This is a genomic window from Pontibacter toksunensis, assembly GCF_042686245.1.
GTDB lineage: Bacteria > Bacteroidota > Bacteroidia > Cytophagales > Hymenobacteraceae > Pontibacter > Pontibacter toksunensis.
Window position 1 is genome coordinate 1 of the sequence record NZ_JBHUOX010000026.1, and the last position, 57671, is coordinate 57671.

Genomic DNA, 57671 nt, shown 5'->3' on the forward strand with positions numbered 1-57671 from the left:
CAATGCTCGACTACTACAGGAAAGTAGCTCCACAACTTAACGAACCGCTGTATGCGAGACCCGCTTGTACAGTGGTGTGAGAGGCGCACCCCGTCAGTTAACGCTGGCGGGGCCGTCTACTCGATTGTGGGCTGCATTTTTTTCTTCTCAGTATATTGGTTGCTCAAAATAGCTATTAGAAAGACTACTTGATTTAGAAAAAATAACCAGTCGGTCAAACTGGTTACCAGTGAGTACTCTTCCCATCGACTCGTGGATATTAGTTGGTGTTCTTTAAAGAACAGCCAGTTAAAAACGCTCATGAAGAGTATTGGCAAGATTGACAATAAAGCATGAAGCCAAAAATACCACTCTCTTATAGATTGCCTCGGCACATATCCATATACCAGGGCGACCAAAATGAAAAATACAGGATAGGAAAAAGTCCCCCATAGTGGAATGTTAGATTCAATTGCTGTATGCCATCCTGGAATCACACCAGTGGCATAGTATTCATAGGTCAACAGTAATTGGAGTATAGAAACTGCTGCAATTCCTATAAAAATTTTCTGCCTGATATTCATTTACAAGTAAGATGCTTTTAATTGATGTGACCCACAACTAGCAGCTAAACGGAGTTATTCGGCTTATCTGCACTATAACTGGAGTTGTTAGAGCTTCTTCAAAGACTTCTTTCGGATTAAACTTCTCTCGCATCATGTAATCTATATCTTAGTTTATTAATATAAGAAAATTTACAAGATTCAGTGTCTCCTGGCACTATATTCCCGCACATAACCTTCTAGCTTATCGTGATGAAAAAGGTTTATAACAACCTCAGAAAAGGTTCTATAGCCAGCTTAGCAGTAGAAAAGGTGAAGAAACTGGCTGATTCTGCCTGTTGCCCCTTATCTTTGCTTTATGCGCCTGACCTCGAAACCTGTGCTTTGTAACTACTACGTTACCTACCGCTGTAACGCAAAGTGCTCGTTCTGCGACATCTGGGAAAAGCCATCTCCTTATATAACACTGGAGGATGTGGCCCAAAACCTGAAGGACCTGAAGCGGCTGGGGGTACAGGTAATAGATTTTACAGGGGGAGAACCGCTGCTGCACCGCCAGATAGACAAAATGCTGGGCATGGCGCACGACATGGGCTTCATCACCACCCTCACCACCAACGGCATGCTGTATCCAAAATTGGCCGAACGGTTGAAAGGCAAGGTAGACATGCTGCACTTCTCCCTCGATTCATCGGAGAAAGAGGCGCATGACAAAGGCCGCGGTGTAGCCTGTTACGACTTTGTGATGGAGTCTATTGCCATCGCCAAGCAACTGGGCGAGCGCCCTGATATCCTGTTTACCGTGTTCAGGAGCAATCTGCATGAGCTGGAGGAGGTATATCAGAAGATTGTGCTCCCAAACAAGCTGCTACTTATTATAAACCCGGCTTTTGAGTACAATGCCGTAGATACCGGGGAGCAACTGACAGCGGAGGAACTCACTTACCTGGCTACCTTCGGAAAGCGCAGAAGTGTGTACCTGAACGATGGTTTTGTGCAGCTCCGCCGGGACGGGGGCAACCATATAGCAGATCCGATCTGCAAGGCTGCCAGCACCACACTGGTTATTTCACCGGAAAACGAATTGGTGCTGCCCTGTTACCACCTCGGCTCAAAATCATACCCTATCAACGGAAAGTTGTATGAGTTGTACAGGTCTCAGGAGGTGGAGGAGCTGAAGCGGCAGGAGGGAAGGTTGCCGGAGTGCGAAGGCTGCACCATTAACTGCTACATGCAGCCCAGCTTTGCCGTAGAAATAAACAAATACTTCTGGAAAGCGCTGCCCAGCACTCTCAAGTACAACTACATGAAAGGCACCTGGAAAAGGCTTTTTGCTTAATTGTTAAATGGTTGTATTGTTAAATTGTTGTTCGGCATAATGGAATGAATGCAACAGTCGCTTCGAAGGGAGGCTGACAGTATAAATAATAAGTGTTGGGAGTTTTTAATTAACCATTTAACAACTAAGCCATCTAACCATCCAGATAAGCCATCTGTGCTATATTAGTCATTCAAAATTGAAAAAGATGCCAGTTATACTTCCGGTTAAGGGTGTAAAGCCGCAAATGGGCGAAGGGTGCTTTATAGCCGAAAATGCCACTATAGTAGGCGATGTGATTTTAGGAAGCGAGTGCTCTGTCTGGTTTAACGCCGTGATTCGGGGAGATGTGAACAGCATCCGCATCGGGAACAAATCGAACATACAGGATGGGGCTGTTATTCATTGCACCTATCAGAAGGCCGCCACCACTATCGGCAGTAACGTATCTATCGGCCACAATGCCATTGTGCACGGCTGCACCGTGGAAGACAACGTGCTGATTGGAATGGGAGCTATTGTAATGGATAAGGCAGTAGTGCAGCAGAACTGTATTGTGGCCGCTGGTGCCATTGTGTTGGAAAACACCGTGTGCGAGTCCGGGTGGATTTATGCGGGCATTCCGGCGAAGAAAGTGAAGCAGCTGAGCCCGGAGCAGGTGGAAGGCCTAGATAAGGTAGCCAACAACTACGTGATGTACAGCGGCTGGTTTACAGGCAGAGACCTGGCTTAGGCTAAGTGGTGCTTTACCTGTTTCTCTAAGCGTTGCAGCTCATCTTTAGGTAACTCTTGCTGCATTTGCTCAAAGAATACGCGTTCTTCCTGCCTTATGTGCTGCTCTAAAAGCTGCCCCACCTCATGGAGTTTATCAGGCAGTGCTGTGTCTGTAGCCTCTGGAAGCGCCTGTATCAGTTGTTCCAGTTGCCGGTGTTCTGCCTGTAGCTGCCTGGCCTGCTGCGCCAGGATGTCAGAGGCGGTAATGGCCAGCGCAAAAACAGTGGTTTCTTCCAGTTGAAAATGGGGCTGCAGGTGCTCTTTGTAGAACTGTAGCACATACTCCCGTTTGGCAGTGGCGGTGGTGGGCATGCCTTTATAGGGCGGGGCACCGTGTTGCAGCAGCCTGGCAGTGAGCAGGCCGCCGTGGTGCTGCCGCGAGATTGGAACAAGGCTTTGGTGGCGCTTCATTTATTTATCATCGCCTTCTTTGCCCTGCAGCATATCCTGCCTCACCTTGAATAGCACCCATTCCACACGCCTTTCTGATTTCTCCAGCACACGCACCTCGTACTCGTTAAAGTTGGTTACCTCATTCAGGTTTTCAGGTATCTGGCCGTAGATTACATTCATCAGACCACCTACGGTTTCGTAGTCTTCGCCTTCGGGCAGCGGGTATGGCAGGAAATCATTGGCATCAGAAATGGTGGCAGAGCCGCTCACCTTAAAGTCAAAATCATCGACTTTCTGCACGATAGGCACCTCCTCATCATACTCGTCCTGTATCTCACCCACCAGCTCTTCAATAATGTCTTCGATGGTCACAATGCCCGACACGCCACCAAACTCATCTGTGGCAATGGCCATGTGCATGTGGCGGCGTTGGAACTGCTTCAGCAGCAGGTTTATTTTCTTTGTTTCCGGTACAAAGTAGGCCGGGCGCATGAGCTTCTCTATCACGATGGGTTCCCCGCGGCGCACAATGCTCAGAATGTCCTTTACATACAGTATGCCTACAATGTTATCGATGTTGCCGTTGTACACAGGCAGGCGCGAAAATCCTTCATTGAAGATGAGTTCCATTAGTTCCTGCTCTGTAATTTTCACATCAACGGCTGTCACTCTTGTGCGCGGCACCAGAATCTGCTTCACCATGCGCTCGTTAAACTCAAACACATTCTCAATCAGCTCGTGATGCGCATCCAGGATGGCACCACTCTCCACGCTCTGCTCAAACAGCAGCCTGAGTTCTTCTGCTGAATGCACCTCAGCACCATGCACAGGCTGTATACCCAGTGCACGCAGCACTAAGTTGGCTAAGCCATTGAGTAACCAGATAAACGGGCTGAACACAATGTAGAAGAAACGGAGCGGAAAAGCCACGGCCAGCGCGGTGGATTCAGAACGCTGTATGGCCAGCGATTTAGGGGCAAGTTCACCAAACACAATGTGCAGCACCGTAATAATGGCGAAAGACACAGGTAAAGCAATCTGGTGCGCCAGTTCTTCGCTGCCCCTGAAGCCGAAGAATTCCATTACGTTGATCACGATTTGGGATACTACGCTTTCTCCAATCCAACCCAGGCCCAGGGAGGCGAGGGTAATTCCTAACTGTGTGGCCGAAAGGTAGGCATCCAGGTGCGCCAGCATGTTCTGCGTAAGTTTGGCCATGGTGTTGCCTGCCTGCGCCCGCAACTCAATCTGTGAGGAACGAACCTTTACGATGGCAAACTCAGCTGCAACAAAAAAACCATTTAAAAGAACCAGGAATATGGTAAGCAGTATATCAAAAGCCATAGAGAGTTTTTGCTGTTATGTACCAGCAAAGCTGTAAAATTAATTAAAATACGTGCTTTTGCTAGAAGGGTATGAGCTGCTGCTGCTGAGACCTGTTCATTATAGCCCCTACAGGCAGTACAAGGGCTTTAAATATACATCTTCTGAAATGCCACCAAAACAAAAAGGTGCCGCAAAGCACCTTTTTGTTTTTTCAGACATGTAAAAATATCAGGAGCGCATGTGCGCCGGGGTAGCCTTTGCGGTGCTGAACAACTCGCTGGCGTTTTCCTGGGACAGGCGGTGCAGGAATATCTTCCTTGCCTCTGACTCAGGTATTATTTTGTATGCGTTTGTGGCAAGTTCATCCAGAAAAGGATTGCAGAAAGAGTAGATATACTCATCAGAAAAAGTCCGGTAGACAATATGGAAGTTGTGCTTCTCATCGCGCACCAACTTAATGGCCTTGAAAACATTCTCGAACGTCTTGCCACACTCGGTTCGAAGAGTGAAATCAACATAGCTTTGTAAAGTTTCTTCCATGTTCTGAAGTATTGTATTATGGTTTGTCTGATGTAAATATTACAAGATGTTTTGATAATAAATTCACATGGTTTCAGTAAAACCCTAATTTATCCGTAGATGTATCCTGTCTAATGGTAGAGCTGCTTTTAAATCATGTGAAAATTTTGGCTTGGTATCTATTACGGAAATTATTTAACTATGTTTATTTTATAATATATTAATTTATAAATATATAGAAGGGATTGCACGATGTTTTTCAGGCTTAGTTGCTGTAGGCAGACAATAATCAAGTTTAAGAACAGTAGGAGGTGCTTAGGGTAGAGCTGAACCAGGAAAAGTTGGACTACCTGTAGAGTGAGAATTTATTCAGGAAGATGGAGTGAAAAGTGAAAGAAGCCATTTGCACCCACTGCAGCGGTTTTATGTGCCCGAACAGGTAACGTTAGGCGCTTATTCGTTGTTGTTTATCCGACAGCCGAAGTATCGGGTGCAGGATCAGTGCAAAAATGCCTATTTTTGTCTGAGTTATGATGCTGGTATGTCCAAGCTAAAGCTGTACCGGAATTATTTGCGAACCAACCCTGATGAAGAATAGAAAAAAAATAGTGAAGCAACTGGCTGCCACCTGGCTGCTTCTGTTGATTGCTGTGATAGCGCAGGCGCAGGTGCTAAAACCTGCTACCTGGAGCTATGACGTCTCTAAAAAGCAGGTGGCTGTGGGGGAGGAGGTAGACCTGATTTTCAATGTCCGCATCGATAAAGACTGGTACCTCTACTCCTCTGACTTTGACCCAGACCTGGGGCCGATGGTAACCGAGTTCGATTTTCAGAAGCACCCGTCCTATGAGCTGGAGGGAAAGATAAAGCCCATCAACCCAAAAAAGAAATACGACGACATCTGGGAGGGAGAGTATACTTACTTTACCGGCACGGCGCAGTTCCGCCAGAAAATACGCGTGCTGCAGCCCGACCTACTGGTGAAGGGCGGCTATGAGTATCAGGTTTGCACGGACGTAGACGGCCGCTGTATTCCCTTCGACGATACCTTCACTTTTACAGACAAACAGATAGCCATTACGGCTGCTGCCACTCCTGCTGCTCAGCCCGCGAATAAGGTGCCTGTAAAAGTAGAGCAGAATAATCAGGAACAAAAGCCCGCTCAGCCTACACAAGAGCCAGCCGGTTCCCAGGCAGCAGCCATTGAAGATACTGCTACCACACCAGTTAGTACTGAGTCACTTACAGTAATGCCGGACCTTGGCGCAACACCATATGAGGCTGGTGTAAAAGAAGTGCCTGCTGCTATCTCTGAGCCGGCGCCTGATACCGAAGCAGACGGCTTATGGGCATTTATGCTGATTGCCTTTGGCTCCGGGCTCGTTGCGCTGCTGACGCCTTGTGTATTCCCAATGGTGCCTATGACGGTAAGCTTCTTTACCGGTAGCAGTGGCAGCAGAGGGCAGGCTATTCTCAAAGCGTTGGTCTACGGTTTGTCTATTATCGCCATCTACACTATTATCGGTACGGTGGTGGCCAAACTCTTTGGGGCCGATGGCGCTAACTTTCTCAGTACACACTGGCTGCCTAACCTGCTATTCTTCTTTGTTTTCCTCCTGTTTGCCATGTCCTTCTTTGGCATGTTCGAGATAACGTTGCCCAACTCATGGCTTAATAAAGTAGATGCCCAGGCCGATAGAGGTGGCTGGATTGGCGTTTTCTTTATGGCGTTTACGCTAGCCCTTGTTTCCTTTTCCTGCACAGGTCCTATTGTAGGCAGTATATTGGTAGCCTCGGCAGGAGGCGAAACCATACGCCCTGTAGTAGGTATGTTTGGCTTTTCGCTGGCTTTTGCGCTGCCTTTTACGTTGTTCGCTGTTTTCCCGTCGTGGCTCAGCAGCCTGCCTAAGTCGGGCGGGTGGCTGAACTCTGTGAAGGTGGTGCTGGGGTTTATAGAGCTGGCACTGGCACTCAAGTTCCTGAGTGTAGCAGACCAGGTATACCACTGGGGCATTTTGGATCGGGAAGTATACCTGGCTCTCTGGATAATCATTTTTACGCTGATGGGCTTTTACCTGCTGGGCAAGCTCAGGTTCTCGCATGATTCTGAGCTGGAGTACATCAGCGTGCCGCGCCTTTTCCTGGCAATCGCCACCTTTGCCTTCGTTATATACCTCATACCAGGCATGTTTGGTGCGCCACTTAAAGCGCTGGCCGGTTACCTGCCACCGCAGACCACCCAGGACTTCGACCTGAACGTTATCACGCAACGAGGAGGAAATGCTGCTTCAGAGGCTAACCAGCTGTGTGAGCCGCCAAAGTATGCTGATTTCCTGCACCTCCCACACGGCCTGAAAGGTTACTTTGACCTGGAGCAGGCAAAACGATGTGCTGCGGAGCAGAACAAGCCTATTTTTATAGACTTTACAGGACACGGCTGCGTGAATTGCCGCGAGATGGAGCAGAATGTATGGTCTGACCCAGCAGTGCTGCAGCGCCTGCGCGAGAACTATATTATAGCCGCGCTTTATGTAGATGAAAAAACCGAACTGCCTGAAGCAGATTGGTATACCAGCAGCTACGACAGTAAAGTGAAAAAGACAATCGGGAAGCAATACGCCGACTATCAGATTTCAAAGTTCAATGTGAATGCACAGCCTTATTATGTATTGATGGATGCGCAGGAGAATGTGCTGGTAAAGCCTATTGCCTACGACCTGAAGGTAGAGAACTTTGTGAACTTCCTGGATGCTGGTGTTGCATCTTATAAGGCGAGGCATACTGTAGCAAAGCAGTAGATAATTAGATTTAGTGCATCATCTTTAATACCGGATACTTGTGCCGCTTCGCTACAGGTTCAGCGTCATGATGATGCTTTCGCTGTAGTCTACCTGGTCTTCGGGAGCTACATCTGGTTGCTTACCTTCCACTTTAAAGCCAGCTTTCTGGTATAGCCGCACTGCGCTTTTGTTAGCTCTTTGCACTTGCAGGCAAAGCACCTGCAACTGGTGGTTCTGGCGGGCCCATGCTAAAGCCTCACGTAACATAAGGGAGCCTAAGCCCTTGTTCTGATACGCCTGCAGAATTCCCATAGTAATCAATCCTGATTGTTCTTCATACTCATCTCCACTGCCGGTTAAGTCGAGGTTGCCGATAACTGCACCATTGTGCAGGGCCAGCAGCAGCAGGCTGTTCGGGTTCTGTCGCAGCTCCTTTATCCACGCTGCTTCATCAGCCACTGTGTTCTCCAGTTCATCAGGGGCCACAATCAGGTACCTGCTCGTGAGCACATACTCCCGGACGGTTTCCAGCAAAGCCTCTGAATCGGCCACTGTTCCCTCCCGAATCAGGACTTTCTCACCTGTTTTCAACTCATACTCCTGCGCTGCTACCTTCACTTGTTCAGATAAGAAATGTTAAAACTCAATTTTGACTTAATTTATTGTGTTGAAAAATACCCACCCCTAATCCCCCGGAGGAGAGACTAAGGGTGGGTTTCTGTAATCTTGTATTTATTAATTTTTAAGCTCCCTGTACACTCAGCTGTTTAAGAAGGCAGATTCTTCATGCGGATATGCAGTTCATCTAACTGCTGCTCCGAAATTGGAGACGGGGCATCTATCATCACGTCGCGGCCCGAGTTGTTTTTCGGGAAAGCAATGAAATCGCGGATAGAGTCTGCACCACCAAAGAGCGAGCAAAGTCTGTCGAAGCCAAAGGCGATACCACCATGCGGCGGCGCCCCATACTCAAACGCGTTCATCAGGAAGCCAAACTGCGCCTCTGCCTCTTCAGTGGAGAAACCCAGCAGGCGGAACATCTGCTCCTGCAGCCTGCGGTCGTGGATACGGATAGAGCCGCCTCCTACTTCCACCCCGTTGATTACCATATCATAGGCATTGGCGCGAATGTCGCCCGGACGGTCATCAATTAATTCCAGGTCTTCCGGCTTTGGCGAAGTGAACGGGTGATGCATGGCATGGTAGCGCTGCGTCTCCTCGTCCCACTCCAGTAGGGGGAAATCCACTACCCACAGCGGCGAGAAAACGTTCTTGTCGCGCAGGCCAAGGCGCTCACCCATCTCCAGGCGAAGCTCGTTTAGGGCCTTACGTGTTTTATCAGCGTTACCGGCTAAAATCAGTAACAGGTCGCCAGGCTTGGCATCGAAGGCAGCACCCCATGCCGCCAGGTCTTCCGCTGTAAAGAACTTATCTACCGATGACTTGATGCTGCCATCTTCGTTCACGCGGGCATACACCAGGCCTGTAGCGCCAATCTGCGGACGCTTCACAAAGTCCGTCAGTTCGTCGAGTTGCTTGCGGGTGTAGGAGGCAGCGCCTTTCGCGTTGATGCCCACTACCAGTTCAGCGCTATCAAAAACAGGGAACCCTTTTTGCTTTGCCAGCTCGTTCAGTTCCACAAAGCGCATGTCGAAACGCGTGTCTGGTTTGTCAGAGCCGTAGAACTTCATGGTATCGGCGTACGTCATGCGCGGCAGCTTTTCGATATGAATGCCTTTTACTGCTGCAAACATATGCTTCATGAATCCTTCAAAAGTATTCAAAATGTCTTCCTGCGTCACAAACGACATCTCGCAGTCTATCTGCGTGAACTCCGGCTGGCGGTCAGCGCGAAGGTCCTCATCGCGGAAGCACTTCACAATCTGGAAATACTTATCGAAGCCAGACACCATCAGCAGCTGCTTAAACGTTTGCGGCGACTGTGGCAGTGCATAGAATTCACCAGGGTTCATACGGCTGGGCACTACAAAGTCGCGGGCACCTTCCGGCGTAGACTTAATCAGCACCGGCGTCTCTACCTCTATAAAGTAATGGCTGTCTAAATAGTTGCGGGCTTCGCGCATCATGCGATGGCGCAACTCGAGGTTGCGGCGCACAGGGGCACGGCGCAGGTCGAGGTAGCGGTACCGCATGCGCAGGTCGTCACCACCATCAGTCTCATCCTCAATCATGAAGGGAGGCAGCTTGGAAGGGTTCAGCACTTCCAGCTTCGTCATCTTCACTTCTATATCGCCGGTAGGTATTTTATCGTTCCTGGAGAAGCGCTCTATCACTCTTCCTGTTGCGCGCACCACATACTCCCGTCCCAAATCGCGGGCCTGCTCAATTACGGCAGGAGGAGTAACTCCTTCTTCAAAGGAGAGCTGTGTGATGCCGTAGCGATCGCGAAGGTCTACCCACACCATACCGCCTTTGTCGCGCAGGCGCTGTACCCAACCTGTCAAGGTTACCTCTTCGTTTACATTGTCAAGGCGGAGCTCGCCGCAAGTATGTGTTCTGAGCATAGTATTTAATGGATGAATGTGTTCGTGCAAAGGTACTAATTTGTAAGCATCTATAAATTCAAAGATGTGTTAGTCGAGCATCCGGCGCATAGCGGCCACATCGTTTACCTGTATGGCATCGGGCTCCATGGCGATCATTTTAGAGATGCGGGAGTTAGACTTGCCACCAAAGAGCACCACCAGCAGCCCTTTTTGCTTTGCTTCCCGCACCTGCTCCGGGCTCACATCCCGGCCATTGGCGCAGATACCCTGAAAGCCGTGGGCCAGTACCGTCTGCATTGCCTGCTCATAATTGCCGCCCGTGTCTATGATTAAAACTGCGTCCGGCTCCACTTCTCTGAAAGCGTCCAGGAAATCAGGGTTCGGAGAGATAAAGGCTAGTTTCTGCAGTGGGTAGTTGTACTGGTGCAACAGCGCCAGAAGCGTTTCGGCATAGTAAGCGTAGCGGGAGGCATCGTGGTTGCGCAGGTCAATGTGCAGGTACGGCTTTTCCGGGTAAGAGCTGAACAGTTGCAGCAGCTCTTCCAGCTTTATTATTTTCTCATCATGAAACAGGTCGTACGGAAAGCCGCCTTTGTAGGCCAGCCCGACTACTTCGGCTGCCTGCATGTTGTCAATGGTATCCGGTTCAGGCCACACGGTCATCGACACCAGTGTTACATCGTGGTACAAGACCGGAACACCGTCTTTTGTCAGCTGCACATCCACCTCCAGGCCATCTGCCCCGTCCTCCATCGCCTTCACGATAGAGGTCCTGCTGTTTGGCGGCAGCGGGTTGAAGGGGTTGAGTGGGGAGAAGAAGGCGGAGCCGGCATGCCCCAGCAGCAGCACCTCAGCATCTTTATGCCTGGAGGCATAGTATAAGTGAAGCCCTGATAAAACAAGCACACCCAGGCCAGCCAACAGCAAAACCAGTTTGGGTATAAGCTTTAGCCGCCTCTTCTTTGCCTGTTTTACAGCATGCATCATGTCTCTTCTTCAGATTAAAAAGACGAAGTTAACACCAATTATTTTTAATTCCCCTTAAATTTGTGCAGTACTACGTTAGCCACATGCCAAGCTCTACGAAAACAACTGCCGGTACAGGCCCTGCAAAGGATGCTTCGTTGCCGGGGCAGGGAACAAACCAATACCTCGTTCCGCTATCCTTTATCTTGCTAATTGCCCTGCTGATACGCATGGTAGCTGCTTTTTACTCAAAAGGATTTGCCTTTAGCGATGACCATTTTGATGTCATCACGGTTGCGCAGGGCTGGTTAGACGAGCTGCCGGTTTGGCTGAACGAGCCGATGCCGCCACGCCACAGCATGCTGTACGCGCTCGTGCATTATGGCATTTTCTATGTGCTGGAGGCGATGGGCATTTTCAGCCCGGAAACAAAAATGATAGTGGTGCGGGTGCTGCACGGGCTGTATTCCCTGCTGGTAGTGTACTTTGGCTATAAAATCACGGAGCTGCTCTCAAACAAAATGAACGCCAGGCTGGTGGGGCTGATGCTGGCACTGATTTGGTTCATGCCGTTCATGAGCGTGCGCAACCTGGTAGAGATGGTGTGCATACCGCCCTACCTCGCAGCCTTTTACCTGATGGTGAAGCAGGACAAGGCAGAACGGAGGCGGGTGATGCCGTATTTTTGGGCTGGCGCCTTGTTTGCCCTTGCCTTTACTATACGCTACCACACGGTATTGTTCGGAGCTGGTGCCGGGCTGGTGCTGCTCTACCGCCGCCAGTGGCGCGAAGCAGTGGCCGTTTTAATCGGGTTTGCCGTGGCCGCCTTCCTGGTGCAGGGAGTCATCGACATTATCTTCTTCGATTATCCTTTCCACTCTGTAGTAGCCTACTTTCTTTATAACTCGGAGAATGCAGAGAATTTCAGCACAGGGCCTGTTTACCGCTTTGCCCTGACTGTGCTGGGGTTCCTCGTGCCTCCGGTCAGTGTATTCCTGGTGCTGGGATACGCCCGCACCGCCAAAATGGCTCCGAAGCTGTTCTGGGCGGGATTACTGTTCTTTGTAGCCCATTCCCTGTTCCCGAACAAGCAGGAGCGCTTCATACTTCCCTTGTTTCCGCTGATCATGATTCTGGGCGTTATCGGGTGGCAGCAGTTTGTACAGACCTCTACGTTCTGGCGTCGCCGCAGAAAGTTGTTGGCGTGGAGCTGGGGCTTTTTCTGGGCGCTGAACATACTGGCTACGGTAGGTATGGCCTTTACCTATACGAAGAAGAGCCGCGTGGCTCCGCTGGTGTACCTCTCTGAAAAACCTGACTTGGACGGTATTGTGCTGGAGTTCGGAAACCACAGTGTTAAGAAGCCGCCTCTCTTTTACCTGGGCCACATGAGCGCCGAGTACGATAAGTATATAGAAGATAAGCACCTGGTGTGGCAGGAGTACCTGCAGGGGCAAAAGCAGTTGCCTTCCGATTTTGTGATGGCCTACACGCTCAACGAAGACAAAACCCCGCAGGAACTGCAGCAGGAGATAAGCGCTTCTGCCTATAAACCGGATTACGTGGTAGTAGTGGGTAGTGATGACCTGGAGGAACGCAAAGCACGGCTCCTAAGCCTATTCCCGAATCTGAAGCTGGAGCATACCATCACCCCCTCACTTTACGACCAGGTGCTGCACCTGCTGAATCCGCGCGTGCACAAAGACGAGCATGTGCAGATTTACCAGATACTGCCCTAGCAGCCTTACCTGGAGAAGGTATAAAGGTAATTAATCGAGAAGTTCCAGAAGAACACGACCACAATTGCGCCAAATTTAGCTATGTAGAAGTTGAGTCTGGCGCGGTCTGTTAGCAGGTACACAATAAAGTTATTGAGCAGCAGGCCTATCACGGCCACAAACAGAAACTTAGAGAACTGCCAGCCTATCTCTGGATCAGCGCTATGGAACGTCCAGATACGGTTGAGGTAATAGTTGCTGACACTGGCTACCAAAAAACCCAGGCTGTTGGCTACATACTTGTTCCATTGCAGCCGCTCTTTTGCCACATACGTGATACCAAAATCCAGCACCAGGCCAGAAAAGCCCACCACTCCAAACTTAAGAAACTTAAAAAACAGGCTTTGTATACTATCGGTCATCAACCCTGGCATTACACTGCATTTGAGCCCTTTAAACAAGGTCCACTTTGGCAGAAGCTGCAAAAGTAGCAGACTTCCGGCAAGCCACCAAGTTTCAGGTTATTAGCGGCACGTGAGTTTTTCGAATGAACATTCACGAGCATCGAGGTAGAACAGGTTTGGGTTTATAGTAGATGAAAAGCCTGTTAAAGCTGGCACAATACAGATAGTATATATACAGTGAGCTAGCGGTTAATACAAAGCATTACTGGTAACTGAACACTCTCTGTAGTAGGGCACGCTTACTTTAGGAGGTACGTTTTGCCTTTCCATACCAACAACCACAAGCTTCTTAAAAAAGAAGCCATCCCTCAGACACAAACACCAGAGCAACATGCTATGGTGTTTGTGTCTGAGGGATGGCTTAGATACTGCCATCTTTAGCAGCACCTTCTTCTGTACCAAGTTTTGCGTACTGTGTCCTGATACTTTTGTTTTGTGTCTTTACTTAAATAAGCCTCCTAACTTACCGCCGATGCCTTTGGTAATGGAGTCCTTTATGCCGCCGCCTATCAGGCTGCTCATGATGTCGGATTGGCCCATGCCCTCCGAGGTTACTTTGCTGGAGAACCTGTTCATGATAAAGGTCATCACAAACGGGGCTATCTGGTTGGCGATGGATGCTGGAATTCCAAGCTTAGTAGTCAGGTCACCGACATAGCGCTGGATGGCGCTGTTTACGGCTGAGCTTTCAGTGGCTCCTTTGTTGCCTTTCAGCACATCCATAATGCCGCCAAAGTCGCCGCTACTGGCCCGGTTCTTCATCTCATCCATCAGGTTGTCCTTTGCCAGGTCTACTGATTTATTCGCTTTCTCAGGCTCCAGGTTGTACTTGCTCTGCAGCTCGCCTGTCAGCTGCCCCTTCATGTTGTTGATAATATCTGCAAACATAGTTTTATATAGTTTAAATGGCTTTTAGTTAAAACAGCGCTTTGCCAGATGTAACACTCACTCCCTCACTGCCCGCCCAACGGGCTGACAGTGAGGGTTGCAGTACACCTTATATGCCCTACTTTATTTAACGTTAATAACCCGCAGAAGATATTTCACACACAATGGGAGGTGCCTGTGCTGTATCAGGGACTTTGGCAAAATAATTGCACCTACAGGAATTTGGGCTGTTTGGCCTATAATTTTATTAGCTTTGCCAACTGAATTTTTAAGTATGCGATATTTAGCCTTTTTAGCCATTCTTTTTGTTGCAGGCGTTGCTTTCGCCCAGCCGAAACTGAAAAAAGTGAACATTACGAAGGAGCTAAGCGTGCTGCTGCCGCAGGACTTCTCACCAATGCCTGACGATGGAATTGCCCGCCGGTACCCTGCCACTACAAAGCCACTGGCCGTTTTCACCAGCCCGAATGGCCTGGTTGACTTCAGTGTCACGCAGAAAGTTTCCCAGTTCAGGGCACAGGACCTGAAAATGATGAAAGAGTTTTACAAGGCTGCTTTGCTGGAAAGGCACTCGAAAATTGATTTCATTCGTGATGAGGTGACGCAGATTAACGGCAAAGACCACATCGTTTTTGAATATGTGTCGTCTGTGGAAGATGAGCGTAAGAGTAGCAATCTGGCACCGGTGCAGAAGTACAGCATGGTGCAGTACGCTATCTCTGACAGGCAAATGATGATCTTCACGTTCCATGCACCCTTTCAGCTAAAGAACGAATGGCAGCAACCTGCCCGTGAAATCATGAGTTCTATTAAAATCAAAAAGTAGGAATACAGTCAGTTATACTCCCAAAGCCTCTCCTTTTCAGGAGGGGCTTTGTGTTTTAAAGAAACATTATCCAACTGTCAGACATATCTTTATATTAATCTTACCGTTAGTTCTTTATCAACAAAGGACCTCTGAACCCACATATGCCTAAAATGATGAAATCATCTCTGCTTCTTTCCCTTCTGCTCCTTTTGCTGGCTGGCACACCGTCTGTTCTCTAGGCACAAAGTGCTACCTCATCCACAACAAAGGCAGAAGCTGTTGTTGCTGCAGATGAAGGAACAGCGCCTGAGTTTCCGGGAGGACGGGAAGCGATGCTACAGTTCCTGGCAAAGAACATGAAGTATCCTACCCGAGCCCAGTTAACTAAAACGGAAGGGCTTGTTATGATGCAGGTGACGATAGATGAAGCTGGCAAGCTAAAAGAGGTAAAGGCGGCATATTCAGACAGTCCCCTTCTTGAAACAGAACCAATGCGGGTACTCAAACAAATGACCACATGGGAGCCTGCCAAAAGCAAAGGCGTTCCTGTTGCCTCCACTTACCTGTTTCCTTTTATGTTTGACATGACTGGAGAGGGAGGAAGCGACAAAGAGTCACTGAAAGCTAAATGCATCAATTTTACCCAAAGCATCCCGGCCAGCGCTCCGGGCCAGCCTCTTTTTGTTTCGGAAGAAGTTACTGTAACCGGCTACGGTGTAGTAAAGTAAATTGCCGCTGGCGTTTTAACACAATTGGCTGCCACTGCCCCTGCTTTTTGATTCGAATCCCTTTTGCCCTAAATTTGCGGAGATGGGACACGTACTCTATCTGCCTTAGTCTTTTCCAGGCATAGCCCACTGGTACATATTGCCCCTCACTTACATTAGTGGCCGGTCATAAACCGGCTCCACCTAAACAGGTATTTATGGCAACAGACTTTTTATCTATATACAGCGACGAGAACTTCATGCAGCAGGCGTACGTGCAGGCACAACAGGCATTTGCCGAAGGCGAAGTTCCGATTGGTGCTGTGATTGTATCCAATAACCGCGTTATAGCCAAAGCTTATAACCAGACTGAGAAACTGAACGATGTGACGGCTCATGCCGAGATGCTGGCCTTTACCGCTGCATCTGAGTACCTGGGCAACAAATACCTACACGACTGTACCTTGTATGTAACGGTGGAACCATGCATTATGTGTGCCGGCGCCAGCTACTGGGCACAGCTGAAGCGGGTGGTGTTCGGGGCACCGGAGCCTAAGCGCGGTTACCGGCGGGTGGGGAACCTCCTGCACCCCAAAACGGAGATGGTCAGCGGGATTATGGCGCAGGAGTGTGCCGACCTCATGGCCTCTTTCTTTGCGGCTAAAAGAAATTAACTAACTTTGAAACGAAGCCGTACACTTATAACAAGTGTACAAGCACTATTTTTCAACCAAAACCTATATAAAACTATGGCTTTCGAACTTCCGAACCTACCTTACGATTACAGCGCACTGGAGCCGCACATCGATGCGCGCACCATGGAAATCCATCATACTAAGCACCACCAGGCTTATACCAACAACCTGAACAATGCCATACAAGGCACTAACATGGAAGGTAAGTCTATTGAAGAGATACTTAAAAACGTTGGTGGCAACACAGCCGTGCGCAACAACGGCGGTGGTTACTATAACCACAACCTGTTCTGGACAATTATGTCGCCGAACGGTGGTGGTCAGCCATCCGGCGAACTGGCCGATGCCATCAACAGCGCCTTCGGCTCTTTCGATTCTTTTAAAGAGGAGTTCAACAAGGCTGCTGCTACCCGCTTCGGCTCTGGCTGGGCCTGGCTATGCGTAGATAACGGTAAGCTGAGCGTATGCTCCACTGCTAACCAGGACTCTCCTATCATGAACATCGACCAGGCTTGCGACGGACAGCCAATTCTTGGTCTGGACGTGTGGGAGCACGCCTACTACCTGAACTACCAAAACCGTCGCCCTGACTACATCAGCGCCTTCTGGAACGTGGTGAATTGGGATGAGGTAACACGCCGCTACAACGAAGCAAAGTAGCATTTTAGACTTAAGATTTCAGACACAAGAGTAACTGTGTAGACAGTACAGAAGCCCTGCCGGAAACGGTGGGGCTTTTTGCTGCCAGGCTTTGCTTGTTTTGAAAGCAGGTTAATATTTGTAATATTAAGTACGCCAAGCTTAAACAAACATGGAAGTTACGCTGCTCCTGCTCTTGATAGTATTAGTCCTTTGGTTTGCCAACAGGCATTCTGACAGGCTAAGAGACAATAGCATGGAGCTACAAAACCTGAGGGAAGAAATACACCATCTGCGGGAGCAACTGGAAAAGCAACCTCCCAAAGCAGCAGGTCCTGCCGTGGCCAGGCCTGAAGTTACCAAAGAAAGTGTAGAAGAAGTAAAACAGAGGCTCCGCCCTACGCCACCTCCTGTACAGGCCCCTCCTGTTCCAGAACCTGCTGCGCCTGAACAGCCACATTATACACCTGAGCCAGGATTCGCTCCGAGACCCGAACCTGTCGCTGCCTTTCAGGCTCCTCCGGAAGAGGCTCCGGTGTATGGGAAGGCTCCTGCACCATCCTTCTTCCAGCGCAACCCGGATTGGGAGAAGTTTATAGGCGAAAACCTCATCAATAAATTAGGCATTGCCATACTCGTGCTCGGCATCGGCTTTTTTGTGAAATACGCCATAGACCAGGAATGGATAAATGAGGTAGGCAGGGTAGCCATAGGTATACTGGCAGGTGGCCTGTTGCTGGGCATCGCACACCGGCTCCGGAAATCGTACCAGGCGTTCAGCTCTGTGCTGATTGGCGGCGGACTGGCTATTTTATATTTCACTATCGCCATTGCCTTTCATGAGTATGCGCTTTTCAGCCAGACCGTGGCTTTTATCCTTATGGTCGGCATCACAGGCTTCACTATTTTCCTGTCGATGGCTTATAACCGCCTGGAACTGGCGGTGCTGGCCCTGATAGGAGGCTTTGGCAGCCCGTTTATGGTGAGTACGGGAGAGGGCAACTATACCGTGCTCTTCACTTTTGTGCTGATACTGAACCTGGGCATACTGGTGCTGGCTTATTTCAAGAAGTGGAACCTGCTCAACATCATTGCTTACATCTTTACAGTCATCCTCTACGGAGGCTGGCTCGGCACGCGTGTGGTGGGTGTGGCAGAGCCGCCCTACATCGGAGCGCTGGTGTTCGCGACGCTGTTTTACCTGGTGTTCTTCGGTATGAACATCATCAACAACTTAAAAGAGCAGCGCCGCTTTACAGGTCCGGAGTTCATGATGCTGCTCAGCAACACGTTCTTTTATTATGCCGCTGGTATGTTTATACTGCATCATGTGGCTGATGGCGCTTATAAAGGCCTGTTCACTGTGGTGCTGGCGGTATTTAACTTTGTATTTGCTTACCTGCTGTACCAGAACCGGACAACAGACCGCAACCTGGTGTACCTGCTCATAGGGCTGGTGCTCACCTTTCTGAGCCTGGCAGCGCCGGTGCAGCTGGAAGGAAACTACATCACGCTGTTCTGGGCGCTGGAGGCAGTGCTGCTGATCTGGCTGTCGCAGAAGTCCCGTATAGGGCTCATACGGGTTGCTTCCGTAGCTGTGCTGGTGCTTATGTTCCTCAGCCTTATCATCGACTGGCGAATCTATTCGTTCACAGATGTGGCAGTTGCCTTGGAGTTGCCTGTCATCTTCAACAAAATCTTTATCACAGGTATGGTGGTAGTGGCAGCCCTGGCGGCTACAAACCGGCTGTTGAAGCAGGAACAGGAAAATATAATGGTGACAATGCTGAATGCCGGTACATACAAGGCAATAGTTAAAACCGCTCTATTTGCTACGCTGTACCTGGTGCTGCTCTTTGAACTGCACTACCAGCTCATCTATTCTACCGCCACCTATGGCACACGCGCATGCATACTGGCCTCCTACAACTATGTTTACCTGTTGGGGCTGATGCTCTGGGCCATTGGCCAGCCGAACACAGAAATTAAAAAGGGAGCGGCGGTAGTGGCTGCCTTTGGTGCTGTTATGTACCTGTTAGTGCTGCACCCGATTGTGGTTGAAAGCCGCAACGCCTACTTACAGGGTGCTGCTGATGCTAAAGCAGATTTATGGTGGCACTACCTGCCGTTGCTGCTGGTGCTGCTAGTAGTGGTGCTGTTTCTGCGGGTGGTGTGGCAACAGTACGGTTTTACGCATAAATTGGGGAAATTCAGCCTATGGTTTTCCAGCTTTGTAGTGGTCTTTCTGGCGAGTGCCGAACTGGAGCACCTGTCGCTGTTAAGTTTTTATCAGCGAGATCTGCCGCTTGAGGCGCAACTCTCCCAGATACGCAAAATTGGTTTCCCGATACTCTGGGGCCTTAGCTCCTTTGTGCTGATGATGGTCGGGATGAGGCATAAGGTGAAGACGCTGCGCGTGATATCGCTCACCTTGTTTTTCCTGACGCTGCTCAAGCTGTTCCTGTTCGACATACGCGGCATTTCAGAGGGAGGCAAGATTGCGGCATTTATCTGCCTGGGTGTGCTGCTGCTGGTAGTGTCTTTCATGTATCAGAAGCTGAAAAACTTAATTCTGGAGGATGATTCGCTCACTGATAAAACGGCCACTGATGCAGGCTAAACTCCTGCTCTTACTCCTGTGCTTAAGCTGCACGGTAGCAAGGGCGCAGCAAAGCTACGAGTGGCGCGCTACTATACCAGCCCCTGCGCAGGATGGCTACCACAGTATTCTGCTTCTGCCTGAGGTAACAGGCCGCCTGCGCCCTGACCTGGCAGACATCAGGGTGTACAACGCAGCGCAGCAGGAAATTCCCTACCTGCTGCGGAAAGGAGAAGGTTATACAGCCATTCCCGTACTAAACTTTACCCGCACCGACAGCGCTGCCACAAAACAGACTTTCATCAACCTGCAGTTTACACAGCCCACTTACCCGGAGAAACTGGAGCTTCAAATTAGTTCTCCTGACTTATACCTCCGGAAGGGCCAGGTAATTCTGGGGAAGCCTGCTGTTGAGAACAGGAAGAAGCGGAGGCCTGACAAACCGCAAGCGGTGCGGAAATTTTTTACTATCAGTTCTACTGAACCAGCCACTATTGAATTGCCCCGGCAACAGGTGCAGGAACTGACGCTCATTATAGAAAACGAAGACAACCAGCCTTTGAAGATAGCAGGCATAAAAGTCCTGCAAATCAACCACTACCTCATCGCCGACCTTCAACCCAATGAGGACTACACCTTACGTTTTTGCAACAAAGCTGCTACCACGCCCGAATATGACCTGCAGTTTTTTCGTGACAGCATCCCGGATGATCTCCCTGTGCTTTCAGTTACAAACATCAGCGCTGCAGATGATGGAAAACAGCCCAAACGCCCTGTATCAAAAACTATAATGTGGGCAGCAATCAGTATTGTCGTAATAGGTTTAGGTTACATGACAGTACGCCTGCTAAACGATATGAATCGGGAAAAGAAGTAGCACTCTCCGTATCGGCTCCCGCTCTAAATTAACTTAAAGTATTACACTCCAGCTAAAATATCTGATTACTCGGCTATACAAGTTTTGTCAGTTCGAAGGAAAAACGATTCCAGTTTTTCTGAGAGGCGCCTTGTAGATGTTCCGGTGCTGAGCTTGCTCAGCAGCCCGCAGCGGAGCGAGGGCAGGTTCAGCTACACAGCGCTGAACAGGAAAACGCGCCCCCGCGGGAGTGGAGCGCACGTAGCAAACGATGGAAAAGGCTGTTCATGAGTCACTGGATAAGCCACAACTACGGTAGGTAAGCCCAAAGATCAGAACTCTTAGGCTCAAGTTGAACATTGCTATTTAATGCTTTTTTAGGTGCCAGCTAATACTGAAGAATTACCTTCAAACGAGGGCAGCTACTAAGAAACCGAGTAAAGAATGAATAGAGCGAAGAAAGTAAAGAGAGATTTAGCTTGTAGGAAATAACAAATAATCCGTTGCACTTCACACACTAAATGTGTATCATAGCAGTAGCAAGTGGCTAATCTGACAGAAGAGGCGGTAATATTTAAAACCATAGCACTTGATATCGCTTATCCTTTAACCCTCGATTCACACCCTGTTTATGGCAGATTTCCAAATCAAAGAAGAGCCAAAGCAATACGATGCTGTTATAGTTGGCTCTGGCGCCGGTGGTGGCATGGCTGCATACGTACTCGCTAATGCCGGCCTGAAAGTATGCCTGCTCGAAGCTGGCCCTATGTATGACCCTGCCACCGACTCCGCACAACTGAAGAACCCTTGGGACTCGCCGAGGAGAGGCGCGAGCACCAAGTTCCGGCCTTTTGGCGATTTTGACGGCTGCTACTGGGGTTGGGAAATAGACGGAGAACCTTACACCAAGGCCGAAGGAACCGAATGGGACTGGTGGCGCGCGCGCATGTTGGGCGGCAGAACCAACCACTGGGGCAGAATATCGCTTCGCTTCGGACCAAAAGACTTCAAGCACAGAAGCATTGACGGCTTGGGGGAAGACTGGCCGATTGGTTATGAAGACGTAAAACCCTACTATGATAAGCTAGACAGACTAGTCGGTGTATTCGGCACCAACGAAGGGCTGGAGAATGAGCCGGACGGTATTTTCCTGCCGCCGCCCCTGCCGCGCCTGCACGAGCTGAAAATAAAGAAAGCAGCCAATGGTATTGGCGTTCCTGTCATTCCTTCCCGTCTGTCTATCCTCACCAAAAAAATTAACGACGAGCGCGGGCAGTGTTTTTACTGCGCCCAGTGCGGCCGTAGCTGTAAAGTATACGCTGATTTCTCCTCTGGCTCCTGCTTGGTAAAGCCTGCCGTGGCCACCGGAAACGTGGATGTGGTGCCGAACGCTATGGCGCGTGAAGTAACCACCAACTCAGAGGGCTTGGCAACGGGTGTGTCTTATGTGAATAAGGATGACATGCTGGACTACCAGGTAAACGGAAGAGTGGTGATATTGGCCGCAAGTGCCTGTGAAAGCGCGCGCCTGTTGCTTAATTCTGTTTCCCGGCGCCACCCGAATGGCTTAGCCAACTCTAGCGATGTTGTAGGGAAATACCTGCATGACTCTACTGGAGCATCGGTAAGTGGCGTGTTGCCCGAACTGATGGGCCGCAAGCGCTACAACGAAGATGGTGTGGGAGGAATGCATGTGTACTCGCCCTGGTGGCTGGATAATAAGAAGCTGGACTTCCCGCGGGGATATCATATAGAATACTGGGGTGGTATGCAGCAGCCGGCTTACGGTTTTGGCTGGGGTATCGAAAGCCTGAATGGTAAACTCCAGGTGAATGGCAGCACCAAGGAGGCGGGCGGCTACGGTAAATCCCTCAAAGAAGACTATCGTTTCATGTATGGCGCTGGTGTCGGGATGGCTGGTAGGGGAGAAGCGATAGCGTTTGAGAGCAACTACTGCGAAATAGACCCCAATGTGGTTGACAAGTATGGCATTCCGGTGTTGCGGTTCAATGTGAAGTATTCTGATTACGAGATTAACCAGGCGAAACACATGAACCAGACATTCAAGGAGATTCTGCATGAGATGGGTGCCATTATCACTTCAGGTGGCGATGCAGGGCCGCATAATAACTGGGGCCTTGCAGCACCTGGTAAAATTATACATGAAGCAGGTACTGTGCGGATGGGCAATGACCCAAAGAAGTCGGTATTGAACAAATGGAGCCAGGCACACGACTGCAAGAACCTGTTCTGCGTAGATGGCGGTCAGTTTGTGTCGCAGGGTGATAAGAACATCACCTGGACCATCATGGCGCTGTCTATGCGGGCATCTGAGTACATTGTGGATGAAATGAAAAGGCAAAATATCTAAGCAGCATCTTATGGATAGAAGAGAATCACTCAAAGCCATTGTGGTCGGTACCGTTTCTTCAGCGCTTCTTCTGGAGTCCTGCGACACCAAAAAAGAGGAGCATGTTGCGCAGGTATTAGAGGCGCCAGAGTCCTCTCCGGGAGATGGCCGCATGCCCGAAGAGATAGAACGTTTAAAATTAATCACGTCAAAGAACTTCTTTACGGAGCAGGAGATGGCAACGATAGCGGTGCTGTCTGATATTATAATTCCGGCGGACGACGTGAGTGGCAGCGCAACAGATGCCGGCGTACCTGACTTTATAGAGTTTATTGTGAAAGATAAGCCGGAGTTCCAGACGCCTATGCGCAATGGCCTCAAGTGGCTAGATATCGAGTCTCTGAACCGTTTCGAAAAGCCTTTCCGCGAACTTCAGGAAAGACAGCAGCTAAACATTGTGGACGCCATAGCTTACCCTGAAAGAGCAGCTCCGGAAATGAAAAAAGGAGTGGCTTTCTTTAGCCTGATGCGTAACCTGACTGCCACCGGCTTCTTTACCTCCGAAATGGGCGTAAAGGATATTGGCTATATGGGCAATCGTCCAAACCAGTGGAATGGAGTACCAGCGGAGGTTTTAAGAGAGCACAACCTGGCTTATACAGAAAAAGAACTGCGGGAGTGCGTGACTTTTGAACGGGACGTATAAAACCGGAATAAATTAGGTTAGGTATTAGCAGGTAATCAGTTTAGAGAACTATAGACATATAACTAATTATCAAAAGAAAGATGAATAACAAAGTTGTATTGACAGCCCTGCTAGCGGGTAGTTTTTTTATGGCACAGGCACAGCAAAAAGCAAAACCAGAAGATACCGAAGTTTGGGAACCAGTACCTAAGAAGGTACAGCCAGGCGAGGTGCGCATTGAGGCACCATCAGATGCAACCATCTTGTTTGACGGGAAAAACCTGGACCAATGGGTAAGCACCCAGGATCGGAGCAAGCCGGCACAATGGAAGGTGTCAGATGGTGTGATAACCGTGAACAAAGCAACGGGAAACATCGAAACTAAAAAAGAGTTCACAGATTACCAGCTTCACCTGGAGTACCTGATTCCGGAGAACATTAACCTGGAGGGACAGTCGCGGGGCAACAGTGGTATTTTCCTGGCCTCCACAGGCAAAGGCGATGCTGGCTACGAACTGCAGGTACTGGACTCCTATAACAACAAAACCTATGTAAACGGTATGGCTGGTAGTATTTATAAGCAGTATGTGCCGTTAGCAAACCCTACTAAAAAGCCCGGCGAATGGCAGAGCTATGATATTTTCTGGAAGGCACCTACCTTCAAAGCGGATGGTTCTGTAGAAACTCCTGCGCGTGTAACTGTTCTGCTGAACGGCGTGCTTGTTCAGAACAATGTGGAGCTGCAGGGGCCAACGCAGTATATCGGGAAGCCGTCTTATAAGTCGCACGGTCCAGCACCTATCAAGCTACAGGCGCATGGTGATAAGAGTGAGCCCATCAGTTTCCGCAACATCTGGATAAGAGAGTTGTAACAAGAAGGTTGCGTAAGATTCAAAAAGCCCTCTCCCTCGGCAGCAAGAAGATAAAACTTCAGCCAGGGGAGAGGGCTTTTATTTTTATCACGGAAGTATAATCCAACCTGCTTTCCTATTCCTCCTATGGCTTTAACTCCTGAAGAAGTACTACAACGCCATGTCATGGTAGGTAGTGGTATCCGGATCCTGTGTGATGGCTGTATCTATTTCTATTTCCGTACCCGCTTCTACCTGTTCTGTCGTCCTGTCATCTTCCTCATTTCCACAGGCTGTAAATGCAGCTAAAGCGTATGCCACGAGTGTTATAGTTAATACCTTTTTCATAACCTGGCTTCTTTTGAGTGTAAAATATTGTGCTCCTTACTGATGTTACGCAGTATGAGGATAGAGGTGGGTAAGTTCTGGTAAAGCACACCTATGCCTTCGCTCGGCTCCGGCGAATGTCGCAGTCTTTAGCTAGAGGATTGAACAGAAGGAAATCAACTTTATAAAAGCAAAAGCGGCTGCCCCATCTGGAGCAACCGCTTTTGCTTTTGAATAAAAATAAGTCTTAGAGGATATCGCTGACAAGTGCTGGCGCTATACCAAGAAGAATAGTCAGCACTGTGATGAAGATGAGCATAAAAGTAGAGAAGCTGCTTACCTCCAGTCGCTCCAGGTTCTCTGCCGGGTGCATGTACATGGCTATCACTACCCGGAAGTAATAATAGATACCTACCGCAGCTAAAAGCACGGCTACTACCACCAGCCACACTTGGTTCGTGTCCTGCAACACAGCGGCAAATACAAAGAATTTGGCAAAGAAACCGGCTGTAAGTGGTATACCTGCCAAAGAGCACATTGAAACCGTCATAGTGAAAGCCAGCAGCGGGTTCGTTTTACCCAAGCCGTTGAAGGCTTCATATATTTCACCGCCACGTTGCGTCTTTACCATGTTCAGCACACCAAAGGCAGCTACAGTTGCAGTAGAGTAGGCCAGGGAGTAAAACAGGATAGAAGAGTCAGAGTGCTCGTTGAAGGCCACCAGTGCCATCAGCAGGTAACCGGCATGCGAAATACTGGAGTAAGCCAGCATGCGCTTTACACTTGTCTGCACCGCTGCGCCTATGTTACCTACTACCAAGGTCAGCGTAGTGATGGCGATCAGTGTTGGAAACCAAGTAGCGTACGATGCTGCGAAAGCAGCTGCCATTAGTTTGAAGAAAGCTGCTACACCTGCTGTTTTCACCACAGTAGACATAAACGACGTGAAGAAGGTAGGAGACCCGTCATACACGTCTGGTGTCCAGAAGTGGAAAGGAGCAGCTGATATTTTAAAGGAGATACCAATAATCACCATCAGCAGGCCCAACAGGAACATGGCGCTCATTACACCATCGGTAGCTGCCTGGGCTGCTCCGATTTCCGTGATGTTGAACGTGCCGGTCGCGCCATATATCAACACGATGCCAAACAGCAGAATGCCGGTGAAGAAAGCGCCCATCAGGAAGTACTTCAGGGCTGCCTCGTTGGAACGGAGGCTCTTTTTATCGCTACCCGCCAGCACGTACATGGCAATGGAAAGAATTTCGATGCCTACAAACAGCATCAGCATGTTCTCATAACTCACCATCATAACAGCGCCTACCAGCGAGAACAACAGCAAAGAGTAAAATTCAGCTAAATTATCGTCTTTTGTATCCACGTAACGCTGCGAGAATGGCAGCAGCAGCAATGTTGTCAGGACCATGATGCCCGTAAATGCCACCGCATAGTTGTCGATGGTGAGCATGTTGTTGAAATAGCTCTGGGTGTCGTTCCAGCTAAACAGGTTGACACCAAACACCACCGCCAGAAACAGCAGCGCCAGCGGAAGCAAAATCTTCTTTGAGTTCGCAAAACCTATAAAGAGGTTAAGGACACCGAAGATGGAGAGAAGTATGATCGAAGCCATGTCGTCGAGTTTCCTGTAAATTTCTTTTTCTAATCTTGCGCTTACTAGCGGTTAATGATGTTTAGCAGGTTGCTTACGGCTGGTTCTGAGATGCTCAGGAACATGTTCGGGAACAAACCAATCCAGAATACCATAACTACCAGTGGAATCAGCACTGCTTTCTCGTTCATCGTCAGGTCTGCGAATATCTCTGTTGCCGGAGACTTCGGCCCGAACATCACCCCCTGGAACATGCGCAGCATGTACACTGCACCAAGTATGATAGTTAAGCCAGCCACTGCGCCAAACCAGCCATTGTACTGGAACACACCAGATAGCAGCAGGAATTCGCCCACGAAGCCGTTTGTGAGAGGAAGGGCGATAGAGCCCAGCAACAGAATCATAAAGAAGATGGAGAGGACAGGAGTAGTTTGGGTAATACCACCCAGGCTCGTAATCTCTCTTGTATTGGTGCGGCTGAAGATAATGTCGATGATAAAGAACAAGCCAACTACGTTAATACCGTGGCTCAGCATCTGGATGACGCCGCCCTGCAAACCTTGCTCATTCAGAGTAAAGATACCGGCTGCAATAAGGCCAACGTGTGCAATCGAAGAGTAGGCAATCAGGCGCTTCAGGTCACGCTGGCGAATGGCGATAAAAGAGGCGTACACAATACCAATGATAGACAGCACCAGCACCAGCTCCGCCCACTGGCTCACACCATTCGGTACTACAGGCAATAACCAGCGCAGCACGCCGTAAATACCCATCTTCAGCATAATACCGGAGAGCAGCATGGTAGCCTGTGTCGGTGACTCCGTGTAGGTGTCCGGTTGCCAGGTATGGAACGGGAACACCGGCATTTTAATAGCGAAAGCGATAAACAGGAACCAGAAGATCCAGCTTTGTGATTCGCTTGAGAGGTTCAGGTTGTAGAAGGAAAATAAATCAGAAGAGTGGTTGCCTGGCGTTTGCAGGTAGAGGTACACAAAGGCAGCCAGCATAAACAGCGAGCCGAAGATGGTGTACACAAAGAACTTAAAGGTAACCGGAATTCTTCTGGCACCACCCCAGATGGCGGCTATAAAGTATATCGGAATCAGGGCTACTTCCCAGAAGAAGTAAAACAGGAACGCATCTAGCGCCACGAAAACGCCAATCAAACCAGTTTGCATGAACAGGATGAGGGCGTAAAAGGCGTTCGGGTTTCTGTACTCGTGTTTGAAAGAAGAAAGAATAATGAGCGGCACGAGGAATGTAGTCAGCAGCACCATCAGAAGGCTGATGCCATCCATACCAATGATAAAACCGATGCCGGCGCTCTCAATCCACGGAAAGGACAGAGACATTTGAATGTTGCCGCTCGCCGTATTGAAGCTTGCTAACGCAACCAGCGCAAGGGCAAACTCAATAAGTGCCGCCCCAAAAGCCACTGTTCTGGCAGCTTGTCCTTTCAGGAGCAACACCAGCAGTGCAGCTAAAGCAGGCCAGAAAAGTATTAAAGCTGTAAGTATCATCTTAGAAGAACCTATCCGATAAAGAAGTTTAAAAATAGAATCAGCACAATGCTGAACACCATCACGAGCACATAAAAACCAATTACCCCGCTTTGTGCATAGCGCAGCGTGCGGCCGCTACCTGTCACAAACTTGCCGAAGCCGTTTACCACGCCGTCAACCAACAGCATGTCCACCACACGGTGGAAGAAAGAAGATAACCACATTACCGGACGCACAATGATGGTATTATAAAGCTCGTCGATGTAGTACTTGTGGTAAACCAGGTTGTGTACCGGGCCCAGGCGCTCGTCTTCCTTCGCTGGCACTGTCTTTTTGCTCACGTACATCACGTAGGCGATGATGGCAGCTATCACAGCAACACCTACAGAAAGCCCCATCAGCATATATTCTGTTGCATGGTCAATCTGTGGCGCTTCGAGGGCCGCCGGATTGGCAAGGCGGGCAAAGTTGTAGAGCGGGGCGAGGTAGTTACCCAGCACATGTTCTGCGCCAAACACTTCTGGTATACCCAGGAAACCACCAACCGTAGAAAGCACCGCCAGTACAATCAGCGGAATCGTCATAGAGGCAGGTGATTCGTGCAGGTGGCTTTTCTGCTCTGCTGTTCCCCGGAACGTTCCGAAGAAAGTCAGGAACACCAAGCGGAACATGTAGAAAGAGGTCATAAAGGAAGCCAGCATACCCAGTCCCCACATCAGCTTGCTGTGCTCATACACGTGCGCCAGCAGCTCATCTTTAGAGAAGAAACCAGCAAACGGCGGAATACCGGCAATGGCCAGCGTACCAATCAGGAAAGTAATAAACGTGATAGGCAGGTACTTGCGCAGGCCACCCATGTTACGTATGTCCTGCTCATTGCTCATGGCATGAATCACAGAACCAGCACCCAGGAACAGCAGCGCCTTGAAGAAGGCGTGTGTGAGCACATGAAATAAAGAAGAAGAGAAGGCCATCACACCCAGCGCCAGGAACATATAGCCAAGCTGCGATACGGTAGAGTAAGCCAGTACTTTCTTGATGTCGTTTTGCGCCAGGCCAATGGTAGCAGCCAGCACAGCAGTAGCTACACCAACCACGGCAATTATTTCCAGCGTAGTAGGAGCCAGCGCGTACAGTACATTCGAACGAACCACCATGTATATACCTGCCGTCACCATGGTAGCAGCGTGTATCAGGGCTGAAACCGGCGTAGGACCCGCCATCGCATCCGGTAACCAGGTAAACAGCGGAAGCTGCGCACTCTTACCCATAGCACCTACGAACAGCAGCAGGGTAATCGTAATCATCACGGCTGAATCTACACCGCCTGCATATTGGGCTGCCTGTATAAACACCAGTGGATAGCTTACGCTATCAAAGGTCATGAAAATCAGGAAGATGCCCAGCAGGAAGCCTAGGTCACCGATGCGGTTCATCACAAAGGCTTTCTTGGCGGCATTGTTATAGTTGATGTTCTTGTTCCAGAAGCCTATCAGCAGGTAAGAGCAAAGGCCCACACCTTCCCAGCCCACAAACATCAGCACGTAGTTTGAGCCCATCACCAGCAGCAGCATCGAGAACATGAACAGGTTAATGAAGGAGAAGAACTTGCCGAAGTTCTCGTCGTGGCTCATGTAACCTGCTGAGTACAGGTGAATGAAGAAACCGATACCTGTCACCATCAGCATCATAAACAGCGTGAGCTGGTCGATGAGGAAGGAGAAGCTGATGCGCAGGTTGCCCACAGATATCCACTCATAATAATTTACCATGTAGGCGCGGCTGCCATTGGCGGTAAAGTCAAGGAAGAGGTAGATGGAAATGAGGAAAGCGGCCAGTACGGTACCGCATCCTATCAGTGAAACCAGTCCGTTGCCCAGTTTCCTGTTGCCTAAACCGTTCAGGATAAAGCCCAGCAAAGGCAGCACCGGAACAAGCAGACAGAGCAGTGCCATGGCTTGGTTGTTACTCGGCATTACAATCTCTTGCATCTGTATATGTATTTTTTAAGCTTTTCAGAATCGAAAATAAAGCGTTTTACCACTTCAGGTAATTCAGCAGCTGCACGTCTGTGGAGCGGATATTTCGGTATGTCATCACGATAATGGCCAGGCCAACGCATACTTCTGCCGCTGCCACCGCCATAATAAAGAATACAAACACTTGTGCCGAGGCATCAGCGCGGTAAGCCGACAAGGCTGTAAGCAGGAGGTTGACGGCGTTAAGCATCAGCTCTACACACATAAAAATCACGATGGCATTCCGGCGTGTAAGTACCCCGATTACTCCGATGGCAAAAAGTGCTGTGCTAAAGAACAGGTAATATTCAAGTGGAATGGTTCTGATAACCTCAGGTATTTGGTTCATTATCTGTGAGCCTGAACGTATTATTGATTAGATGACCTCTTAAAATCAAGTCGCAAAGTTATCCCCATTTTTTAAATTAACATAACATAATGCCAATCTTCTTTGACCCTGACACGTAGCCCTTTGGACCGTTTCAAGCTAAAACAAACCTGACTTTGTTCAGTTTAGTACCAGGCACCATACTTTTGCGCCATGTTTCCGTAGCTAAGGGTGACGCAGACTGAATAAACTATGAATGTAAAAAAGGTACTTTGTTTTACACTTACTATCCTGGCGCTCTCCGCCTGTAAATCTGAACCACCATCTGTCTCACGGGTGGTAAATGCCGAAGCCAGTATGAAAAATATCCAATTAACAGCCCGCGTTCAGGAAAAGCGCTCTTACCAGCAGTTACCTTCTGCCTCCGGAATAGAGCTTGTCGGAAACAGTTACTATGTGGTGGGGGATGACTCTCCGTTCCTGTACCAGCTCGATGCGCAGTACAACATGGTAAAGCAGTACCCCCTGTTCGACACCAAAGAATTTGAATCTGGCCGCATACCGAAAGCCCTGAAGGCAGACTTGGAAAGCATGGCGCACTTCACGTATGGCAGAAAAGACATGCTGCTGATACTTGGCTCCGGCGCCAGCCCTGCCCGTAACCGTGGTTTTCTGGTGAACATCACAAAGGGAATGGAGGTGCAGGAGGTGGATTTTAGCCGCTTTTATACTTTTCTGAAAAAGGTGCTGGGCCTTGCAGCTGACGGAGAGTTGAACCTGGAGGGGCTGGCCATCGACCAAACCTATACTTATCTGATGCAGCGAGCCATAGGAGCAGGTGCCAATGTGCTGTTCCGCTTTGATACAGATGATTTCAAGAGCTTTCTGATGAACAACGGCGATATTCCGGCAGCTGCAGTTTATCATTTTGCGCTCCCAAAGATAGACGCGTTTGTGGCAGGCTTTTCTGGTGCCTATGCGCTAGATGATCGGCTGTTTTTTACGGCTTCTGTTGAAAGCGCACCTAATGCTATAGAGGATGGAGAGGTACTGGGGAGTATCGTTGGGATGATAGACCTGAACGCTTTGCCCTACGCCACGAACCCTGCTAGCCCGCTGCAGGTGCCTACGGTGCAACTGATGAACGAAGATGGCTCTGTATACATAGGTAAAGCAGAGTCCTTGGTAGTGAAGACTGGTGAAGGTAAAAACTATAGTGCTGTGGTCGTGTTCGATGATGACTTAGGTGGCTCAGAACTTGTGGAGGTGCAGTTGGAGGTGGAGGATGAATAAGCTAAAGATAGAAGGCGTTTAGTTACTGGACAGTACAGAGTCTAAACCAAAAGAGCCAGCGCTTTTACTGCGCTGGCTCTTTTGGTTATACTTGATATTTTATTAGAAATGCTGTTCTCCCGTTTCTTTCTTTCCTAACATCACAGCGCCCACCATGGCTACCAGGAAAAGTACGGAGGCTAATTCAAAAGGAAGCAGGTACTCTGTGAACAGGACTACTCCCAGGCTTTCCACCATACCAATCTGTGAGTTATAGGTTTCTGCGTTGTAGCCTGCTATCTCCGTGTCTTTTAAGGCGGCTATCATCACCACGAAAAGCAAACCACCGGCTATTGTGCCTGCTATTTTGCTTAAGGTAGAGGTTTTTACTTTTTGCTCTGTCTCTTTGTTCATGTTCAGGAACATGATAACGAAGAGGAACAGAACCATAATAGCGCCGGCGTACACAATGATGTTTACAGCGGCCAGGAACTGCGCATTAAGTAGGATATAGTGTCCGGAGATGGTAAAGAACGTAATAATCAGGAACAATACACTATGTACCGGGTTCTTTGAAATCACCACCATCAGGGCGCAAAGCAGTGTCAGCGAAGCAAGAAAGAAAAACAGGCTCTCAGTCATCAGGTTATTTTGTTTCAGTGGTTTTTAATGGCTCTACCAGGCGGTCTTTGCCATAAATGAATTCATCGCGCTCAAAGCGGGCAGGAGCCAGTTTGTCGTCCTGCAGGAAAATAGCCGCTTTCGGGCAGGCTTCTTCGCACAGTCCGCAGAAAATGCAGCGCAGCATGTTCACCTCATAGGTTACAGCATACTTTTCTTCGCGGTACAGATGCTCTTCGCCAGCCTTACGCTCACCGGATGTCATGGTGATGGCTTCGGCAGGACAAGCCACTGCGCATAGTCCGCAGGCGGTGCAGCGTTCTGCGCCTTTCTCGTCGCGCTTCAGCACGTGCAGGCCACGCCATACTTCACTGCGTTCACGCGTCTGCTCCGGGTACTGTATCGTTGCTTTCTTTTTGAAGAAGTGCTTGAGGGTGATGCCAAGTCCCTGAGCAATAGCAGGCAGATATGCGCGTTCAGCGAACGTCATCGGCAGCTGCTCTACGTTCTTCCTTCTATTTGTTAGTGGTTCCATTTGTTTCAGCTTGTAGTTGTCGTAGTATGAATCATCTTTTAACAGAGAGACTGTTGACAACATTCAATTTCGGTACTATATTTAAAATAAGTAGTCTTTCAGCAGAATGCCACCGCCTGTCAGAACAATGTTCAGTATCGCAAGCGGAATCAGGATCTGCCAGCCCAGCTTCATCAGTTGGTCGTAGCGGAAGCGTGGAAGAGTCCATCGTACCCACATAAAGAAGAAGATGAACAGGAATATCTTAGCAAACATCACAGCTACACCCAGCAGGGTAACGATGTTGTTAGCCGTTACCACGCTTTCTGTTACATCGGCTAACCAGACTTCCAACTCAAACATGAATGGGAAGTTATAGGCACCAAAGTACAGCGTTGCCATTACAGCAGATGCCACAAAGATATTGATATACTCCGCAAACAGGTACATACCCAGTTTCATAGAGCCGTACTCTGTGTGGTAACCGCCAATCAATTCGGCCTCACTTTCAGGTAAGTCGAAGGGCGTACGATTAGTCTCAGCAAAGGCACATACCAGAAAGATGATGAAACCCAGCGGCTGATACCAGATGTTCCAGTTAAAGCCAGCCTGCTGCGCCGCAATCTCGCGAAGCGACAAAGAGCCGCTCAGCATCAGCACTGCAATAAGGGAAAGACCCATAGCCAATTCGTAGGAGATGTTCTGCGATGCAGCACGTATGGCTCCTAACAAAGAGAACTTGTTGTTGGAAGCCCAGCCACCGATCATCAGTCCATAAACACCCAGCGACACGACACCAAATATATAAAGCACCCCGATGTTTACTTCTATCGCCTGCAGAAACACCTCGCGTCCACCTACAATCAGCATATCGCCAAACGGTATTACTGCGCTAGACATGGTAGCCACAAGCATGGCAATACCAGGGCCGATAACAAACAGCGCCTTGTTTGACTTGGCAGGTATGAAATCTTCTTTGAAGAACAGTTTACCTGCGTCGGCCAATGGCTGAAGCAAACCAGCAGGGCCTGCACGGTTCGGACCTACACGGTCCTGGATAAAGGCCGCTATCTTACGCTCAAAGTAGGTGGAATAAGTTGCTATTAACAGGGTGATACCGAATATCACCAGGATGTAAATTCCTTTATATATTAGTTCTACTGACTCCATATGTTACTCCTGGGGCAGGTTTTTCTTAGTGGAAACTGGTAAGTTTGGTACAATCGGCACGTTCAGGACCGGCAACTCATAATGGTTTGCCGAAATAACAGAAGAACGGTCGATATGGCGCGGGCCTTCAATGGTCCAGTCTTTTGTCTCTTTCTTGTCGAAACGGCAGGTGTTGCATATAAACTCCTCTACCTCATTATATTGGTCTTTGCGGGCTGTTACACGCAAAACTTCCTCGCCACGTGTCCAGAGCGTTACTTTTCCGGAGCAGGTAGGGCAGTCGCGGTGCGCATCGAGCGGCTTTGTGAACCACACACGGTTCTTGAAGCGCCACGTTTTATCTGTAAGCGCTCCTACCGGGCATACGTCAATCACGTTACCAGAGAAGTCGTTGTCGATTATGTTCTCGATGTATGTTCCGATTTCAGCTGCATCGCCACGTCCTAGTACCCCGTGCACACGCTTCTCCGTAATCTGGTCAGCAGTATACACACAGCGGTAACACAGGATGCAGCGCGTCATGTGCAGCTGGATGAATGGACCCAGATCTACTTTATTGAAGGAGCGTCGCTCTTCCTCATAGCGCTGTGCGCTCACACCATGCTCGTAAGAAAGGTCCTGCAGGCTACACTCACCAGCCTGGTCGCAGATAGGGCAATCCAGCGGGTGGTTGATCAGCAGCATTTCTACGATGCTCTTGCGGGCATTCAGGACTTCCTCGTTAGTCGTATTTTCTACCACCATGCCATCCTGCACCTGCGTAATGCACGAGGCAACCAGTTTAGGCATAGGGCGGGTGTCTTTAGCAGAGCCCTGTGTTACTTTTACCAGGCACACGCGGCACTTGCCGCCACTGCCCTTTAACGGACCATAATAACACATGGCAGGCGGCACTATTTTGCCACCGATTTTTCTTGCGGCTTGCAGAATGGTAGTTCCATCTTCTACCTCTATCTCAATGCCGTCAATCGTTACTTTAGCCATTTATAAGTTCCTTGTTCTTTTTAGTTGCCCTTCTTGCTGTGAAGAAAAGCAACAAACAGTTTATAATTAATAGCCCATTACAGAGCTAAAGTCTGTTTCTTGTTAAGCTGTTACTGCGTCCAGCTGGCCACGGTAAACCGCACCTGGTGCTGTCGCCTCCTTCGGGTATCTAATGTGCCACTCAAACTCATCACGGAAATGACGAATAGCAGCGGCAACAGGCCATGCGGCGGCATCACCTAACGGGCAGATGGTGTTTCCTTCAATCTGCTTGGCAACACTTACCAACAAGTCTATATCCTGCTGATGGCCGTGGCCATACTCGATGCGGTGCAGCACCTTCTCCATCCAACCTGTACCTTCACGGCATGGGCTACACTGGCCACATGACTCGTGGTGATAGAAGCGGGAGTAGTTCCAAGTGTTACGCACGATACACTGCTGATCATCGAATACAATAAAGGCACCGGAACCCATCATAGAGCCGGTCACAAAACCACCGTCAGACAAGGATTCATAGGTCATCAGGCGATTTTCACCGGCGGCTGTTTTCAGGATCAGGTTTGCAGGCAGGATTGGCACTGAAGAACCACCCGGCACCACAGCCTTCAACTGTCTGCCTTTCCAGATACCACCACAGTACTCGTCAGAATAAATAAACTCCTCTACCGGCACACCCAGCTCAATCTCATATACACCAGGGTTGTTGATGTTACCGCTGGCTGAAATTAGCTTCGTGCCTGTGCTTCGTCCGATACCTACTTTGGCATACTCTGCACCACCATTGTTCACTATCCATGGCACAGAAGAAATCGTTTCCACGTTGTTTACAACAGTAGGGCTCTGGAAAAGGCCTTTTACCGCCGGGAACGGAGGCTTGTTACGCGGGTTACCACGCTTGCCTTCCAATGATTCCAGCAGGGCAGTTTCCTCACCGCAGATATAGGCACCACCACCCGGCGCAACATGCAGGTCCAGGTCGTAGCCTGAGCCCAGGATGTTCTTGCCCAGCAAACCGGCAGCGTATGCCTCTGCAATCGCTTTCTCCAGGATGCGCAGGATAAACATCAGTTCACCGCGGATGTAGATGTAGGAAGTGTTTGCACCCAGCGCGTAGCTGGAGGTGATCATGCCTTCAATCAGCCCGTGCGGGTTTTTCTCCATATACCAGCGGTCTTTGAAGGTACCTGGCTCTGATTCGTCAGCATTGCAAACTAAATAACGTGGAACGCCTTCCGGCTTAGCCAGAAAGCTCCACTTCATACCCGCAGGGAAGCCTGCACCACCACGACCACGCAGGCCTGATGTCTTTACCTCTTCCACCACCTCTTCCGGAGACATCGTTTTCAGGGCTTTCTCTACAGATTTGTAGCCGCCATGCTTACGATATACCTCCAGCGTTTCAATGCCGGGTACGTTTATATGTTCGGTTAATATCTTAAGTCCCATTTAGCAGGATTATCTCTTAGCAGTGGCTTTTGAGGGCACATTGCTGGTTGTTCATTTATTTATAAAAGATTTTCTTACAAAGGATAACTGACCTTGTTCTTACGCCCTTGCTGGTGTTTTCACCAGCAAGCAATTCAGCCTCTGAAGTTTTAGTTGTTGGTGAAAACACCAACAACGGCGCATTACATTACTAGTCTTTTTTCCTTCGTCCTTGTTCTTTTGTCAAGTTTTCTTTTGTCAGAATTACTGCGCCCAGGTTGGTACTTCGTGCTCTTTCTGGCGCATCATTGCCAAGAACTCGTCCACGCGCTCCTCTGAGTCTAGGTTTTCGTAGAACAGTTCGCGCACCTGCAGCATGGGGCCTGTTCCGCAGGAAGCAAGACATTCTACCGGCTTCAGCGTAAACATACCATCTGCCGAGGTTTCGCCTTCCTCAATGTTCAGCTTGCGCTTCAATGTGTCAATCAGCTCATCAGCGCCACGCAGGCAGCAAGGGCCTGTACGGCATACTTCCAGCACGTGCTTGCCAACCGGCTTAAGGTTGAACATGGTGTAGAAAGTAGCCACTTCGTATACCTCAATGGGTTGTATGTCAAGGATTTCAGCGATCTTGTCCATAACATCCGGGCCTACCCAGCCGCCGAACTCAGCCTGCGCAATGTGCAGGATAGGCAGCAGGGCAGACTTCTGGCGACCTTCAGGGTAATGGCTGATGTAGCGCTGGATCTCGGCCATGGCCGCATCAGAAAACTTTACTTCGTTTATAGTCTCTGCCATCTTTCTTTGTCATTGATCAGTTAGCGTTGATCAATGTTGAATGGTAATTATTAGTTGTTTATGCGTCCAGCTCGCCAGCAATTACGTTCAGGCTGCTCAGCGTCAGAATGGCGTCAGCCAGCTGGCCGCCAATAATCATCTCTGTATAAGCCTGGTAGTAAATAAAGCATGGTCTGCGGAAGTGCAATCTGTAAGGTGTGCGGCCACCGTCGCTGAGCAGGTAGAAACCTAACTCTCCGTTTCCACCCTCCACGCTATGGTACACTTCACCAACCGGAATATCTGTCTCTCCCATCACAATTTTAAAATGGTAGATTAAAGCTTCCATGCTGGTGTAGACGTCCTTTTTAGGAGGAAGGTAATAGTGTGGTGCATCGGCATGGTAAGAGCCCTCCGGGAGGTTTTTGTAGGCCTGCTCAATTATCTTTAAGCTCTGCCACACTTCCTCGTTCCGAACAAGGAAGCGGTCGTAGGTATCACCTTTAGAGCCTACCGGTATTTCGAACTCAAAGTCCTCATAAGAAGAGTATGGATTCATCACGCGCACATCGTAGTCTACACCCGCAGCGCGCAGGTTAGGGCCGGTAAAGCCATAATTCAATGCACGTTCAGCCGATATAGCACCCACATCAGTTGTTCTGTCAATGAAGATTCGGTTACGCGTCAGCATTTTCTCAAACTCTGCCCACACTTTTGGGAAGCGCTTCAGGAACTCCTCAATCAGGTGCAGGGCCTTTGGTGAAAGGTCACGCTCCATGCCCCCGATGCGGCCCATGTTCGTCGTCAGACGGGCACCGCATACTTCCTCGTAAATGTCGTATATGTGCTCCCGCTCCTGCATCACGTACAGGAAGCCTGTAAAGGCGCCGGAGTCCACACCCAGGATGGAGTTACAGATAAGATGGTCCGAGATACGGGCCAACTCCATCATGATCACCCGGATGTACTGCGCACGCTTTGGTACGGTAATACCCAACAGCTTCTCCACCGTCATATGGTAGCCCATATTGTTGATAGGGGAGGAGCAGTAGTTCAGGCGGTCGGTCAGCGGCGTGATCTGGTAGAACGGCCGGCGTTCTGCTATTTTCTCGAAGGCACGGTGAATGTAACCGATTGTTGGAACAGCGTCCATTATCTTCTCACCGTCCATCTGAAGGATGTTCTGGAAAATACCATGCGTTGCCGGGTGTGTTGGGCCCAGGTTCAGCGTAGTAAGCGGCCGTTCCTCCTTCAGGGCAAGTCCGTGGTCTTTACGGAACTGCTCCAGTTCGGTGAGCTCAGCGTTTTTATTTTCAGTAGCCATTATGTATATCCTTTGTTATGTGCTGTAGAGCGCCTTAAAAGTAACTTAGGGGCCCTACAGCTAATTTGGCTTAACGTCCGAAATAGGTATCAATTTTATCGTGCCTTGTCTGGTCCTCCAGCGGGTACTGCTTCAGCAACGGATGGTATTCCATCTCCTCAATGTTCAGGATCCGGGTCATGTTCGGGTGGCCCAAGAAGTTGATGCCGTAGAAGTCAAACGTCTCCCGCTCCATCCAATTGGAGGCAGAATACACTTTCGTCAGTGTAGGCATAGTAGGGTCTGAGGCCGGCATGAACACCTTAATGCGAAGGCGATAGTTATGACGCAGGCTGTGCAACTGGTACATCACGCACAGTTCTTTGTCTTTCTGGTCCGGGTAATGGATGCCGCACATCGTCGTTAGGAAGCTTATCTGCAATTCCTCATCGTCGTGCAGGTATTGGATCAGCTCGATAATGGTTTCGCGGTTGGTGGTGAACGTCATGATGCCATCCGGACTGTAAGCGCCCAGAATGTTATCTTCCCCAAACTTGCTAATGATTTTACCGAGTACGTTTTCGTTCGTAAGCTCCATTTGCTTATTTAATGTCATAAGAGGCTAATAGTGCCTGATACTCCGGCGAGTTGCGACGGCGCAGTGATTCGTTTGCAGCTAAGTCCTGTACGCGCATCAAGCCATCCAGAATCTGCTCCGGGCGGGGCGGGCATCCAGGCACGTATACATCCACCGGTACTATCCGGTCGATACCCTGCAATACAGAGTAAGTATCGAATATACCGCCGGAAGTGGCACAGGCACCAACGGCCATCACCCAACGCGGCTCTGCCATCTGCTCATACACCTGCTTCACAACAGGGCCCATCTTTTTTGAAATCGTACCCATCACCATCAGGATGTCTGCCTGGCGGGGAGAGAAGCTTGGACGCTCTGAACCAAAGCGGGAAATGTCGTAGTGAGAGCCCATGGTAGCCATGTACTCAATACCACAGCAAGAAGTGGCAAATGGCAAAGGCCACAGCGAGTTCTTGCGCGCCAGGCCAATCACTTTCTCAAAAGAGGTGGCAAAGAAACCAGCACCTGATGCACCATCCGGCGCATCCACTAAATTTATATTGTTGTTATTTGATTCGCTCATGTAAATAGTTTGTTTTTACCTTAAAGGCATAGGTTTGTGTATCAAAGAAACACAAACCTGCTCTTAAAAGTTTATTCCTATTCCCACTTCAGGATGCCTTTTTTGATCACGTAGAAGAAACCTGCCAGCAGCAGGCCCATAAACACGAGCATCTGCAAAAATCCCTCCATTCCGAAGCTTCTGAAGTTCACCGCCCATGGGTAAAGGAAGATTATCTCCACATCAAAAAGTACAAACAGGATGGCTGTCATGAAGTATTTGTAAGAGATAGGTGTGCGGGCATCGCCAACAGACTCAATACCACTTTCCCAGGCCTTGCCTTTTACTTCACTGTCTCGCTTCGGACCGAGCATGTGCGTCAGCGTAAGCGCAAAAATCACAAAGCCCAGTGCAGCTGCAAACTGAATTATAATCGGAAGATAATCTGACGGTACATACTGATCCACAGCTAATTCCATAATGCGGTAGTCCTTTTTTTAATGAAGAGACAAAATTAGGTATAAATAGCCAACAATCAAAAGCATAAATCTATAGTAGATGATGCAAAAGTTCAGGTGAGCGTACGGCAGCCAAAAGGCTGGCTAACAGTAGCCCCCGTACCTTGAAAACAAAGCGGCCATGCTCCTCTCAGAACATGGCCGCTGTTATAGTTTAAGCTACTAGCGCTTATTTATCGTCTCCCAGGAACGGGTAACGGTAATCTGTCGGGGCATTAAGCGTTTCTTTAATGGAACGGCTTGATACCCAGCGCAACAGGTTCAGCATAGAACCGGCCTTGTCGTTGGTACCGGAGGCGCGTGAGCCACCGAATGGCTGCTGCCCCACCACGGCGCCGGTTGGCTTGTCGTTGATGTAGAAGTTACCGGCTGAATGACTAAGTTTTTTAGAAGCATACTCAATGGTATAGCGGTCTTTGCTGAAGATGGCTCCTGTGAGGGCGTAAGGCGAAGTAGCATTTACCAGCTCCACAGTATCTTCAAAGTTGTCCTCGTCATACACATAGATCGAGATAACCGGCCCGAAAATCTCCTCGCACATGGTTATGTAAGTCGGGTTGTGCGACAGCAGTACAGTTGGCTCAATGAAATAACCTTTTGACTTATCGTAGTTACCACCCGCGATGATCTCCACCTCGTTGCTTTCCTTCGCGTTGTCGATGTACTTCGCTATTTTATCAAAGGACTTCTCGTCGATTACGGCGTTGATGAAGTTAGAGAAGTCTTCCGGAGGCCCCATCTTAAATGACTTCACGTCTTCTACCACGTACTCTCTCACCTCGTCCCAGAGGTTACTCGGAACATAAGCGCGGGAGGCAGCAGAGCATTTCTGGCCCTGGTACTCGAAGGCACCACGTGTAATAGCCGTTGCCAGTCGCTTGGCATCAGCTGTTTTATGAGCAAGTATAAAGTCCTTGCCACCGGTTTCACCCACAATGCGCGGGTAAGCTTTGTACTTGTGTATGTTGTTGCCAATGGTCTTCCAGATATTCTGGAAAACGCCGGTGCTGCCTGTAAAGTGAATTCCGGCAAAGTCAGCGTGATTGAAAATAACATCGCCAGCTACAGGGCCATCTACATACACCAGATTGATTACTCCGTCCGGCAAACCAGCTTCCTGCAGCAGCTCCATGATCATGTGCGCGGCATATATTTGGGTATACGCTGGCTTCCATACCACTACGTTGCCCATCATGGCTACGGAAGTAGGGAGGTTACCTGCAATGGCGGTGAAGTTGAACGGCGTAAGGGCGAACACAAAGCCCTCCAGTGGCCGGTGCTCCATACGATTCCAAACCCCCGGAGACGACTCCGGCTGCATGCGGTAAATATCAGTCGCGAACTGCACGTTAAAGCGCAGAAAGTCTATTAGTTCACAGGCAGAGTCAATCTCAGCCTGGTAAGCATTCTTCGACTGGCCCAGCATGGTTGCTGCGTTCAAACGCGCTCTCCATGGTCCTGCTAAAAGCTCAGCGGCTTTCAGGAAAATGCTGGCGCGGTGTTCCCATGCCATATTAGACCACATGTCGTGAGCGGCAAGGGCGGCATTGATGGCTTGTTCCACATGCGTGGCATCACCTTCGCTAAAGTGCCCCAGAATGTGCTGGTGGTCGTGCGGCTGCACCATCGGCGATTTTTTGTCTGTAAACACTCTGTCACCGCCAATGTACATCGGTACATCCAGCTCTTTTGATTTAAGTTCTTTATAGGTGCGCTGCAGCTCCTCCCTTTCAGGAGAGCCGGGAGCGTAAGATTTTACTGGTTCGTTAACAGGAGTTGGTACTCTAAAGAATCCGGTTGCCATGCGTTTATAATTGTGATTATAAATATGATTAAGGTATTCCTGAAGGTTACGGAAATAATACTGCCTTCTTTACAAATGTAACGGGATTTCCCGGAAAAGTGGCAAACGAACGATCGTTATGCTGCGGAGAACTGCTGTAAGGGTGGTGAATGCGCTATAATACAGGTCTATCAGGCTTTTCGGGATAAGCATAGATTGTATGTATGGCTGTTTCGGACTGCATTGTCCGAAACTAGGCCTGAAGCGGATTTCACAATCAGAGCCATTAGGTATACGAGGATCAAGAAACCTCTGACAGTTGAATTCAGACCAAAAAGTATGAAAGAGTGAGCAGGTGAGCAACAGGAACATCCGAAGCTAAATGACCTCCTTTCAGGTAGATATGCAAAACCTTTGCAGGTGGGGCAACCATCACTGCGCCGTTTCCCGTAAAAGCTTTCCCTGCTTGTTGGGGAAATAGCTTACAGATTAAAATTTAAGATGAATAACAGAGACAGAACATATGCAAAAGTATTGTTGGCATTGGCGATTGGGTTTTCCTTTGCCGCAGAGGTAGCCAACTATACTATCAACGAAAAAGCACCTTTCACAGAAAATCAAACAGAGAAGAAGGAAGTACAGGAAAGGGCAAGCGCAAGCATATACCAGGATAAGATTTCCTTCTGGGAGTAGTAGCGTTGTACGTGCAGACGCTCGCAATAACTGCGCATGCTGCGAGATTTTTGCTCTGCTGTTCTGCTTTTCTCTATGAAGCCAACAGTTTACGGGAGTGATTATAAATAAGAAAGCCCGGTGCTGTACCTGTTAAAGGTTTTGCGCCGGGCTTTCTTATTTTATGTTTTACTGCTATGCCTACAGCATCTCCTTTAACTGGCTTAGGCAGTGTATTTCGTAGGTTGGTTTGAGGGCTCCCTTTTTTTTGATTTTTTCTGGGTTAAAGTACACCTGGTCGATGCCGGCATCGCGGGCTCCCTCAATATCACACTCAAAATTATCGCCTACCATCAGGCACTCTTCTGGCTGCACGTTTATGAGTTCCAGCAGGTGCTCGAACATACGGCGGTCGGGCTTTTTATAGCCGCAGCACTCAGAGGTTACTATCTCCTTGAAATAACCGTGCAATTTGGATGAGGCCATCTTTACATGCTGCGCGTCCTTGAACCCATTTGTGAGAATGTGCAGGCCATACTTTGGCTGCAGGTACTCGAGTACTTCAAAAGTAAAAGGGAACACGGCCGTTTTTGTAGGGCAAAGCTCCATGTAAGCTTCCGAAAGGCCCTGCGGTACTTCATGCGGTTCCAGGCCAAGCCCTGTCAGGGTTTTAACGAAGCGGCTCTCCCGCAACTCTGCCTGCTTTATTCTCCCTTTATTATACATATCCCAGAGGCGTGTGTTCACAAACTTATACTTCTTGTAAAAGGAACTGCTGTCGAACTTGCCAAAGCTGGCTAGTTCAAACTGGTCATATAAAGTATAAAGTGTTTCTTCGGAGTTTTTCTCAAAGTCCCAGAGGGTGTGGTCCAGGTCGAAGAGGATATGCGTATATATTTTCATGTGTAAACTAAATCAGGTAAAAGTAAAACGCGCAGGGGGAACGTATGTTTTGAGAATTGCATTGTTTTGGTGAAAAGCAAGGAGCCAGGCACCTGAACCAATGCAATATATTTTGGTTTATATAGTTATGTTCGGGGCAGGTAAAGCTAAGAGGCTGTCCAGCGGCGGGATTGGAGTTTGTTTACGGCAAGTTCGCGGTTAGAGAAGAGAATCTGGTATACTTCCCCGTCTTTCTGCAGTACGGCGTCGCGCTCCATATAAGCAAATATCTGTTGTAAGAAGTCAGCAGCCTCTTCTTTGACAGCATAAAAAACCCACTGATCTACCTTTCGGGGAGCCACAAGGCCCGCATTACGCAGGTAAGAGAGGTGGCGTGAGGTTTTGGTCTGCGTAAAGTCCAGTACCTGCTCCAGGTCTGATGTGCACATTTCTTTGTTGCGCAGTATCAGGAAAAGGATGCGGATGCGGGATTCGTCGGCGAGGGCTTTTAAAACCTGTTCGCCAAAAGAAAGACTGAAGTGTTTTAGCCTCATAAGCGGGTTAGCGGATAGAACAAAAATAGGTAAAAGCAGCTATTATAAATAATAAATAGTATAATTGTATCAAATGAAGCTTTCTTTATATGCGTCTCTTACCCATGTAAAGCCCATGCGCTGGCTCTTACTGCCACTGTTAGGCCTGTTGTTGCTCTTATGCACAGCCGAGGAGGCAGCAGCGCAGGGGCAGGCACGTCGGGTGGTGCAATTATCCGGCTTTGTAGCCACTGGCGATAGCCTGTATGGTGTAGCGGGTGTTGGGGTATATGTGCCAAACTCCACCCGCGGAACGCAGACAAATGAGTACGGCTTCTTTTCTGTTCCGGTGCTGGCCGGCGACAGTGTGCTCTTCAGCGCCATCGGTTATAAGAAGCAGTACCTCATCATCCCGAAAACCTACAGCAGCCAGAGCTATTCCATTATTATGCAGTTGCAGGAAGACCCGACGGAGCTGCCGATGGTGGATGTGTTTCCGTGGGCAACGGAGCGTGATTTCCGTGAAGCAGTGGCCAATGTAAGGCTTCCGGACGAAGGCCGTGCCATTGCCATGCGTAACCTGGACCCTGAACGGCTCGAGGAACTCTTCAAATCAACGCCTATGGACGGGGCAGGTAACTTCCGTCACGGGATGAACCAACAGCAGCAGTTGCAGCAGAATCGCTATATGTTTCCCACCATCAGCCCCTTTGCCATACCGGCTCTTATCAAGTCTATCATGAACGGCGATTTCAAGCAGAAATAGTCTCTCTTTCGGGCTTTTTTTATCCTCTCCCATAGCTGCCTTAAAAGGAGCACAATGGATTGTTGTTTCTGATCTATACCCGTATTGCGTTTTTGCTGCCCTATGCTTCCCCAACCCTTCAGGCAGTAAAATGGCATACAGGTAACTAAGCCCGGTATGTTTCGTTATTTCCGAGTGTAGCTACATACGTATACTACAGGAGCAGCCTGCAAGCGGCAACAAATCCGTTGCCCCGTGGTTGCCAGATTATCAAAGAAACATATCTATGCTCGAAACAGATCAGTTATCGCTTAATATACCCGATACTACAAAACCCCGTGTTGTCATAATAGGAGGTGGGTTTGGAGGTATTAACCTAGCCAAAAAATTAAAAAGTGAGGATTTTCAGGTGGTAATGTTCGACAGACAGAACTACCACGGTTTCTGGCCACTCCTGTACCAGGTAGCAACAGCCGGGCTTGAGCCGGATTCTATTGCGGAGCCACTGCGTAAGATGTTTGGCAGTGATGAATTTGAAGATTTTCACTTCCGGTTAGTGAAAGTAATCGGCATCAATCCAACTGTCAAAACAGTTTCAACACTAATCGGCGACCTGCCTTACGATTACCTGGTGGTGGCCACCGGCACAAAATCCAACTACTTCGGAAACGATCAGGTTAAGAAATACTCTTTCCCGCTGAAGCAGATACCGGATGCCCTGAACCTGCGCAGCCAGCTTTTGCAGTGCTTTGAGCAGGCCAACATGACCATCAACCCGGAAATCAAGCAGAGCCTGATGAACGTTGTGATTGTAGGTGGTGGCCCTACAGGTGTAGAGTTGGCCGGTGCGTTGGCAGAAATGAGAAAGTACATCCTGCCAACTGATTACCCGGGAATGGACTTCACCAAGATGAATATTTACCTCGTAGAGGGTATGGACAGAGTGCTGCCGCCAATGTCGCCCCAGGCCAGCGCCAAAACGCAGCAGTACCTCGAGGAACTGGGTATAAACATCAAATTAAACACACTGGTAGAGTCTTACGACGGCAACATTGCCACGTTAAAAGGCGGTGACCAGATACGGACGCATACCTTGATATGGGCAGCCGGCGTTTCCGGCGCTTTAGTAGATGGCCTGCCTGCAGAAGCAGTAGAGCGGGGAAGAATACTGGTGAATCAGTATAACCAGGTGTTGGGCTTCCCTGAAATTTTTGCCATTGGCGACATTGCCTTCATGAAAACAGATGAATACCCGAAAGGACACCCGGGAGTAGCGCAACCTGCTATTCAGCAGGGGAAGCTTTTGGCAAAGAACCTTCCAAAATTAATCCGCAATCAGCCACTGGAGCCATTCAAGTACTTCGACAAAGGATCGCTGGCGATTGTAGGCCGAAATCGTGCTGTGGCGGATTTACCAAAGGGCAAGCACCTGAGTGGTTTCCTTGCCTGGATGATTTGGCTGTTTGTGCATATCATGTATCTCGTAGGTTTTAGAAACAAACTGGTAGTGCTTAGCAACTGGCTCTACCGTTTCTTTACCTATGAGCGGGGCACCCGCCTTATTATAAGGCCTTTCGTGCGGAAAGGCGACAGAGTGAAGCGGGAATTTTTTGAAAAGTATAATACAGAGTAGCCTGTACCGGAACCTATAAAAGCAGCAAAGCCGTCAGATATCTGACGGCTTTGCTGCTTTTAATTATAAAGAAGTATCAGCTTACTGAGCAGAGTTGCTGTTCCCGCCGCCGTTTGTGCGGCTTGTGGAGCGCTCACGCTGCATGGTATTAGGCTGCTGCCTGTTTTGCTGCTGATAGATTTCGAAACGGGACGGGGCCATACGGCGCGGATAGCTGTTATCTGACAAGTCTGTGTCTGCTGTCTGCAGGTAAGGGTCCAGTGTAAAGCTTACCACAGGCTTCTCCGTGATAAATACTTTAGTGATCTCGTTGTTATTATAACGCCATATCTCCGCCGGAATGTTTATTACTTCTTCTGAACCGTCCTCATAGTTCATCTTCACAACCAGCGGCATCACGAGCCCTCCTTTGTTCTGGAAACCTACTTCATAAAAGTTAAGTCCTGAGTCCAGTGCTTTTTTCTGTGCCGGAGAAAGGTTCTTCATGAAAGCCTGGTGACGCTGCAGGTCAGCGGCTGTGGTTGCCAATGGGTCATAGTTGTTGTAAAAGTCCTTTAGCTCCGGCTTCTCGTCTACCAGTGTCTTCTGAATGTCCTGCAGGTTGCGCTGCTGCGAAAGCGTTTGTGGTGCTTTGTTTTGCTGCTCACGGCGCTGTGCATTCACAAACTCCGGGTTCTGCGAATCGATGGTAAACCACTTTACATCAGAGATGGCAAGGTCAGTATGATCAGTGGTATAGAACCAGCCTCTCCAGAACCAATCTAAATCTACACCAGAGGCATCTTCCATGGTACGGAAGAAGTCAGCAGGCATCGGGTGCTTAAAGGCCCAGCGCTTCGCATACTCTTTGAAGGCATAGTCGAACAGCTCGCGGCCCATAATGGTCTCGCGTAAAATGTTGAGACCTGTCGCTGGTTTGCCGTAAGCGTTCGGGCCAAACTGCAGCACCGACTCAGAGTTTGTCATAATAGGGGTCTGCGTGTTTTTAGCGCTCTTCATGTACTCCACAATATCCTTCGGCTCACCACGGCGCGACGGATACCCGCGCTCCCACTCCTGCTCCGCCAGGTACTGCATGAAAGTGTTCAGGCCTTCATCCATCCACGTCCACTGGCGCTCATCCGAGTTGATGATCATCGGGAAGAAGTTATGGCCTACTTCATGTATGATAACAGATATCAGACCATACTTGGTGCGCTCAGAATAAGTGCCGTCTTCTTCCGGGCGATAGCCGTTGAAGGAAATCATAGGATATTCCATACCGCCCACAGGACCGTGTACAGAGATGGCCACCGGGTAAGGGTAGTCGATGGTGTGCTTGGAGTATACTTTTAAAGTATGTGCAACAGATTCCGTAGAATACTGCCCCCAAAGTGGATTTCCTTCTTTCGGGTAGTACGACATGGCCATTACGTTCTTGCCGCCCACGTTCGTGTTCATGGCATCCCAGATAAACTTGCGGGAGCTTGCCCATGCAAAGTCGCGCACATTTTTAGCCTCGTATACCCACGTCTTTTTGCCTGTGGCTTTGTTTTTTTCTGCCTGAGTGGCTTCCTCCTGCGTCACAATTACAACTGGCTTGTCGCTTTTGGCGGCCTGTGCCCATCGCTTTTGGTGCGTGGAAGAAAGCACTTGATTCGCATTCTGCAACTCACCGGTACCTGCCACTATATGGTCAGACGGCACCGTGATACTTACTTTATAGTCACCGAAAGGCAGGGCAAATTCACCGCTGCCCAGGAACTGCTTGTGCTGCCAGCCGTTTACGTCGTCATATACAGCCATGCGCGGGAACCACTGTGCAATCTCGTACAGGTAGTTATCGTCTTTCGGGAAGTATTCATACCCGGAGCGGCCACCCAATACTTTCTGGTCGTTTATCTTGTTTTTCCAATCGACATTGAAGGTGAAGCTCTGGTTTGGCTTCAGCGGAGAAGGCAGGTCTACACGCATCATCGTATTATTAATAGTGTGCTTCAGCGCCTTGCCGCTGCGGTCTGTTACTTTGCTGATCTTAAAACCGCCGTCAAACTCCTCGCGCGTCAGGTGCTCTACTGCCTGCACCGACATTTTATCCTGAACAGTGCCTGTTTGGGTCAGGTTGCTCATAGAGTTGGGCTCAAAGATATTCTGGTCCAGTTGCAACCACAGGTATGTCAGTACATCCGGAGAGTTGTTGGTATAGGTGATGGTCTCAGAGCCGGTAAGCGACTGGTTCTTGTCATCCAACTCTACTTTAATGTTATAATCGGCACGCTGCTGCCAGTACTGGTGGCCAGGGGCCCCGGAGGCAGTGCGGTAGGTGTTAGGGGTTGGCAGTTCCTGGCCCAACTGGCCAAATTTGGTGTCCTGCGCCAGCGCCGCTATCGGCCCCGCCACCAAGCCCACCAATGCCAAACCTGCTAAAAGGTTTCTCATGGAAATTGGATATGTTTTTAGGTTAGATTTTTAATATAGGTTATTTTATAAGGAGCATGATACGCTATTAAGTTCAAATATAGTTGTTTAAACCCTAAAATATATTGGTCTCCATCATCAAAACAAGGGCAACGCCCGCTGCGGCACTGGACAGCACCATAATCCAGTCCCGTTTTTTTGCCTTGAAGATGTTCATAACAATTGCACCAATTACAAGCAGTATAGCAACAATGAGTAACTGACCAAGTTCTATACCAATATTAAATGCAAGCAGCTGCTGCCAGATGCTGCCACTGCGCCCCAGCATCGCCCTCAGGAAATTAGAGAAGCCCATACCATGAATCAGACCAAATAACAGCGCCATCAGGTTATGAACAGATAAAATGGCACCCTGTTTGGACGCAGCTCCTTTCAGCTTAAAAAAATTTGTGATGCACGTGATGAGGATGGTGACCGGGATCAGGAACTCAATAAGGGCTGTGTTAAACCGGATGATGTTAAAAGTGGCAAGCGCCAGCGTGATGGAGTGTCCGATGGTGAATGAGGTAACCAGCGCGATTACTTTGCGCCAGTCATTCAGCGTGTAAATGGCACAAAGCGCCAGCAGAAACAGCATGTGGTCGTAAGCCTTGAAATCAAAGATATGATGAAAGCCCAACTCAATATAGGTCGAGAAAACAGAAGACACAGTCCGGAAAAGTAAGATGAAAAAACAAGGTGGCAAATTAGAGCTTTACTCTCTGAGTTGCAACAGCGGAGTGTGTACGAAACATAGCCTGCTGCACAAATGCCTGAAGCAATTCAGCGTTGATGCCGCTTTGCTGCTTCAGATTGTTTTGGGATTTGAATATGCCCTAACAGAATTCCGGAGGTTGTTCTAAGTTTATACCGCAATATTTGTTACTTTGAGCATACGTTGGCATATCATGCCTCTCGCACAAAACCTTTGCCTTCAGCAAAATCAGGACTTAACCAGCAAACCAAGCACATGAATTATTTCCACAGACCTGCACAGCGCAACTTTGTAAAAGTGGCAGCAGTAGGTGTTATAAGTTTAGCAATGACTTTTTCCGCCTGTACTTCTTCAGAATCCGACAGGGTGGAATCGGAAGAAACGACAGCAGGGAATCAAACTGAAAATACAGAGACAGCCATGGTATATGTAGGAACTTATGCTGACCCGGAGAACGAAAGCATCTTTCTTTATAAGTTGAACCCCGAAACCGGCGAGCTAAGCCGTGCGGGTGGTTTTAAAGGCGGTGCAAACCCATCGTTCCTGACCCTAGACGAGCAACGGAACCACCTGTACGCTGTGAATGAAACAACAGAGTTCCAGGGCCAGAAAAGCGGTGCCGTAAGTGCTTTTTCCGTGGATCAGCAGACAGGCAACCTTACGTTTCTGAACCAGGTGGCTTCTAAGGGAGGCGCACCCTGCTACATTTCTATTGGCGACGGAGGTAAAACTGTGCTGGTGGCCAATTATGTTGGTGGTAACGTAGCCGCGTTCCCGATACAGGAAAACGGGCAATTGGCAGAGGCCGCCGATGTGGAACAGCATGAAGGTTCCGGTCCAAACAAAGACCGGCAGGAGGCACCTCATGCCCATTATATGGCTCCCAGCCCCGACAACCGCTACGTTTATGGCGTAGATTTGGGCTTAGATAAGATATACAGTTATCGCCTCGATTCTGGCAGTGGTACCCTGACACCAGCCGAGCCTGCCGTGGCATTTGCCGCCAAGCCGGGTGCTGGTCCGCGTCAGATGGCTTTCCACCCCAATGGGCAGTATGCGTATGTCATCAACGAGCTTAACTCTACTATGACGGCTCTGACCTACGACAGTGGCAATGGTACTCTTTCTGAAGTACAAACCCTCTCCACACTGCCGGCTGATCATGAGGGAGAGAATCACCCGGCTGCTGTCAGAATATCCCCTGATGGAAAGTACCTCTATGGCTCCAACCGCGGGCACAACAGCATTGTCGTTTATCAAATTGATGAAAGTACCGGAAAGCTGACGTTTATAGAAACCGTTCCGACAGGAGGTGATTGGCCCCGTGATTTCACCATCGACCTGACGGGGAATTTGCTGCTGGTAGCAAACGAGCGCTCCAACAACATCGTCTCTTTTAAAATAGACAAAGCCACGGGAAAGCTAACCCCTACAGGCCATGAGGCAGAGGTGCACAAGCCGGTAAACGTACACGTGGTGCCTGACTTTCAGTAGTTACTATAGAAGCCAAAGCTAAAAAATCAAAAAAGCGTCAGCCGTAATGGTTGACGCTTTTTTGATTCAGATACTATCGTTTAGGGCTTAGCAAAGAAACACTGCACCCTATAGAAACAAAATCCGTCATAAGTAGAGGTATTGGAGGAACGTAAGTTATGGTATATAAGAACAATTACTCAGCTAAGTTAAAACAGCCGCTTAAAGTGGCTTTGGCAGGTTTAAGCCACGACCATGTGGAAGGGGCGCTGGAACGCCTTGCACAGGAGGATGTGCTGGTAATAGGTATTGCAGAAGGTAACGAAGAGTTGGTGCAGCGCTACCGGAGGAGCTATCAGCTACCGGAGTCACTGTTTTATAAAGACCTGCCTACGCTCCTGGAGTATGAAAAGCCTGATGTGGTAATGGCCTATAATGCCATAGCAGAACATGGAGCGGTAGTAGAAGCCTGTGCGCCTTTAGGAGTGCATGTGATGGTGGAAAAGCCTTTGGCTACCACTGTAAAAGATGCAGCGCGTATGGCAGAGCTTGCGCGCAGGCACCGCATACACCTGCTCACAAATTATGAAACCACCTGGTACCCAAGCAACCAGGAAGTGTGCATCATGGTGCGCCATCGTATAGCGGTAGGGGAAATCCGGAAGATGGTAGTGCATGATGGCAACATCGGACCAAAGGAACTCGGCTGTTCCAAAGAGTTCTTGGGTTGGCTTACAGACCCGGAAAAAAATGGCGGAGGTGCTATAACAGACTTTGGCTGCTATGGTGCCAACCTGATGACGTGGCTGATGCAGGGGCAGGAACCATTGGCTGTTACAGCCGTTACCCGCCAATTGAAGCCGGAGGTTTACCCCATCGTAGATGACGATGCGACCATTATCCTGGAGTACCCGCAGGCGACTGGTGTCATAGAAGCCTCCTGGAACTGGCCTTACAATATAAAGGACCTTGAAGTCTATGGACAGACTGGTTACCTGCAGGCGGTAAACAGCGATACCCTACGCTCAAAGAAAGAAGCTGATGAAGATTATAAAATAGACAAAATAGAGCCCCTGGCTGCTCCTTACCAGGATTATGTGTCTTACTTTGCTGCCGTGGTGAGAGGTGAAATCAAACCAGAGCAGGACTTGTCTTCCCTGGAAAATAACCTGACGGTGGTGAAGATTCTGGAAGCCGCAAGGGAATCGGCCCGGAAGGGGAAAAGGGTGGTGTTAAAGATTTAGTCTGCCACCAGTTATGCTGTCGCGAAACTTACGGCAGAAAAAAACGGCCACCCAAGCGGGTGGCCGTTTTACAGCTAAACTCTAAACTTATACTTCTACTTATTCTCCCGTAGGAATCTCCACGTCCACATTCACGAAACGAATCTTGCCGTCCTCCAGCGTAGCTTCCACCACTGAATCTTTGCTAATCTTGCCAGCCAGGATATCTTTGGAAAGCTCGTTCAGTATCTGGCGCTGCAGCACACGCTTCAGCGGACGGGCACCAAACTGCGGGTCGAAGCCTTGCTCGCCCAGGTAATCCAGCACCTCGTCGGTGGCTATCAGTTGAATACCTGTCTCTTCCAATCGATCCTGTATGTGCCCGAATTGAATAGTCACAATCTTGCGGATGTCGCCACGACTCAGCGGACGGAACATCACTAACTCATCGATGCGGTTCAGGAACTCCGGTCTTACCGACTTCTTCAGCAGGTCGAACACTTCATCTTTGGTGCGTTCAATCACCTCGTCGTGGTTAAACTCATCCATCGTCTCAAAATTGCTCTGGATAATGTGCGAACCAATATTCGAGGTCATGATGATAATGGTGTTCTTGAAGTTCACCACGCGGCCTTTGCTGTCTGTTAAACGACCATCGTCCAATACCTGCAGCAGGATGTTGAACACGTCCGGGTGCGCTTTCTCAATCTCGTCGAGCAGCACCACAGAGTATGGCTTACGGCGGATGGCCTCAGTTAGCTGCCCACCTTCATCGTAACCTATGTATCCCGGAGGCGCACCGATTAATCTGCTCACCGCATGGCGCTCCTGGTACTCACTCATGTCGATACGCACCATGGCATTGTCGTCGTTGAAGAGGTAATCAGCCAGTGCCTTTGCCAGCTCGGTTTTACCCACACCCGTTGTACCCAGGAAGATGAACGAACCAATCGGGCGCTTGGGATCCTGCATACCGGCCCGGCTTCGGCGCACAGCATCAGAAATTGCCTCTATGGCTTCTTCCTGGCCAGCTACACGTTTACCCAATTCCTGCTCCAGATTGAGGAGTTTCTCGCGGTCGCTCTGCAGCATTTTACTTACCGGAATGCCTGTCCATTTGGCTACTATCTCGGCAATGTCCTCGGCATTCACCTCTTCCTTCAGCATTGGGTTTTCGCCCTGCATCTCGCGCACCTGCTCCTGCAACTGCTTCAGTTTGGCTTCAGCCTCCTGAATTTTGCCATAGCGCAACTCTGCTACGCGGCCATAATCGCCTGCTCGCTCCGCCTGCTCGGCTTCCAGTTTATACTGCTCAATATTTTCCTTCTCTTTCTGCAGCCCCTCAATGATCTGCTTTTCGTTCTGCCACTTGGCTTTCAAATCATCGCGCTTGCCACTTAAGTCAGCAATCTCTTTGGAGAGCACTGTCTCTTTATCCTTATCGTTTTCACGACGAATAGCCTCGCGCTCAATTTCCAGCTGCATGATGCGGCGCTGAATCTCATCCAACTCTACAGGCAGAGAGTCAATCTCGATGCGCAGTTTCGCAGCCGCCTCGTCCATCAGGTCAATGGCCTTATCTGGTAAAAAGCGGTCGGAGATATAGCGGTTAGATAGCTCCACAGAGGCAATGATCGCGTCATCTTTGATGCGCACGCCGTGGTGAAGTTCATACTTGTCTTTGATACCGCGAAGAATAGAGATGGCATCCGGCACATTTGGTTCGTCTACCATTACCGCCTGGAAGCGTCGCTCCAACGCTTTATCCTTCTCAATATATTTCTGATACTCTTTCAGGGTAGTCGCACCAATGGCATGTAGTTCACCACGTGCCAAAGCTGGCTTCAGCAGGTTTGCTGCGTCCATGGCACTGTCGCCACCGGCACCGGCACCAATCAGTGTATGAATCTCGTCGATGAAGAGCACAATCTCACCTTCGGCGTCAATCACTTCTTTGATTACCGCTTTCAGGCGCTCCTCAAATTCACCTTTATACTTGGCACCTGCCACCAGCAGGCCCATGTCCAGGCTCATCAGCGTCTTCGACTTCAGGTTTTCTGGTACGTCGCCCGCCACAATACGCTGTGCCAGGCCTTCCACGATGGCGGTTTTACCCACACCAGGTTCACCCAGCAATACCGGGTTATTCTTGGTACGGCGACTCAGGATTTGCAGCACCCGACGGATTTCTTCGTCACGGCCAATCACCGGGTCAATTTTACCGGCACGTGCCAGTTCGTTCAAGTCTTTGGCGTAACGCTTCAGCGAGTTGTACTTTGCTTCGGCGTTCTGGTCTGTTACCTTGGCACCACCGCGCAATTCTTTGATGGCCTTTTTGAGGTCCTTCTCATTAAAGCCAACATCCTTCAGCAGGCCAGCAACCTTGTCGCGGCCAGCCAGCAGGCCCAGCAGCATGTGCTCAATAGCGACATACTCATCACCAAACTCCTTCAGGTAAGAAGTAGCCTTTTGTAAAGCAGCCGCTGCATCGTTGGCAAGATACGGGCCACCACCGCCTGTTACTTTTGGGTAACCGGCTACAATTTCGTCTAGTTTACTGTTGAGAATATTGCTGTTTACATTTAGCTTCTGCAACAGGAAGTTTGTCACATTCTCATCTGTGGCGAGAATCGCTTTAAATATATGCCCAGTCTCAATAGCCTGCTGCTGATTGCCGCCTGCTATTTCAGTGGCCTTTTGTATGGCCTCCTGCGCTTTGATGGTATAGTTATTAAAGTTCATGTCTTCGTCTGTTTTCCTTTGGTTGTACTTACAATCGCTATACAATCAATTTACGCTCCAATGGTATTTTAGGGAGGATATTATGTAATTATGTCATGATTTTGGTAAGTGTTTTGTGGGTTTTGAGACAGAATGGCAGGAGAATTGTCTGAATCAGGATTTTCAGGATTAGAGGATTTCCAGGATGATGTAACTCATCAATATGTATAAAATTTTTTAAGTTCATGGGAATGCTAATTTTAAGCACTACAGGTTTATGTATTTGCTGTTATTTATCTTCTTGTATTGGAGGCTGCTTGCTCCGAAGTTGATGAGTAGGCCGAGTGGGAGATTATAGGCAGCCACATAATTCTTAGCTTGTGCTAAATGAACATCTTCTAACATAATCAATGCCTTTAGTTCTACTACAATGTTATTTTCAACTATAAAATCTGCTCTGCGGCTTCCTACTACTGTGTCCTTATAAAAGATGATTTGCTCCTTTTCACGCTCAAATCCTAATCCATCAAGTTCCATCTCGATTGCCAGACATCGCTGATAAATAACTTCTTGAAATCCATTTCCAAGCGTATTGTGGACTTTCATGGCACACCCGATTACTTTATAAGTTATATCATTTAACCGGATTAATTTTTATACGGTGACGCTCCTGCAAATACTAAACTTGAAGAGTAGGTACATACAAAATCATAGCTGTAACTCATAACTATAGTAATCCTGAAAATCCTCTAATCCTGAAAATCCTGATTCAGACATCCTTCTTAAACACCGCAGCATAATGGTCCGCCAGCCGTGTAGGTTCCGGCAGTTTATGCTTTAAAGCACAAGTCATGGCTATCTCAGTAGCAGAGGCCAAATCCATCAGGTGACCCGGCGATACAAAAACGGGTTTGACTCTGTCTTTTGTGCGGAGCACGTTGGCGATCACTTCATCTTTATAAACTAAGGGAGACAAAGAACCTTTGGTGACAGCAGGCTCTGTATACTTGCCGACCAGTACTTTTTTGGCGACGCCCATGGTGGGTTTGTTCAGGTGCAGCCCCAGGTGCGTGGCGATTCCCAGTTTGCGCGGGTGCGATATGCCGTGTCCGTCTACCATTATCAGGTCGGGCTTTTGCTGCAGCTTCTCATAAGCTTTCAGCAGGTTGGGCGCTTCTCTGAAAGCCAGGAAACCTGGTATATACGGCAACTCCACCGGCCCGTGGTGCCATACTTTTTCCACTACCTCCAACTCAGGGTACGTCAGTAGCACAAAAACAGATAGGATGCTGTCCTCGCCGATAAAGGAGGAGTCGCAGCCGGCAATCAGCGTCAGGTTAGAATCCGGCTTCTGTAGTACCACGCGCTGCTGCATCTCGTTCTGCTGTGCTGTGAGTTGCTTTAAAATAATTGGGTCGGGTGGGGGAGCGTCAAAACTTCTGTAGTAGGCCATCTTTTAATTATGAATAACTGAATAATTGACTTTTGAATGAGTAGTTTAGCGAACGTTAAAGGATCTGCTACTTTTGACTTGAAGGATTCGCTTACACTTTTCGTACGTGTTTTCTATTCAATTATTCAAACGTCAGTCATTCAAAATTGATTAAGCACTGCAGGGCATGCGGAGGTCTGCGAAGAGCAGGCGCCACCTTTCACCATCATGGGCAAAGTGGAAACGGAAGTAGCTGCGGGTATGCAACACTGTTTTCTGTACCTGCTGCTGCATCTGCTGCACGTGTTTCTCCTGTTCGTCTTCTAAACTCGCATACTTCCACATGTCACTTGTCTTAAAATCAGTGGTGTTTTTATAGAAGCAGCCATCTGCTGCGAAGCCTGTTCGGCCCCTATCCATCCAGGCACAGTTGAACTCCGGGAACTCCTGCCGCTCCTGCAAAGAGCACTCCTGCATTTGGTCCCTTATAGAAGTGAAAGGCTGATCCTGGTAACTGCGCTGCACCTGCTGTATGTTACTGAAATGGGTGTATGCCGGCACAGCGCCCGGTTGTTCTATCAGCCAAAACCCATGCTGAGGCGAAATGAACTGGTTCAGCCCTACTGTGTCTCCGGCCTGCAGCGCTTTGAAAAAGTGTTCAAAAGCGACCTCAAAACTTATCGTGTCGGAGCCGGGGGTGTTCTCCTTGCGCTGTGGCTCCTCCTGCACAGCCTCCAGAGAATCGATACCGCTGCTGCTCAGGGTTCCTGAGCCATCAGCGCCCTTCTGTTCGGAGGTGCACGCACTGTATAAGGCAGATAAGAGGAGGAGGCAAGGTATGAAATATCGCATAACAAGCGGTTTAGCTATACTGATTACGGCAGAAGGCTGGTAAGGAGTTGTGCCGCCTGAACTTTGGAGGGAAGAGGTCGTACCTTCATAATAGGCTTTGGTAACAGAGCCGCTGTCTGAACTATACGAATAAGCTATGGCAAACTATATAATGAATGAGAGTGTGCGAATTGATATGCCGGATGCGGCGCTGATAGGAGACCTTGCTATTCCGGGAGAAGCGAAAGGGCTTGTGGTTTTCGCCCATGGAAGTGGCAGTAGCCGCCTCAGCAAGCGAAACCGTTTTGTGGCGGAACACCTGCAAAAGTCTGGATTTGGCACCCTGTTGTTTGACTTGCTTACTCCTGAAGAAGATGAGGAAGGGAAAAAGAAGTTTGATATTCCGCTTTTGACCCAGCGTTTGATTGAGACAACCTACTGGCTTCAGAAAGACCCACGCACGAGCGAATACAACTATGCCTACTTTGGGGCCAGCACAGGTGCGGCAGCGGCCCTGGGTGCCGCTGCCGCTTTAGGCGGAGATATTATCAAGTGCGTGGTGAGCAGGGGTGGCCGGCCGGACTTAGCAGACACAGCACTGCCGGATGTCCAGTCTCCTACTTTGCTCATAGTAGGCGGAAAGGATGAAAACGTGCTGGAAATGAACATCCAGGCAAACAACCAACTTCTGGGAATT

General features: G+C 49.1%; 53 protein-coding genes (1 of these 53 running past the window's edge). 20 read left to right on the forward strand and 33 right to left on the reverse strand.

What is annotated here, in order from left to right; genetic code table 11:
• Positions 1-116: 116 nt before the first annotated feature.
• A complete protein-coding gene (locus ACFS7Z_RS22930; RefSeq protein WP_377490174.1) occupies positions 117-563 on the reverse strand; it encodes a hypothetical protein in 447 nt (148 codons plus the stop codon).
• Between the two features lie 337 nt (positions 564-900).
• On the opposite strand from ACFS7Z_RS22930, the gene ACFS7Z_RS22935 reads away from it, so the two are divergent.
• On the forward strand, positions 901-1881 hold the full coding sequence (locus ACFS7Z_RS22935) for a radical SAM protein (protein WP_377490177.1): 981 nt from the start codon (positions 901-903) through the stop codon (positions 1879-1881).
• Positions 1882-2068: 187 nt separating this feature from the next.
• Positions 2069-2593 (forward strand): gamma carbonic anhydrase family protein, encoded by a 525-nt coding sequence (locus ACFS7Z_RS22940; RefSeq protein ID WP_377490180.1) that lies wholly within the window; start codon positions 2069-2071, stop codon positions 2591-2593.
• On the opposite strand, the gene ACFS7Z_RS22945 is transcribed toward ACFS7Z_RS22940, so the two are convergent.
• The 3 genes from ACFS7Z_RS22945 to ACFS7Z_RS22955 all read right to left on the reverse strand — a co-directional run bounded on the left by ACFS7Z_RS22945 (position 2590) and on the right by ACFS7Z_RS22955 (position 4893).
• On the reverse strand, positions 2590-3045 hold the full coding sequence (locus tag ACFS7Z_RS22945) for a hemerythrin domain-containing protein (protein WP_377490183.1): 456 nt from the start codon (positions 3043-3045) through the stop codon (positions 2590-2592). The genes ACFS7Z_RS22940 and ACFS7Z_RS22945 overlap by 4 nt on opposite strands.
• Positions 3046-4371, reverse strand: coding sequence for a hemolysin family protein (locus ACFS7Z_RS22950; protein WP_377490186.1), 1326 nt, complete (start codon positions 4369-4371; stop codon positions 3046-3048).
• 210 nt (positions 4372-4581) lie between these two features.
• Positions 4582-4893: a hypothetical protein gene (locus ACFS7Z_RS22955; protein WP_377490189.1), complete on the reverse strand. Its 312-nt coding sequence runs from the start codon at positions 4891-4893 to the stop codon at positions 4582-4584.
• A 566-nt stretch (positions 4894-5459) separates the two neighbouring features.
• On the opposite strand from ACFS7Z_RS22955, the gene ACFS7Z_RS22960 reads away from it, so the two are divergent.
• Entirely contained in the window at positions 5460-7670 is a 2211-nt protein-coding gene (locus ACFS7Z_RS22960) for a protein-disulfide reductase DsbD family protein (RefSeq protein ID WP_377490192.1), read from the forward strand.
• A gap of 51 nt (positions 7671-7721) precedes the next feature.
• On the opposite strand, the gene ACFS7Z_RS22965 is transcribed toward ACFS7Z_RS22960, so the two are convergent.
• From ACFS7Z_RS22965 to ACFS7Z_RS22975, 3 genes are all read right to left on the reverse strand, one after another.
• Positions 7722-8270 (reverse strand): GNAT family N-acetyltransferase, encoded by a 549-nt coding sequence (locus ACFS7Z_RS22965; protein WP_377490195.1) that lies wholly within the window; start codon positions 8268-8270, stop codon positions 7722-7724.
• Between the two features lie 149 nt (positions 8271-8419).
• Positions 8420-10177, reverse strand: a complete 1758-nt coding sequence (gene aspS / locus ACFS7Z_RS22970; RefSeq protein ID WP_377490198.1) for an aspartate--tRNA ligase — start codon at positions 10175-10177, stop codon at positions 8420-8422.
• Between the two features lie 69 nt (positions 10178-10246).
• Positions 10247-11146, reverse strand: coding sequence for a glycerophosphodiester phosphodiesterase (locus ACFS7Z_RS22975; protein ID WP_377490201.1), 900 nt, complete (start codon positions 11144-11146; stop codon positions 10247-10249).
• 83 nt (positions 11147-11229) lie between these two features.
• Here ACFS7Z_RS22975 and ACFS7Z_RS22980 point away from each other — a divergent pair, with 83 nt between their 5' ends.
• Positions 11230-12864, forward strand: a complete 1635-nt coding sequence (locus tag ACFS7Z_RS22980) for a glycosyltransferase family 39 protein (protein WP_377490204.1) — start codon at positions 11230-11232, stop codon at positions 12862-12864.
• A gap of 5 nt (positions 12865-12869) precedes the next feature.
• On the opposite strand, the gene ACFS7Z_RS22985 is transcribed toward ACFS7Z_RS22980, so the two are convergent.
• Positions 12870-13265: a GtrA family protein gene (locus ACFS7Z_RS22985; RefSeq protein WP_377490207.1), complete on the reverse strand. Its 396-nt coding sequence runs from the start codon at positions 13263-13265 to the stop codon at positions 12870-12872.
• A 483-nt stretch (positions 13266-13748) separates the two neighbouring features.
• Positions 13749-14195, reverse strand: a complete 447-nt coding sequence (locus ACFS7Z_RS22990; RefSeq protein WP_377490210.1) for a hypothetical protein — start codon at positions 14193-14195, stop codon at positions 13749-13751.
• Positions 14196-14469: 274 nt separating this feature from the next.
• On the opposite strand from ACFS7Z_RS22990, the gene ACFS7Z_RS22995 reads away from it, so the two are divergent.
• From ACFS7Z_RS22995 to ACFS7Z_RS23035, 9 genes are all read left to right on the forward strand, one after another.
• Complete coding sequence (locus ACFS7Z_RS22995; RefSeq protein WP_377490213.1) at positions 14470-15021, forward strand: hypothetical protein; 552 nt, start codon at positions 14470-14472, stop codon at positions 15019-15021.
• Between the two features lie 338 nt (positions 15022-15359).
• A complete protein-coding gene (locus tag ACFS7Z_RS23000; RefSeq protein WP_377490216.1) occupies positions 15360-15731 on the forward strand; it encodes an energy transducer TonB in 372 nt (123 codons plus the stop codon).
• A gap of 197 nt (positions 15732-15928) precedes the next feature.
• Positions 15929-16384, forward strand: coding sequence for a nucleoside deaminase (locus ACFS7Z_RS23005; protein WP_377490219.1), 456 nt, complete (start codon positions 15929-15931; stop codon positions 16382-16384).
• Between the two features lie 75 nt (positions 16385-16459).
• Complete coding sequence (locus ACFS7Z_RS23010) at positions 16460-17065, forward strand: superoxide dismutase (protein WP_377490222.1); 606 nt, start codon at positions 16460-16462, stop codon at positions 17063-17065.
• Positions 17066-17216: 151 nt separating this feature from the next.
• The gene (locus tag ACFS7Z_RS23015; protein WP_377490225.1) at positions 17217-19664 is read left to right on the forward strand and encodes a DUF2339 domain-containing protein; all 2448 of its coding nucleotides are present in this window, start codon (positions 17217-17219) and stop codon (positions 19662-19664) included.
• Positions 19654-20520, forward strand: coding sequence for a hypothetical protein (locus ACFS7Z_RS23020; protein ID WP_377490228.1), 867 nt, complete (start codon positions 19654-19656; stop codon positions 20518-20520). The genes ACFS7Z_RS23015 and ACFS7Z_RS23020 overlap by 11 nt, the downstream gene beginning before the upstream one ends.
• A 610-nt stretch (positions 20521-21130) precedes the next feature.
• Positions 21131-22870 carry a GMC oxidoreductase gene (locus ACFS7Z_RS23025; RefSeq protein ID WP_377490231.1) on the forward strand — a complete coding sequence of 580 codons (1740 nt, stop codon included), beginning with the start codon at positions 21131-21133 and terminating at the stop codon, positions 22868-22870.
• Positions 22871-22880: 10 nt separating this feature from the next.
• A complete protein-coding gene (locus ACFS7Z_RS23030; RefSeq protein WP_377490234.1) occupies positions 22881-23555 on the forward strand; it encodes a gluconate 2-dehydrogenase subunit 3 family protein in 675 nt (224 codons plus the stop codon).
• Between the two features lie 80 nt (positions 23556-23635).
• Positions 23636-24406 (forward strand): 3-keto-disaccharide hydrolase, encoded by a 771-nt coding sequence (locus tag ACFS7Z_RS23035; protein ID WP_377490237.1) that lies wholly within the window; start codon positions 23636-23638, stop codon positions 24404-24406.
• Positions 24407-24556: 150 nt separating this feature from the next.
• Here ACFS7Z_RS23035 and ACFS7Z_RS23040 read toward each other — a convergent pair whose 3' ends face one another.
• The 5 genes from ACFS7Z_RS23040 to nuoK form a co-directional block, all read right to left on the reverse strand.
• On the reverse strand, positions 24557-24733 hold the full coding sequence (locus ACFS7Z_RS23040) for a hypothetical protein (RefSeq protein ID WP_377490240.1): 177 nt from the start codon (positions 24731-24733) through the stop codon (positions 24557-24559).
• 226 nt (positions 24734-24959) lie between these two features.
• Positions 24960-26342, reverse strand: coding sequence for an NADH-quinone oxidoreductase subunit N (locus ACFS7Z_RS23045; RefSeq protein ID WP_377490243.1), 1383 nt, complete (start codon positions 26340-26342; stop codon positions 24960-24962).
• 44 nt (positions 26343-26386) lie between these two features.
• On the reverse strand, positions 26387-27838 hold the full coding sequence (locus ACFS7Z_RS23050) for a complex I subunit 4 family protein (protein WP_377490366.1): 1452 nt from the start codon (positions 27836-27838) through the stop codon (positions 26387-26389).
• A gap of 14 nt (positions 27839-27852) precedes the next feature.
• Positions 27853-29814, reverse strand: coding sequence for an NADH-quinone oxidoreductase subunit L (nuoL, locus tag ACFS7Z_RS23055; protein WP_377490246.1), 1962 nt, complete (start codon positions 29812-29814; stop codon positions 27853-27855).
• 46 nt (positions 29815-29860) lie between these two features.
• Complete coding sequence (gene nuoK, locus ACFS7Z_RS23060; RefSeq protein ID WP_241641895.1) at positions 29861-30190, reverse strand: NADH-quinone oxidoreductase subunit NuoK; 330 nt, start codon at positions 30188-30190, stop codon at positions 29861-29863.
• 231 nt (positions 30191-30421) lie between these two features.
• On the opposite strand from nuoK, the gene ACFS7Z_RS23065 reads away from it, so the two are divergent.
• A complete protein-coding gene (locus ACFS7Z_RS23065) occupies positions 30422-31462 on the forward strand; it encodes a DUF6929 family protein (protein ID WP_377490249.1) in 1041 nt (346 codons plus the stop codon).
• Between the two features lie 102 nt (positions 31463-31564).
• Here ACFS7Z_RS23065 and ACFS7Z_RS23070 read toward each other — a convergent pair whose 3' ends face one another.
• From ACFS7Z_RS23070 to pruA, 11 genes are all read right to left on the reverse strand, one after another.
• On the reverse strand, positions 31565-32083 hold the full coding sequence (locus tag ACFS7Z_RS23070) for an NADH-quinone oxidoreductase subunit J family protein (protein WP_377490252.1): 519 nt from the start codon (positions 32081-32083) through the stop codon (positions 31565-31567).
• A gap of 4 nt (positions 32084-32087) precedes the next feature.
• Positions 32088-32597, reverse strand: coding sequence for a NuoI/complex I 23 kDa subunit family protein (locus tag ACFS7Z_RS23075; protein WP_377490255.1), 510 nt, complete (start codon positions 32595-32597; stop codon positions 32088-32090).
• Positions 32598-32678: 81 nt separating this feature from the next.
• Positions 32679-33746, reverse strand: a complete 1068-nt coding sequence (gene nuoH / locus ACFS7Z_RS23080; protein ID WP_377490258.1) for an NADH-quinone oxidoreductase subunit NuoH — start codon at positions 33744-33746, stop codon at positions 32679-32681.
• 3 nt (positions 33747-33749) lie between these two features.
• The gene (locus ACFS7Z_RS23085; protein WP_377490261.1) at positions 33750-34730 is read right to left on the reverse strand and encodes a 2Fe-2S iron-sulfur cluster-binding protein; all 981 of its coding nucleotides are present in this window, start codon (positions 34728-34730) and stop codon (positions 33750-33752) included.
• 102 nt (positions 34731-34832) lie between these two features.
• A complete protein-coding gene (nuoF, locus tag ACFS7Z_RS23090; RefSeq protein ID WP_377490264.1) occupies positions 34833-36179 on the reverse strand; it encodes an NADH-quinone oxidoreductase subunit NuoF in 1347 nt (448 codons plus the stop codon).
• A gap of 243 nt (positions 36180-36422) precedes the next feature.
• The gene (locus tag ACFS7Z_RS23095) at positions 36423-36956 is read right to left on the reverse strand and encodes an NADH-quinone oxidoreductase subunit NuoE family protein (protein ID WP_377490267.1); all 534 of its coding nucleotides are present in this window, start codon (positions 36954-36956) and stop codon (positions 36423-36425) included.
• A 58-nt stretch (positions 36957-37014) separates the two neighbouring features.
• Positions 37015-38259, reverse strand: coding sequence for an NADH dehydrogenase (quinone) subunit D (nuoD, locus tag ACFS7Z_RS23100; protein WP_377490270.1), 1245 nt, complete (start codon positions 38257-38259; stop codon positions 37015-37017).
• Between the two features lie 70 nt (positions 38260-38329).
• Complete coding sequence (locus ACFS7Z_RS23105; protein ID WP_377490273.1) at positions 38330-38854, reverse strand: NADH-quinone oxidoreductase subunit C; 525 nt, start codon at positions 38852-38854, stop codon at positions 38330-38332.
• Positions 38841-39398: an NADH-quinone oxidoreductase subunit B gene (locus tag ACFS7Z_RS23110; protein ID WP_377490276.1), complete on the reverse strand. Its 558-nt coding sequence runs from the start codon at positions 39396-39398 to the stop codon at positions 38841-38843. The genes ACFS7Z_RS23105 and ACFS7Z_RS23110 overlap by 14 nt, the downstream gene beginning before the upstream one ends.
• Positions 39399-39475: 77 nt before the next feature.
• Positions 39476-39856 (reverse strand): NADH-quinone oxidoreductase subunit A, encoded by a 381-nt coding sequence (locus ACFS7Z_RS23115; RefSeq protein ID WP_377490279.1) that lies wholly within the window; start codon positions 39854-39856, stop codon positions 39476-39478.
• 208 nt (positions 39857-40064) lie between these two features.
• Entirely contained in the window at positions 40065-41699 is a 1635-nt protein-coding gene (gene pruA, locus ACFS7Z_RS23120; protein WP_377490282.1) for an L-glutamate gamma-semialdehyde dehydrogenase, read from the reverse strand.
• Positions 41700-42179: 480 nt separating this feature from the next.
• On the opposite strand from pruA, the gene ACFS7Z_RS23125 reads away from it, so the two are divergent.
• Positions 42180-42371, forward strand: a complete 192-nt coding sequence (locus tag ACFS7Z_RS23125) for a hypothetical protein (RefSeq protein WP_377490285.1) — start codon at positions 42180-42182, stop codon at positions 42369-42371.
• Between the two features lie 180 nt (positions 42372-42551).
• Here ACFS7Z_RS23125 and ACFS7Z_RS23130 read toward each other — a convergent pair whose 3' ends face one another.
• Positions 42552-43253 carry a YjjG family noncanonical pyrimidine nucleotidase gene (locus tag ACFS7Z_RS23130; RefSeq protein ID WP_377490288.1) on the reverse strand — a complete coding sequence of 234 codons (702 nt, stop codon included), beginning with the start codon at positions 43251-43253 and terminating at the stop codon, positions 42552-42554.
• 146 nt (positions 43254-43399) lie between these two features.
• The gene (locus ACFS7Z_RS23135) at positions 43400-43786 is read right to left on the reverse strand and encodes an ArsR/SmtB family transcription factor (RefSeq protein ID WP_377490291.1); all 387 of its coding nucleotides are present in this window, start codon (positions 43784-43786) and stop codon (positions 43400-43402) included.
• Between the two features lie 115 nt (positions 43787-43901).
• Here ACFS7Z_RS23135 and ACFS7Z_RS23140 point away from each other — a divergent pair, with 115 nt between their 5' ends.
• Both ACFS7Z_RS23140 and ACFS7Z_RS23145 read left to right on the forward strand, forming a co-directional pair.
• Positions 43902-44531 (forward strand): carboxypeptidase-like regulatory domain-containing protein, encoded by a 630-nt coding sequence (locus ACFS7Z_RS23140; protein ID WP_377490294.1) that lies wholly within the window; start codon positions 43902-43904, stop codon positions 44529-44531.
• A 265-nt stretch (positions 44532-44796) separates the two neighbouring features.
• Complete coding sequence (locus ACFS7Z_RS23145; protein WP_377490297.1) at positions 44797-46143, forward strand: NAD(P)/FAD-dependent oxidoreductase; 1347 nt, start codon at positions 44797-44799, stop codon at positions 46141-46143.
• A gap of 81 nt (positions 46144-46224) precedes the next feature.
• Here the strand turns inward: ACFS7Z_RS23145 and ACFS7Z_RS23150 are convergent, their stop codons facing one another.
• Both ACFS7Z_RS23150 and ACFS7Z_RS23155 read right to left on the reverse strand, forming a co-directional pair.
• On the reverse strand, positions 46225-48561 hold the full coding sequence (locus ACFS7Z_RS23150; protein WP_377490300.1) for a M1 family metallopeptidase: 2337 nt from the start codon (positions 48559-48561) through the stop codon (positions 46225-46227).
• 94 nt (positions 48562-48655) lie between these two features.
• Positions 48656-49249 (reverse strand): HupE/UreJ family protein, encoded by a 594-nt coding sequence (locus tag ACFS7Z_RS23155; RefSeq protein WP_377490303.1) that lies wholly within the window; start codon positions 49247-49249, stop codon positions 48656-48658.
• 300 nt (positions 49250-49549) lie between these two features.
• On the opposite strand from ACFS7Z_RS23155, the gene ACFS7Z_RS23160 reads away from it, so the two are divergent.
• Together ACFS7Z_RS23160 and ACFS7Z_RS23165 are read left to right on the forward strand one after the other, a co-directional pair.
• Complete coding sequence (locus ACFS7Z_RS23160) at positions 49550-50788, forward strand: lactonase family protein (RefSeq protein WP_377490306.1); 1239 nt, start codon at positions 49550-49552, stop codon at positions 50786-50788.
• A 158-nt stretch (positions 50789-50946) separates the two neighbouring features.
• On the forward strand, positions 50947-52011 hold the full coding sequence (locus ACFS7Z_RS23165) for a Gfo/Idh/MocA family protein (RefSeq protein WP_377490309.1): 1065 nt from the start codon (positions 50947-50949) through the stop codon (positions 52009-52011).
• A 99-nt stretch (positions 52012-52110) separates the two neighbouring features.
• Here the strand turns inward: ACFS7Z_RS23165 and clpB are convergent, their stop codons facing one another.
• From clpB to ACFS7Z_RS23185, 4 genes are all read right to left on the reverse strand, one after another.
• Positions 52111-54732 carry an ATP-dependent chaperone ClpB gene (gene clpB / locus ACFS7Z_RS23170; protein ID WP_377490312.1) on the reverse strand — a complete coding sequence of 874 codons (2622 nt, stop codon included), beginning with the start codon at positions 54730-54732 and terminating at the stop codon, positions 52111-52113.
• Positions 54733-54978: 246 nt separating this feature from the next.
• On the reverse strand, positions 54979-55359 hold the full coding sequence (locus ACFS7Z_RS23175; RefSeq protein WP_377490369.1) for a GxxExxY protein: 381 nt from the start codon (positions 55357-55359) through the stop codon (positions 54979-54981).
• A 121-nt stretch (positions 55360-55480) separates the two neighbouring features.
• Entirely contained in the window at positions 55481-56164 is a 684-nt protein-coding gene (gene nfi, locus ACFS7Z_RS23180) for a deoxyribonuclease V (protein ID WP_377490315.1), read from the reverse strand.
• Between the two features lie 150 nt (positions 56165-56314).
• Positions 56315-56995 carry a hypothetical protein gene (locus ACFS7Z_RS23185; protein ID WP_377490318.1) on the reverse strand — a complete coding sequence of 227 codons (681 nt, stop codon included), beginning with the start codon at positions 56993-56995 and terminating at the stop codon, positions 56315-56317.
• 136 nt (positions 56996-57131) lie between these two features.
• Between ACFS7Z_RS23185 and ACFS7Z_RS23190 the strand changes: the two genes are divergently transcribed.
• On the forward strand, positions 57132-57671 hold the 5' portion of the coding sequence (locus tag ACFS7Z_RS23190) for a dienelactone hydrolase family protein (protein ID WP_377490321.1). It continues 144 nt past the right edge of the window; only the first 540 of its 684 coding nucleotides appear in the window; the start codon lies at positions 57132-57134; the stop codon falls past the right edge of the window.

Excerpts from the sequence above, each read along its gene's own strand:
- ACFS7Z_RS23130 (WP_377490288.1), bottom strand. The coding sequence starts at position 43,253 with ATGAAAATATATACGCATATCCTCTTCGACCTGGACCACACCCTCTGG.
- nuoD (WP_377490270.1), bottom strand. The coding sequence starts at position 38,259 with ATGGCTACTGAAAATAAAAACGCTGAGCTCACCGAACTGGAGCAGTTC.
- nuoK (WP_241641895.1), bottom strand. The coding sequence starts at position 30,190 with ATGAACCAAATACCTGAGGTTATCAGAACCATTCCACTTGAATATTAC.
- ACFS7Z_RS22975 (WP_377490201.1), bottom strand. The coding sequence starts at position 11,146 with ATGATGCATGCTGTAAAACAGGCAAAGAAGAGGCGGCTAAAGCTTATA.
- ACFS7Z_RS23135 (WP_377490291.1), bottom strand. The coding sequence starts at position 43,786 with ATGAGGCTAAAACACTTCAGTCTTTCTTTTGGCGAACAGGTTTTAAAA.
- ACFS7Z_RS23140 (WP_377490294.1), top strand. The coding sequence starts at position 43,902 with ATGCGCTGGCTCTTACTGCCACTGTTAGGCCTGTTGTTGCTCTTATGC.
- ACFS7Z_RS23150 (WP_377490300.1), bottom strand. The coding sequence starts at position 48,561 with ATGAGAAACCTTTTAGCAGGTTTGGCATTGGTGGGCTTGGTGGCGGGG.
- ACFS7Z_RS23125 (WP_377490285.1), top strand. The coding sequence starts at position 42,180 with ATGAATAACAGAGACAGAACATATGCAAAAGTATTGTTGGCATTGGCG.
- ACFS7Z_RS23035 (WP_377490237.1), top strand. The coding sequence starts at position 23,636 with ATGAATAACAAAGTTGTATTGACAGCCCTGCTAGCGGGTAGTTTTTTT.
- nfi (WP_377490315.1), bottom strand. The coding sequence starts at position 56,164 with ATGGCCTACTACAGAAGTTTTGACGCTCCCCCACCCGACCCAATTATT.
- ACFS7Z_RS23000 (WP_377490216.1), top strand. The coding sequence starts at position 15,360 with ATGAAGTATCCTACCCGAGCCCAGTTAACTAAAACGGAAGGGCTTGTT.
- nuoH (WP_377490258.1), bottom strand. The coding sequence starts at position 33,746 with ATGGAGTCAGTAGAACTAATATATAAAGGAATTTACATCCTGGTGATA.
- ACFS7Z_RS23165 (WP_377490309.1), top strand. The coding sequence starts at position 50,947 with ATGGTATATAAGAACAATTACTCAGCTAAGTTAAAACAGCCGCTTAAA.
- ACFS7Z_RS23085 (WP_377490261.1), bottom strand. The coding sequence starts at position 34,730 with ATGGCTAAAGTAACGATTGACGGCATTGAGATAGAGGTAGAAGATGGA.
- ACFS7Z_RS23025 (WP_377490231.1), top strand. The coding sequence starts at position 21,131 with ATGGCAGATTTCCAAATCAAAGAAGAGCCAAAGCAATACGATGCTGTT.
- ACFS7Z_RS22950 (WP_377490186.1), bottom strand. The coding sequence starts at position 4,371 with ATGGCTTTTGATATACTGCTTACCATATTCCTGGTTCTTTTAAATGGT.
- ACFS7Z_RS22995 (WP_377490213.1), top strand. The coding sequence starts at position 14,470 with ATGCGATATTTAGCCTTTTTAGCCATTCTTTTTGTTGCAGGCGTTGCT.
- clpB (WP_377490312.1), bottom strand. The coding sequence starts at position 54,732 with ATGAACTTTAATAACTATACCATCAAAGCGCAGGAGGCCATACAAAAG.
- nuoL (WP_377490246.1), bottom strand. The coding sequence starts at position 29,814 with ATGCAAGAGATTGTAATGCCGAGTAACAACCAAGCCATGGCACTGCTC.
- ACFS7Z_RS22945 (WP_377490183.1), bottom strand. The coding sequence starts at position 3,045 with ATGAAGCGCCACCAAAGCCTTGTTCCAATCTCGCGGCAGCACCACGGC.
- ACFS7Z_RS23160 (WP_377490306.1), top strand. The coding sequence starts at position 49,550 with ATGAATTATTTCCACAGACCTGCACAGCGCAACTTTGTAAAAGTGGCA.
- ACFS7Z_RS22935 (WP_377490177.1), top strand. The coding sequence starts at position 901 with ATGCGCCTGACCTCGAAACCTGTGCTTTGTAACTACTACGTTACCTAC.
- ACFS7Z_RS23070 (WP_377490252.1), bottom strand. The coding sequence starts at position 32,083 with ATGACTGAGAGCCTGTTTTTCTTTCTTGCTTCGCTGACACTGCTTTGC.
- nuoF (WP_377490264.1), bottom strand. The coding sequence starts at position 36,179 with ATGGGACTTAAGATATTAACCGAACATATAAACGTACCCGGCATTGAA.
- ACFS7Z_RS23075 (WP_377490255.1), bottom strand. The coding sequence starts at position 32,597 with ATGGAACCACTAACAAATAGAAGGAAGAACGTAGAGCAGCTGCCGATG.
- ACFS7Z_RS23115 (WP_377490279.1), bottom strand. The coding sequence starts at position 39,856 with ATGGAATTAGCTGTGGATCAGTATGTACCGTCAGATTATCTTCCGATT.
- ACFS7Z_RS22990 (WP_377490210.1), bottom strand. The coding sequence starts at position 14,195 with ATGTTTGCAGATATTATCAACAACATGAAGGGGCAGCTGACAGGCGAG.
- ACFS7Z_RS23105 (WP_377490273.1), bottom strand. The coding sequence starts at position 38,854 with ATGACATTAAATAAGCAAATGGAGCTTACGAACGAAAACGTACTCGGT.
- ACFS7Z_RS23030 (WP_377490234.1), top strand. The coding sequence starts at position 22,881 with ATGGATAGAAGAGAATCACTCAAAGCCATTGTGGTCGGTACCGTTTCT.
- ACFS7Z_RS22960 (WP_377490192.1), top strand. The coding sequence starts at position 5,460 with ATGAAGAATAGAAAAAAAATAGTGAAGCAACTGGCTGCCACCTGGCTG.
- ACFS7Z_RS23185 (WP_377490318.1), bottom strand. The coding sequence starts at position 56,995 with ATGCGATATTTCATACCTTGCCTCCTCCTCTTATCTGCCTTATACAGT.
- ACFS7Z_RS22980 (WP_377490204.1), top strand. The coding sequence starts at position 11,230 with ATGCCAAGCTCTACGAAAACAACTGCCGGTACAGGCCCTGCAAAGGAT.
- ACFS7Z_RS23040 (WP_377490240.1), bottom strand. The coding sequence starts at position 24,733 with ATGAAAAAGGTATTAACTATAACACTCGTGGCATACGCTTTAGCTGCA.
- pruA (WP_377490282.1), bottom strand. The coding sequence starts at position 41,699 with ATGGCAACCGGATTCTTTAGAGTACCAACTCCTGTTAACGAACCAGTA.
- ACFS7Z_RS23145 (WP_377490297.1), top strand. The coding sequence starts at position 44,797 with ATGCTCGAAACAGATCAGTTATCGCTTAATATACCCGATACTACAAAA.
- ACFS7Z_RS23065 (WP_377490249.1), top strand. The coding sequence starts at position 30,422 with ATGAATGTAAAAAAGGTACTTTGTTTTACACTTACTATCCTGGCGCTC.
- ACFS7Z_RS23095 (WP_377490267.1), bottom strand. The coding sequence starts at position 36,956 with ATGGCAGAGACTATAAACGAAGTAAAGTTTTCTGATGCGGCCATGGCC.
- ACFS7Z_RS22985 (WP_377490207.1), bottom strand. The coding sequence starts at position 13,265 with ATGACCGATAGTATACAAAGCCTGTTTTTTAAGTTTCTTAAGTTTGGA.
- ACFS7Z_RS23010 (WP_377490222.1), top strand. The coding sequence starts at position 16,460 with ATGGCTTTCGAACTTCCGAACCTACCTTACGATTACAGCGCACTGGAG.
- ACFS7Z_RS23005 (WP_377490219.1), top strand. The coding sequence starts at position 15,929 with ATGGCAACAGACTTTTTATCTATATACAGCGACGAGAACTTCATGCAG.
- ACFS7Z_RS22930 (WP_377490174.1), bottom strand. The coding sequence starts at position 563 with ATGAATATCAGGCAGAAAATTTTTATAGGAATTGCAGCAGTTTCTATA.
- ACFS7Z_RS23020 (WP_377490228.1), top strand. The coding sequence starts at position 19,654 with ATGCAGGCTAAACTCCTGCTCTTACTCCTGTGCTTAAGCTGCACGGTA.
- aspS (WP_377490198.1), bottom strand. The coding sequence starts at position 10,177 with ATGCTCAGAACACATACTTGCGGCGAGCTCCGCCTTGACAATGTAAAC.
- ACFS7Z_RS23045 (WP_377490243.1), bottom strand. The coding sequence starts at position 26,342 with ATGGCTTCGATCATACTTCTCTCCATCTTCGGTGTCCTTAACCTCTTT.
- ACFS7Z_RS23110 (WP_377490276.1), bottom strand. The coding sequence starts at position 39,398 with ATGAGCGAATCAAATAACAACAATATAAATTTAGTGGATGCGCCGGAT.
- ACFS7Z_RS22955 (WP_377490189.1), bottom strand. The coding sequence starts at position 4,893 with ATGGAAGAAACTTTACAAAGCTATGTTGATTTCACTCTTCGAACCGAG.
- ACFS7Z_RS22940 (WP_377490180.1), top strand. The coding sequence starts at position 2,069 with ATGCCAGTTATACTTCCGGTTAAGGGTGTAAAGCCGCAAATGGGCGAA.
- ACFS7Z_RS23015 (WP_377490225.1), top strand. The coding sequence starts at position 17,217 with ATGGAAGTTACGCTGCTCCTGCTCTTGATAGTATTAGTCCTTTGGTTT.